The organism is Microbacterium sp. NPDC055988 (genome assembly GCF_042269505.1).
Classification (GTDB): domain Bacteria; phylum Actinomycetota; class Actinomycetes; order Actinomycetales; family Microbacteriaceae; genus Microbacterium.
Map to the genome: position 1 here is coordinate 3,508,379 of NZ_JBHJXY010000001.1, position 53,468 is coordinate 3,561,846.

At 68.4% G+C, this 53,468-nt stretch carries 56 protein-coding genes, 1 tRNA gene and 1 rRNA gene (1 of these 58 cut by a window edge); 22 read left to right on the forward strand and 36 right to left on the reverse strand.

The annotated features are described in order from the left end of the window. Window positions 1–2,481 carry the 3' portion of an error-prone DNA polymerase gene (locus ACFC14_RS16855; RefSeq protein WP_376106896.1) on the forward strand. It extends 987 nt beyond the left edge of the window, so 2,481 of the gene's 3,468 nt are visible here — the last part of the coding sequence; its start codon lies beyond the left edge, outside the window; its stop codon occupies window positions 2,479–2,481. A gap of 13 nt (window positions 2,482–2,494) precedes the next feature. Here the strand turns inward: ACFC14_RS16855 and ACFC14_RS16860 are convergent, their stop codons facing one another. Together ACFC14_RS16860 and ACFC14_RS16865 are read right to left on the reverse strand one after the other, a co-directional pair. Continuing rightward, complete coding sequence (locus ACFC14_RS16860; protein ID WP_376106899.1) at window positions 2,495–2,878, reverse strand: hypothetical protein; 384 nt, start codon at window positions 2,876–2,878, stop codon at window positions 2,495–2,497. A 277-nt stretch (window positions 2,879–3,155) separates the two neighbouring features. Further along, window positions 3,156–3,740, reverse strand: a complete 585-nt coding sequence (locus ACFC14_RS16865; protein ID WP_376106902.1) for an NADPH-dependent FMN reductase — start codon at window positions 3,738–3,740, stop codon at window positions 3,156–3,158. 164 nt (window positions 3,741–3,904) lie between these two features. Here ACFC14_RS16865 and helR point away from each other — a divergent pair, with 164 nt between their 5' ends. Further along, the gene (gene helR, locus ACFC14_RS16870) at window positions 3,905–6,037 is read left to right on the forward strand and encodes an RNA polymerase recycling motor ATPase HelR (RefSeq protein ID WP_376106905.1); all 2,133 of its coding nucleotides are present in this window, start codon (window positions 3,905–3,907) and stop codon (window positions 6,035–6,037) included. Window positions 6,038–6,145: 108 nt separating this feature from the next. Here helR and ACFC14_RS16875 read toward each other — a convergent pair whose 3' ends face one another. The 3 genes from ACFC14_RS16875 to ACFC14_RS16885 form a co-directional block, all read right to left on the reverse strand. After that, complete coding sequence (locus ACFC14_RS16875) at window positions 6,146–6,688, reverse strand: hypothetical protein (protein WP_376106907.1); 543 nt, start codon at window positions 6,686–6,688, stop codon at window positions 6,146–6,148. A gap of 33 nt (window positions 6,689–6,721) precedes the next feature. Beyond that, on the reverse strand, window positions 6,722–7,828 hold the full coding sequence (locus ACFC14_RS16880) for an ATP-binding protein (protein ID WP_376106910.1): 1,107 nt from the start codon (window positions 7,826–7,828) through the stop codon (window positions 6,722–6,724). A gap of 87 nt (window positions 7,829–7,915) precedes the next feature. After that, window positions 7,916–8,857, reverse strand: a complete 942-nt coding sequence (locus ACFC14_RS16885) for a LacI family DNA-binding transcriptional regulator (RefSeq protein WP_376106913.1) — start codon at window positions 8,855–8,857, stop codon at window positions 7,916–7,918. Between the two features lie 112 nt (window positions 8,858–8,969). On the opposite strand from ACFC14_RS16885, the gene ACFC14_RS16890 reads away from it, so the two are divergent. The 5 genes from ACFC14_RS16890 to ACFC14_RS16910 all read left to right on the forward strand — a co-directional run bounded on the left by ACFC14_RS16890 (window position 8,970) and on the right by ACFC14_RS16910 (window position 14,933). Further along, the gene (locus ACFC14_RS16890) at window positions 8,970–10,508 is read left to right on the forward strand and encodes a mannitol dehydrogenase family protein (protein WP_376106916.1); all 1,539 of its coding nucleotides are present in this window, start codon (window positions 8,970–8,972) and stop codon (window positions 10,506–10,508) included. Continuing rightward, window positions 10,505–11,509, forward strand: a complete 1,005-nt coding sequence (locus ACFC14_RS16895) for an L-idonate 5-dehydrogenase (protein WP_376106919.1) — start codon at window positions 10,505–10,507, stop codon at window positions 11,507–11,509. The genes ACFC14_RS16890 and ACFC14_RS16895 overlap by 4 nt, the downstream gene beginning before the upstream one ends. 74 nt (window positions 11,510–11,583) lie before the next feature. Further along, window positions 11,584–12,975 carry an MFS transporter gene (locus tag ACFC14_RS16900; RefSeq protein WP_376106921.1) on the forward strand — a complete coding sequence of 464 codons (1,392 nt, stop codon included), beginning with the start codon at window positions 11,584–11,586 and terminating at the stop codon, window positions 12,973–12,975. An 82-nt stretch (window positions 12,976–13,057) separates the two neighbouring features. Beyond that, window positions 13,058–14,284 (forward strand): D-mannonate dehydratase ManD, encoded by a 1,227-nt coding sequence (gene manD, locus ACFC14_RS16905; protein WP_376106924.1) that lies wholly within the window; start codon window positions 13,058–13,060, stop codon window positions 14,282–14,284. A 4-nt stretch (window positions 14,285–14,288) separates the two neighbouring features. After that, complete coding sequence (locus ACFC14_RS16910) at window positions 14,289–14,933, forward strand: bifunctional 4-hydroxy-2-oxoglutarate aldolase/2-dehydro-3-deoxy-phosphogluconate aldolase (protein WP_376106926.1); 645 nt, start codon at window positions 14,289–14,291, stop codon at window positions 14,931–14,933. Window positions 14,934–14,949: 16 nt separating this feature from the next. Here the strand turns inward: ACFC14_RS16910 and ACFC14_RS16915 are convergent, their stop codons facing one another. Genes ACFC14_RS16915 through ACFC14_RS16925 form a run of 3 tightly spaced genes read right to left on the reverse strand, consistent with a single transcriptional unit; the run spans window position 14,950 to window position 18,447 of the window. Then, window positions 14,950–16,338, reverse strand: a complete 1,389-nt coding sequence (locus ACFC14_RS16915; protein WP_376106929.1) for an FAD-binding oxidoreductase — start codon at window positions 16,336–16,338, stop codon at window positions 14,950–14,952. Further along, entirely contained in the window at window positions 16,322–17,215 is an 894-nt protein-coding gene (locus tag ACFC14_RS16920) for an alpha/beta hydrolase (protein WP_376107243.1), read from the reverse strand. Before ACFC14_RS16920 ends, ACFC14_RS16915 begins: the two co-directional genes overlap by 17 nt. A gap of 5 nt (window positions 17,216–17,220) precedes the next feature. Beyond that, on the reverse strand, window positions 17,221–18,447 hold the full coding sequence (locus ACFC14_RS16925; RefSeq protein ID WP_376106932.1) for an amidohydrolase family protein: 1,227 nt from the start codon (window positions 18,445–18,447) through the stop codon (window positions 17,221–17,223). Between the two features lie 94 nt (window positions 18,448–18,541). Between ACFC14_RS16925 and ACFC14_RS16930 the strand changes: the two genes are divergently transcribed. The 7 genes from ACFC14_RS16930 (at window position 18,542) to ACFC14_RS16960 (ending at window position 24,625) form a co-directional block, all read left to right on the forward strand. Continuing rightward, window positions 18,542–19,108 carry a TetR/AcrR family transcriptional regulator gene (locus ACFC14_RS16930; protein ID WP_376106935.1) on the forward strand — a complete coding sequence of 189 codons (567 nt, stop codon included), beginning with the start codon at window positions 18,542–18,544 and terminating at the stop codon, window positions 19,106–19,108. After that, window positions 19,105–20,319 carry an N-methyl-L-tryptophan oxidase gene (gene solA / locus ACFC14_RS16935; RefSeq protein ID WP_376106938.1) on the forward strand — a complete coding sequence of 405 codons (1,215 nt, stop codon included), beginning with the start codon at window positions 19,105–19,107 and terminating at the stop codon, window positions 20,317–20,319. Before ACFC14_RS16930 ends, solA begins: the two co-directional genes overlap by 4 nt. A 182-nt stretch (window positions 20,320–20,501) precedes the next feature. Beyond that, a complete protein-coding gene (locus ACFC14_RS16940) occupies window positions 20,502–21,440 on the forward strand; it encodes an aldo/keto reductase (protein WP_376106941.1) in 939 nt (312 codons plus the stop codon). A gap of 473 nt (window positions 21,441–21,913) precedes the next feature. After that, window positions 21,914–22,543, forward strand: coding sequence for a hypothetical protein (locus ACFC14_RS16945; protein ID WP_376106943.1), 630 nt, complete (start codon window positions 21,914–21,916; stop codon window positions 22,541–22,543). 115 nt (window positions 22,544–22,658) lie between these two features. Next, window positions 22,659–23,150: a DUF6932 family protein gene (locus ACFC14_RS16950; RefSeq protein WP_376106946.1), complete on the forward strand. Its 492-nt coding sequence runs from the start codon at window positions 22,659–22,661 to the stop codon at window positions 23,148–23,150. Then, a complete protein-coding gene (locus ACFC14_RS16955) occupies window positions 23,147–24,103 on the forward strand; it encodes a hypothetical protein (RefSeq protein ID WP_376106949.1) in 957 nt (318 codons plus the stop codon). The genes ACFC14_RS16950 and ACFC14_RS16955 overlap by 4 nt, the downstream gene beginning before the upstream one ends. Window positions 24,104–24,130: 27 nt before the next feature. Further along, entirely contained in the window at window positions 24,131–24,625 is a 495-nt protein-coding gene (locus ACFC14_RS16960; protein WP_376106951.1) for a hypothetical protein, read from the forward strand. A 140-nt stretch (window positions 24,626–24,765) separates the two neighbouring features. On the opposite strand, the gene ACFC14_RS16965 is transcribed toward ACFC14_RS16960, so the two are convergent. Both ACFC14_RS16965 and ACFC14_RS16970 read right to left on the reverse strand, forming a co-directional pair. Beyond that, a complete protein-coding gene (locus tag ACFC14_RS16965; RefSeq protein ID WP_376106954.1) occupies window positions 24,766–25,455 on the reverse strand; it encodes a hypothetical protein in 690 nt (229 codons plus the stop codon). A 132-nt stretch (window positions 25,456–25,587) separates the two neighbouring features. After that, window positions 25,588–26,076 (reverse strand): hypothetical protein, encoded by a 489-nt coding sequence (locus ACFC14_RS16970; protein WP_376106957.1) that lies wholly within the window; start codon window positions 26,074–26,076, stop codon window positions 25,588–25,590. A gap of 73 nt (window positions 26,077–26,149) precedes the next feature. On the opposite strand from ACFC14_RS16970, the gene ACFC14_RS16975 reads away from it, so the two are divergent. Then, window positions 26,150–26,644, forward strand: coding sequence for a hypothetical protein (locus ACFC14_RS16975; protein ID WP_376106959.1), 495 nt, complete (start codon window positions 26,150–26,152; stop codon window positions 26,642–26,644). Window positions 26,645–26,766: 122 nt separating this feature from the next. Here the strand turns inward: ACFC14_RS16975 and ACFC14_RS16980 are convergent, their stop codons facing one another. The 6 genes from ACFC14_RS16980 to ACFC14_RS17005 are packed head-to-tail and all read right to left on the reverse strand — an operon-like array spanning window position 26,767 to window position 29,699. After that, window positions 26,767–27,423, reverse strand: a complete 657-nt coding sequence (locus ACFC14_RS16980) for a hypothetical protein (protein WP_376106962.1) — start codon at window positions 27,421–27,423, stop codon at window positions 26,767–26,769. Continuing rightward, complete coding sequence (locus ACFC14_RS16985; protein ID WP_376106965.1) at window positions 27,420–27,932, reverse strand: hypothetical protein; 513 nt, start codon at window positions 27,930–27,932, stop codon at window positions 27,420–27,422. The genes ACFC14_RS16980 and ACFC14_RS16985 overlap by 4 nt, the downstream gene beginning before the upstream one ends. After that, window positions 27,929–28,534 carry a hypothetical protein gene (locus ACFC14_RS16990; RefSeq protein WP_376106968.1) on the reverse strand — a complete coding sequence of 202 codons (606 nt, stop codon included), beginning with the start codon at window positions 28,532–28,534 and terminating at the stop codon, window positions 27,929–27,931. The genes ACFC14_RS16985 and ACFC14_RS16990 overlap by 4 nt, the downstream gene beginning before the upstream one ends. Beyond that, the gene (locus ACFC14_RS16995; protein ID WP_376106971.1) at window positions 28,531–28,698 is read right to left on the reverse strand and encodes a hypothetical protein; all 168 of its coding nucleotides are present in this window, start codon (window positions 28,696–28,698) and stop codon (window positions 28,531–28,533) included. The genes ACFC14_RS16990 and ACFC14_RS16995 overlap by 4 nt, the downstream gene beginning before the upstream one ends. After that, entirely contained in the window at window positions 28,695–29,423 is a 729-nt protein-coding gene (locus tag ACFC14_RS17000) for a helix-turn-helix domain-containing protein (RefSeq protein WP_376106973.1), read from the reverse strand. Before ACFC14_RS17000 ends, ACFC14_RS16995 begins: the two co-directional genes overlap by 4 nt. Window positions 29,424–29,468: 45 nt before the next feature. Beyond that, window positions 29,469–29,699 (reverse strand): hypothetical protein, encoded by a 231-nt coding sequence (locus ACFC14_RS17005; RefSeq protein ID WP_376106976.1) that lies wholly within the window; start codon window positions 29,697–29,699, stop codon window positions 29,469–29,471. A gap of 153 nt (window positions 29,700–29,852) precedes the next feature. Here ACFC14_RS17005 and ACFC14_RS17010 point away from each other — a divergent pair, with 153 nt between their 5' ends. Further along, window positions 29,853–30,527, forward strand: coding sequence for a helix-turn-helix domain-containing protein (locus ACFC14_RS17010; protein ID WP_376106979.1), 675 nt, complete (start codon window positions 29,853–29,855; stop codon window positions 30,525–30,527). Between the two features lie 12 nt (window positions 30,528–30,539). After that, window positions 30,540–31,844, forward strand: a complete 1,305-nt coding sequence (gene xerC, locus ACFC14_RS17015) for a tyrosine recombinase XerC (protein WP_376106982.1) — start codon at window positions 30,540–30,542, stop codon at window positions 31,842–31,844. 15 nt (window positions 31,845–31,859) lie between these two features. Here xerC and ACFC14_RS17020 read toward each other — a convergent pair. Then, window positions 31,860–31,936, reverse strand: a tRNA-Pro gene (locus tag ACFC14_RS17020). A 108-nt stretch (window positions 31,937–32,044) separates the two neighbouring features. Here ACFC14_RS17020 and ACFC14_RS17025 point away from each other — a divergent pair. From ACFC14_RS17025 to ACFC14_RS17045, 5 genes are read left to right on the forward strand one after another with little or no spacing between them, the layout of a single operon-like run. Then, entirely contained in the window at window positions 32,045–32,629 is a 585-nt protein-coding gene (locus ACFC14_RS17025; RefSeq protein WP_376106985.1) for a GNAT family N-acetyltransferase, read from the forward strand. 34 nt (window positions 32,630–32,663) lie between these two features. Beyond that, window positions 32,664–33,119 (forward strand): hypothetical protein, encoded by a 456-nt coding sequence (locus ACFC14_RS17030; RefSeq protein ID WP_376106988.1) that lies wholly within the window; start codon window positions 32,664–32,666, stop codon window positions 33,117–33,119. 59 nt (window positions 33,120–33,178) lie between these two features. Further along, on the forward strand, window positions 33,179–33,847 hold the full coding sequence (locus ACFC14_RS17035) for a lysoplasmalogenase family protein (RefSeq protein WP_376106990.1): 669 nt from the start codon (window positions 33,179–33,181) through the stop codon (window positions 33,845–33,847). Further along, entirely contained in the window at window positions 33,847–34,218 is a 372-nt protein-coding gene (locus tag ACFC14_RS17040) for an RNA-binding S4 domain-containing protein (protein ID WP_376106993.1), read from the forward strand. Before ACFC14_RS17035 ends, ACFC14_RS17040 begins: the two co-directional genes overlap by 1 nt. Window positions 34,219–34,270: 52 nt before the next feature. Continuing rightward, window positions 34,271–35,737, forward strand: coding sequence for a DUF222 domain-containing protein (locus tag ACFC14_RS17045; RefSeq protein WP_376106996.1), 1,467 nt, complete (start codon window positions 34,271–34,273; stop codon window positions 35,735–35,737). Between the two features lie 45 nt (window positions 35,738–35,782). Here ACFC14_RS17045 and ACFC14_RS17050 read toward each other — a convergent pair whose 3' ends face one another. From ACFC14_RS17050 to rrf, 19 genes are all read right to left on the reverse strand, one after another. Continuing rightward, complete coding sequence (locus tag ACFC14_RS17050) at window positions 35,783–36,682, reverse strand: NUDIX domain-containing protein (protein ID WP_376106999.1); 900 nt, start codon at window positions 36,680–36,682, stop codon at window positions 35,783–35,785. Window positions 36,683–36,743: 61 nt separating this feature from the next. Further along, a complete protein-coding gene (gene der / locus ACFC14_RS17055; RefSeq protein ID WP_240745095.1) occupies window positions 36,744–38,216 on the reverse strand; it encodes a ribosome biogenesis GTPase Der in 1,473 nt (490 codons plus the stop codon). Window positions 38,217–38,256: 40 nt separating this feature from the next. After that, a complete protein-coding gene (gene cmk / locus ACFC14_RS17060; RefSeq protein WP_376107002.1) occupies window positions 38,257–38,979 on the reverse strand; it encodes a (d)CMP kinase in 723 nt (240 codons plus the stop codon). Further along, window positions 38,972–40,108 (reverse strand): prephenate dehydrogenase, encoded by a 1,137-nt coding sequence (locus ACFC14_RS17065; RefSeq protein ID WP_376107005.1) that lies wholly within the window; start codon window positions 40,106–40,108, stop codon window positions 38,972–38,974. Before ACFC14_RS17065 ends, cmk begins: the two co-directional genes overlap by 8 nt. Beyond that, window positions 40,105–40,911 (reverse strand): pseudouridine synthase, encoded by an 807-nt coding sequence (locus ACFC14_RS17070; RefSeq protein WP_376107008.1) that lies wholly within the window; start codon window positions 40,909–40,911, stop codon window positions 40,105–40,107. Before ACFC14_RS17070 ends, ACFC14_RS17065 begins: the two co-directional genes overlap by 4 nt. Then, complete coding sequence (scpB, locus tag ACFC14_RS17075) at window positions 40,908–41,552, reverse strand: SMC-Scp complex subunit ScpB (protein ID WP_376107011.1); 645 nt, start codon at window positions 41,550–41,552, stop codon at window positions 40,908–40,910. The genes ACFC14_RS17070 and scpB overlap by 4 nt, the downstream gene beginning before the upstream one ends. Further along, window positions 41,542–42,390: a segregation and condensation protein A gene (locus tag ACFC14_RS17080; RefSeq protein ID WP_376107246.1), complete on the reverse strand. Its 849-nt coding sequence runs from the start codon at window positions 42,388–42,390 to the stop codon at window positions 41,542–41,544. The genes scpB and ACFC14_RS17080 overlap by 11 nt, the downstream gene beginning before the upstream one ends. Beyond that, on the reverse strand, window positions 42,380–43,213 hold the full coding sequence (locus ACFC14_RS17085) for a ParA family protein (RefSeq protein WP_376107248.1): 834 nt from the start codon (window positions 43,211–43,213) through the stop codon (window positions 42,380–42,382). The genes ACFC14_RS17080 and ACFC14_RS17085 overlap by 11 nt, the downstream gene beginning before the upstream one ends. Window positions 43,214–43,369: 156 nt before the next feature. Further along, window positions 43,370–44,272, reverse strand: coding sequence for a site-specific tyrosine recombinase XerD (gene xerD / locus ACFC14_RS17090; protein WP_376107014.1), 903 nt, complete (start codon window positions 44,270–44,272; stop codon window positions 43,370–43,372). Window positions 44,273–44,275: 3 nt separating this feature from the next. After that, complete coding sequence (locus tag ACFC14_RS17095) at window positions 44,276–44,857, reverse strand: NUDIX domain-containing protein (protein ID WP_376107017.1); 582 nt, start codon at window positions 44,855–44,857, stop codon at window positions 44,276–44,278. Further along, a complete protein-coding gene (locus tag ACFC14_RS17100) occupies window positions 44,850–46,559 on the reverse strand; it encodes a CTP synthase (RefSeq protein WP_376107020.1) in 1,710 nt (569 codons plus the stop codon). The genes ACFC14_RS17095 and ACFC14_RS17100 overlap by 8 nt, the downstream gene beginning before the upstream one ends. A gap of 17 nt (window positions 46,560–46,576) precedes the next feature. Further along, window positions 46,577–48,268, reverse strand: coding sequence for a DNA repair protein RecN (gene recN / locus ACFC14_RS17105; protein ID WP_376107023.1), 1,692 nt, complete (start codon window positions 48,266–48,268; stop codon window positions 46,577–46,579). Then, window positions 48,265–49,185 carry an NAD kinase gene (locus ACFC14_RS17110; protein ID WP_376107027.1) on the reverse strand — a complete coding sequence of 307 codons (921 nt, stop codon included), beginning with the start codon at window positions 49,183–49,185 and terminating at the stop codon, window positions 48,265–48,267. The genes recN and ACFC14_RS17110 overlap by 4 nt, the downstream gene beginning before the upstream one ends. Next, window positions 49,182–49,979 carry a TlyA family RNA methyltransferase gene (locus tag ACFC14_RS17115; protein ID WP_376107030.1) on the reverse strand — a complete coding sequence of 266 codons (798 nt, stop codon included), beginning with the start codon at window positions 49,977–49,979 and terminating at the stop codon, window positions 49,182–49,184. The genes ACFC14_RS17110 and ACFC14_RS17115 overlap by 4 nt, the downstream gene beginning before the upstream one ends. Continuing rightward, window positions 49,976–50,152, reverse strand: coding sequence for a hypothetical protein (locus ACFC14_RS17120; protein ID WP_167381665.1), 177 nt, complete (start codon window positions 50,150–50,152; stop codon window positions 49,976–49,978). Before ACFC14_RS17120 ends, ACFC14_RS17115 begins: the two co-directional genes overlap by 4 nt. 52 nt (window positions 50,153–50,204) lie before the next feature. Next, window positions 50,205–51,242 (reverse strand): HAD-IIA family hydrolase, encoded by a 1,038-nt coding sequence (locus ACFC14_RS17125; protein WP_376107033.1) that lies wholly within the window; start codon window positions 51,240–51,242, stop codon window positions 50,205–50,207. Beyond that, complete coding sequence (locus ACFC14_RS17130) at window positions 51,242–52,003, reverse strand: hypothetical protein (RefSeq protein WP_376107036.1); 762 nt, start codon at window positions 52,001–52,003, stop codon at window positions 51,242–51,244. Before ACFC14_RS17130 ends, ACFC14_RS17125 begins: the two co-directional genes overlap by 1 nt. 38 nt (window positions 52,004–52,041) lie before the next feature. Next, the gene (locus ACFC14_RS17135) at window positions 52,042–53,040 is read right to left on the reverse strand and encodes a hypothetical protein (protein WP_376107039.1); all 999 of its coding nucleotides are present in this window, start codon (window positions 53,038–53,040) and stop codon (window positions 52,042–52,044) included. A 166-nt stretch (window positions 53,041–53,206) separates the two neighbouring features. Next, window positions 53,207–53,323: ribosomal RNA gene (gene rrf / locus ACFC14_RS17140) — 5S ribosomal RNA — on the reverse strand. Window positions 53,324–53,468 lie beyond the last annotated feature (145 nt).

The window sequence follows — 53,468 nt, forward strand, 5'->3', positions numbered from 1 at the left end:
GCCTTCCCGCTGCGCCTCGCCCGACCGGCGCTCCCCCAGCAGGAGGTCCCGGAGGGGCACACGCCGATGAGCTGGCTGCGTCACCTGGTCTGGGAGGCCGTGCCGTCGAAGTACCCCCGGCTGGACGACGTCGGTCACCGCCGCATCGAACGCGAGCTGGATGTGATCGAGGAGAAGGACTTCCCGGGGTACTTCCTGATCGTGCACGGCATCGTCGCCGAGGCGCGCAGACGCGGCATCCTCTGCCAGGGTCGGGGATCGGCCGCGGCGAGCGCGGTCTGCTACCTGCTCGGGATCACCGCGGTCGACCCGATCCTCTACCGCCTCCCCTTCGAGAGGTTCCTGGCGACGACGCGGACGGAGGAGCCGGACATCGACGTGGACTTCGACTCCGACCGTCGTGAGGAGATCATCCAGTGGGTGTACCGGGAGTACGGGAGGGAGCGCGCGGCCCAGGTGGCGAACGTCATCCAGTACCGGCCGAAGAACGCGGTGCGCGACATGGCGAGGGCGCTCGGTCATTCCCCCGGACAGCAGGATGCCTGGTCCCGCCAGGTCGACGGCTGGGGCGTGGGGCTCGAGCCCGTCGAGGGTCATGACATCCCGGAGAACGTGCTCGCCTACGCCGGGGAGCTGCTGAAGGCGCCCCGCCACCTCGGCATCCACTCCGGCGGCATGGTGCTCACCGCGCGCCCGGTCGGCGAAGTCGTGCCGGTGGAGCATGCCCGCATGGAGAACCGCACCGTCATCCAGTGGGATAAGGACGACTCCGCCTTCATGGGCCTGGTGAAGTTCGACCTGCTGGGTCTCGGGATGCTCGCCGCCCTGCAGCACTGCTTCGACCTGATCCGGGAGAACACCGGCGAGGAATGGACGCTCGAGCGCATCCCCAAGGAGGAGCCGGGGGTGTACGACATGCTCTGCCGAGCGGATTCGATCGGGGTCTTCCAGGTGGAGTCCCGCGCGCAGATCGGCCTGCTCCCCCGCCTTCAGCCCCGCTGCTTCTACGACCTCGCCATCCAGATCGCGCTCATCCGGCCCGGCCCCATCCAGGGAGGGGCCGTGCACCCCTTCGTGCGACGCAAGATGGCGAAGGACCGTGTCGACGAGGAGAACCGGGAGCGCCTGGCCCGGGGCGAGAAGCCCATGGACTTCACGATCCCCTACCCGCACAGCGATCTGGAGGACATCCTCCAGCGCACGCTGGGCATCCCGATCTTCCAGGAGCAGCTCATCCAGATGGCGACGGCCATCGGCGACTGCACGGCAGACGAGGCCGACCTGCTGCGCCGGGCGATGGGGTCGAAACGCGGCCTGGAGAAGATCGAGAAGGTCAGGGACAAGCTCTACGCCGGCATGGCCAGACGCGGGCTCACCGACGAGGCGGCCGATCGCATCTACGCCCAGATCCAGGCATTCTCGAACTTCGGCTTCGCGGAGTCGCACTCCCTGTCGTTCGCCCTGCTCGTCTACGCCAGCTCCTGGTTGAAACTGCACTACCCCGCAGCGTTCCTCGCCGGACTGTTGCGCTCGCAGCCGATGGGCTTCTACTCCGCGGCGACGCTCACCGCGGATGCCCGACGGCACGGGGTGGAGGTCCGCCGCCCCGATCTGCACGTCTCGGGGGCGACGGAGATGCTGGAGCCTCTCGACCAGGGCGCGTCCTCACCAGGGCCGACCGGCCGGGAGGACTGCCTCGACGACCCGCAACCGCCCACCCTCCGCTTCGACAGGGAGGCCCCCGACGAGTCCGCGGCACATCGGCGGGACGGCGGATCCGCGGTGCGGCTCGGGCTCAGCGGCATCCGCGGGATCGGGGTGCCGATGGCGGAGAGGATCGTCGCCGAGCGCGAGGCGCACGGGCGTTACCGTGACCTGCACGATCTGGTGCGCCGGACGGATGCCACCGCCGCACAGCTGGAGGCACTCGCCACCGCCGGCGCCTTCGACTGCCTGGGCCTGGAGCGCCGAGAGGCCATCTGGCTCGCCGGCGCCGCAGCGGACGACCGCTCCCGCTTCCTTCCGGGGACTACCGTCGCTGTGCAACCACCCCTGTTCGCCGATCAGACCAGCTACGAGCGGCTCTCGGCGGATCTCTGGGCGACCGGGGTGTCGACCGATGATCATCCGATGGCGCACTTCCGGGAGGCACTGCGCACCCGCGGGGTGCTCACCGCCGCCGATCTGCAGGGCCACGAGGCCGGTCGCCGCATCGAGGTCGCCGGCCTCGTGACCCATCGCCAGCGGCCGGCGACCGCATCCGGGATCACCTTCGTCAACCTCGAGGACGAGAGCGGACTGGTGAACATCGTCTGCTCGGCCGGAGTCTGGAACCGTTACCGTCGCGTCGCCCGGGAATCACCGGCGCTCATCATCCGCGGCATCTTGGAGCGGTCGGCCGAGGGAGTGGTCAATGTGCTCGCCGACGGTTTCGAGGATCTGCGCACCGGGCTCACGCACCGGTCCAGGGACTTCCGCTGACGGCGGCCACGACTCACCAGAAGCGCTCGGGCTCCTCCACCGGGGGCCGATCGGCGCCACCCCATCGGTCGGCTTCCGCCTTCGCGGCGTCGGCGGCCGCGTCGGCCCCGCGGAGGGCACGTTTGGCGCCCGTCGCTCCGGGCCCGATGGGGTCGACCAGCAGGGTGGTGTGCGCTCGGGGTCCTCCGATGGTCACCGTGCACTCCAGCACCCGGCCGATCCAGCGCGAGATGTCACCGCTCGGCTCCTCTGCGCGGCGGTACCGGATGCCGCTGTCGAGGTCGACGAGGGCGAGGACCACGGGTTCATCGGAGACCGGATCGACCTGCTCGGTCACCTCGACCCGGTGGCCGTGGGCGATGGCGACCTGAGCGGTGAGAACGAGCATTCTGTCCATGAGTCCACCCTAAACATCGTCGCCAGGAAGACAACAGGAGACCGGGATGCGCAACATTCGTAAATTTATTTGTCCCCCAAATGGCGGACAAGGCGATTAAGCGGTACTCTGCTCACGTAGCGGGGGCTACAGGCTGAGATCTGGGGAGATCAGCCGAGAGCGCAGCGATAACTTCGCCGCCTCCCCAACCGTCCGGGAAGGACGGTCAGCCCTCTCGGCGGTACCGTCTGGGGCGGATCGTTCGGGAGGGCATACCCCCGTCGAGCGCTGCTACCGACTAGCCCTGATCCCCCACGTGGCCCGGTGCGGTGAGGGACAGCACCCGCTCGACGAAAGCGGCGTACTCGTTCATGTAGTGCTGGAGGAACTCCCGCGTGCCGGCATCCTTCACCTCGCCATCCGCGCCAAAGGCCTCGGGATCGAACGTGATGTACGCCTCCGGGGCGTTCAGCTGCGGAGCGTTGAGGAAGCTCAGGACGCTGCGCATCGACGACTGCATGACGGCCGTACCGATGGCTCCGGTGGACGCGCCGATGATGCCGGTGGGCTTGCGGGCGAAGGAATTGTGGCCCCAGGGGCGCGAACCCCAGTCGATCGCGTTCTTCAGCGCCCCGGGGATGGAGCGGTTGTACTCGGGTGATACCAGCAGCAGCCCCTCGGAACCCTCGACGGCGCGCTTGAAGTCGCTCACCGCAGCGACAGGATCGAGCTCGTCATCGCGGTTGTAGAGCGGGAGGTCCCTGATCGGGATCTCGACGAGCTCCAGGCTGGACGGCGCCAACCCCACGAGCGCTTTCGCGAGAGTCCGGTTGATCGAGTCCTGCGCGAGACTTCCGATGAGATATCCGATGCGATGCGTCATGGTGTGCTCCGCAGGGAGCGCAGTCGGTCGAGTGCGTCAGCGTGATCCCCGCGTCCTTCCATTTCCAGGATATCTCCGGGATGGGGGCTTGCCGCAAGGCCCCCTCCATGCGGCAGAATCGACCCTCGCTCGTGCGATCCGGCCCTCGCGCGTGAAGGAGACCCATGCGTTTCGATCCCTTCGACCTGCCCGAGAATCTGCGCGCGAAAGCCACCCCTGCCCTCCTCGACGCCGACCGCGAGCACCTCGGGCGGATCGCCGACACCTTGGAGGAACAGCGCACCGAGGCCACCCGACGCCTCACCGAGGTGCGCCGACAGCGTGCGGGATTCGGCGACAGCGCCGTGGACCGCGATCTGGAGATCCGTCGCCTGAGCGGGAGGCTCCGGATTCTGGAACGCTTCGGCCTCGACATCTGCCTGGGCAGGATGACGCCGACCGAGGGCGACCCGATCTACATCGGCCGGACGGGTCTGGCTGCGGCAGACGGCACCCGGCTGCTCGTCGACTGGCGGACTCCGGCGGCGGAGCCCTACTTCGCCGCGACCATGGAGGATCCTCGCGGCATCGTCTCGCGTCGTCGGTACCGGTGGACAGACGCTCGTATCAGCGACTACTGGGACGAGGCGCTCACCCCGGCGGGGTTCGACGGGGCGGCCTCCCTCGATGACCAGTCCGCTTTCATCGCCAGCCTCGGCACCCACCGCACATCACGGATGCGGGACGTGCTCGCGACGATCCAGGCCGACCAGGATGCCATCATCCGCACACCCTCCCCCGGCACGCTCGTCGTGGACGGCGGTCCGGGCACGGGAAAGACGGTCGTGGCCCTCCACCGGGCCGCGCAGCTGCTGTACGCGGAGCCACGCCTGACCCAGAGCGCCGGGGGCATGCTGCTGGTCGGACCGAACGCGCACTATCTCGCCTACGTGGATGACGTGCTGCCGAGTCTCGGCGAGGACACCGTGCGACTGTGCACCCTGCGCGATCTGGTGCCCGAGGGCGCGACCGCCGTCGAGGAGCCGGATCCGCGAGTCTCCGCGGTGAAAGCCTCGCTCTCTCCTGACGCGATGCTGGACGTTGCGGCCCGGTCTTTCGAGCGCCCGCCGCAGCACGCCATGCGTCTGGAATCGCCCTGGGCCGATCTCTGGCTGAGCCGTGAGGAGTGGACCGAGGTGTTCGCCGCCGCCGATCCCGCGGCATCGCACAACGAGGCTCGCGACGAGGTCTGGGAGGAGATCGTGGAACTCCTCGTCGACCAGGTCGGCGATGAGGAGGTGCCGCCGCACGCGATCCGGCGCTGGCTCCGCCAGGACGACGACCTCACCGGGACGTTCGTGCGCGCCTGGCCGCTGCTGTCCCCGACCACCGTCGTGGCGCGGATGTGGAACTCGCCCGATCTGCTGCGGAGGTGCGCGCCTCAGCTCTCCGCGGACGACATCGCACTGCTGCACAGGGACGAATCGGCGCCATGGACCGCGGCGGACCTTCCGTTCCTGGATGCGGCACGGCGCCGCATCGGCGACCCGGATTCCGTGCGCGAGGAGCACCGTCGCCAGGCGGTGATCGCGTCGGCGCAGGAACAGATCTCCCACGTGGTCGACCACCTGATCGAAGACGACGACAGCGAGATGAAGGTGATGTCGATCCTGCGCGGGCAGGACGCGCGGAACGTGCTGCTCGGTGTCGACGCCCCACCGGCGCTCACCCCCGACGAGCTGGCCGGCCCCTTCGGGCACATCGTCGTCGACGAAGCGCAGGAGCTGACGGACGCCGAGTGGCGGATGCTCGTCGCCCGCTGCCCCTCGCGCAGCTTCACGGTCGTCGGCGACCGCGCACAGGCGCGGCACGGATTCACCGAGACCTGGGAGGAGAGGCTCACGCGCATCGGTCTGCGCGACGTGCGGATCACCCACCTCGGGGTGAACTATCGGACACCTGCGGAGGTGATGGCGACGGCGGCGCCCCTCGTGCTCGCGGCGATCCCGGACGCCAACGTGCCGACGTCGGTGCGTGAGAGCGGGGTTCCCGTGCGGTTCGGCGATGCCGCATCGCTTCCGGACGTGCTCGGCGCCTGGCTCGATGCGCATCCCGACGGCGTGGCCTGTGTGATCGGGGACCCGGGCTTCGCGCCCAGGGAGCGGGTGCGGTCATTGACCCCCGAGGGCACGAAGGGACTCGAGTTCGACCTGGTCGCCCTCGTGCGGCCCGAGCAGTTCGGTGACGGCGTGACGGGCGCGGTCGACCGCTATGTCGCCATGACCAGGACCACTCGTGAGCTGGTCATCCTGCGGTGAAATGAGCAGGTCTTGCCGCAGTCGGTGCAACGACTCCGGACCTGCGCAGACTCAGCGGGGCTTCGGATGAGCTTCAGCGGCCCATGCGCCCGGGGCGACGACGCACGTTCAGTGCACGAGCGCCTTGAGCACCACGAAGACGAGCCCGAAGGACGCTGTACCCAGGGCTCCGAGAATGCGCACGAGAAGCGAGCTCCCCCGCCGGAGGAAGGCGACGTAACCGAGAAAGGCGAGGATGACGACGCCCGACCAGAGAGCGAGATCGTTCGCGAGGCCGTCCGGCATGATGCGGGTCGTGCCCGCCAGCAGGAACACCGCAGGCACTGTCGCCGAGCTGAGCATTCCGAGGGAGTGCTTCACCGATGCCGCGAACGCCGCACGGACGCCCACGTGCTCACCCTGCTCCCGTTCATCGCGATCACTGACCCGCGCCACGGTGCCGGCATAGACATGCGCACCCCAGAAAACCAGAACGGTGACGGCGACCGTGATGAGAACCACCAGCGATGTCTCCCCGTGCGCCGAGGACACGGCCACCAAACCGCTGACCAGGATCGTGCCGTAGACGGCGGCCTCGGTGCCGAATCCCGAGCGCAAGGCCAGGTGCACGCGCAGGATCCCGTCATCGGCCGCCGTTCTCTGCCCGTTCATACCCGCTACGGCTCCTGTTCCGTCGTGCCAGCGCTACACCGAGCTCCCATCATCTCCCGATCGCAGCGGAACCTTCACGTCGCCGCCGGCCTCCTCGGTGATCCGTGCACCCATCTGCACGAAGGTCGGCTCCGCGATGAAACCGCCCCCGAACAGCGCCTGCCCCTGCACGAACGTCGCGGATCGCCGGATCGCCTCCTCCGAGGCGAAGCCGAACACGTCGGCGAGCTCGGCGAGATCCCGTGGGGCGTTCACCCGCATCAACGCCAGGTTGTCGCACTGCGAGAGGACGTTGGGATGGATCTTCGTCGGTCGCTGGGTGGAGAGCAGAAGCCAGAGTCCGAACTTGCGCCCTTCGGCGGCGATCTGCACCAACTGCTGCGTGAGCGCCCGCTCGACCGCGGTCTCCGGATTCGGCGGGCAGAGGTTGTGGGCCTCATCGATGACGATCAGCACGGGACGCCGCTCTTCGCGTCGCGCCCAGAGATGTTCGAGCACCGCGAGTGCGGCGACCTTCGGCTCCGCCGGATGCTCGAAGCCGCCGAGGTCGAGGACCGTGGCGCGTGGGCGCTCATCGATGACATCCACGACGGATGCTGCTCCGCGCGACCACAGCTCCCAGTCCAGGACCTGCAGGTTCTCCATCCGGTTCGCGAGTCCGACCCGGGCGGGGTCGTTCGACGCGCGCAGGTCGGGCAGCATGTCCCGCGCATCGAAGCTCTCGGCTTCCTGCTCGACATGGATCAGGGCGTTGTACTCCTCGGCGTCGGCGATGGGATCCATCCGCAGGACGGCCGCCTTCGATGAGGGCGCCAGGTCGACGAAGCGCACGTGCAGTCGGTCCCCGTCGCCCGCCCCCGAACGGAACACCCGCATGTCGGCCTCGGCGAGCCGCGACGCATCCGCCTCGTTCGCCGTGGCCCGGGTCTCGCGCAACCGCGTGAAGTCGCCGTTCGGGTCGAGGATGAGAAGCGGCAGCTCGGTCTCAAGCAGCAGCTGCTCCAGCACCACGCCGAGCGCGTAGGTTTTGCCGCTCCCGCTCTGACCGACCCAGAAGGTGTGCCGGTTGAAACGCCGCGCGTCGAGGTGGACGCGGGCTTCCGCGTCGCCGAGTGCAGTCCCGATCGTGAGGTTCGTCATCCTGGTGTGCGCCCTTTCGAGGTGTCGGTGCGATGATCGACATCTTCCTCGATCCCGCGCGGGGGCGCCAGCTTCGCGGTGAATGCCTCAGCGGCGGGGGGCCGCGGTGGAGGCGCGCACGATCAGTTCGGAGGAAAGAGGTGGGATGTCTCCGAGAACCGTGCCCGAAATCGTCTTCAGGAGAAGATCGACCGCCAGCGCGCCGCAGCGTTCGATGGGCATGCGCACGGTGGTCAGCCCGGGGGTGACCGCTCCGGCGAGATCGATGTCGTCGATACCGACGATGCTGATGTCCGACGGGCAGTGCCGTCCCAGTTCGGACATCCCCGCCTCGACGCCGAGGGCGACGAGGTCGTTGTAGGCGATCACCGCCGTGGCACCGCTGGCGGCGGCGAGAGCCGCAGCGGCCCGGCCACCCTGGATCGAAGCCGCTTGATGGCTCAGACGGGTCAGCCGGGTCCCGTGGCGCTCACACGCGGCAGCGATCGTCTCGAAACGGCGAACGTCGGCCCACGAGCCGCGCGGCCCCGAGGCGTACGCGATGTGCTCGTGCCCGAGCGCGACGAGGTGCTCGATCGCCTGGGCGGGCCCGTGCTCGGTGTCCATGAGCACGCAGGCGATGCCGTCGATCTGGCGGTTGACGACGACCACCGGAGCGTCGCCGACCAGGTCGAGCACGTCGGCGTCGGGCAGTCGCGGGGAGCACAGCAGCATCCCGTCGAGTTTGCGGGCCTGCTCGATCTGCTCGTGTTCCCGACGACGGTCTTCGTCGGCATCGAAGAGCACGATGCGGTGGCGTCCGTGCCATGCCTGCCCCTGGATGGCTTTGAGCAGCATGCCGTACACGGGGTTGGCCACATCGGGCACGACGACGCCGAACGTGCGGGTGGCTGTTCCCGTCTGCGTGTTGGCATAGCCCAGTTCGACCGCGGCCTCGAGCACGCGCTCGCGCGTCGTCGGCGCGAGCCTGTCGGGCTCACCGAATGCGCGGGATGCCGTGGCGATGGAGACGCCGGCGCGCCGTGCCACGTCCGTCAGTGTCGCTGCCACATCGCCTCCCCGTTCGTGAGCAATCCTAGATCATCACTCGCGAGCATGTAATGACTTGACAAGTTTGTACAAACCATTCACACTGCTTTACATGACGATCAACGCCGATCTCCGGATCCTGAGCCGGGCCGCCTCCACGGCCACCGTTCCGATGGTCTCCCCCACCGGCGCCGGCATGCTCCACCTCGGCCTCGGCAGCTTCCACCGCGCACACCAGGCGGTCTACACCGCCGCCGCACTCCAGACCGCAGGCGGCGACTGGGGCATCATCGGCGTCGCGTCGCGTTCCCGCTCGATCGTCGATGCCCTGCACGCCCAGGACTTCCTCTACTCGGTCGCGACCATCGCGCCCGGCAGCACCTCGCTCACGATCCCAGGAGTGCACACCGACGCGTTCGTCGGCGCCGAGCAGCCCGAGCGCGTGATCGCCCACATCGCCGACCCCGGCATCCGCATCGTGACCCTCACGGTCACCGAGAACGGCTACAGCTACTCCCCCGCGACGCAGCACCTCGACCTCGATGACGTCAGCGTGCGCGCCGACCTCCGAGGCGGGGCGGCCCGATCGACGATCGGCCAGCTCGCCCGCGGACTCCAGGCCCGCGCCGCCGCCGGAGGAGCGCCGATCTCCATCCTCAGCTGCGACAACCTCTCGGCCAACGGCGCGCACACCGAGAAGCTCGTGCGCGAGTTCCTGCAGGAGCTTCCGGGCTCCGAAGGTGCAGACACCCTCGCGTTCCTCGACCGTGCGGTGACGTTCCCCTCCAGCATGGTCGACCGCATCGTCCCGGCGACCACCGCAGAGCTGCGCACTCGCGTCAGCACCCTGCTCGGCGCCCGCGACGACATCCCCGTGCCGGCCGAGCCCTTCACGATGTGGGCGATCGAAGACCGTTTCGCCGGTGGCCGACCCGCCTGGGAGGCGGGCGGAGCCGTGTTCACGGACGAGGTCGGACGCTACGAGCAGATGAAAGTGCGGCTGCTCAACGGCACGCACTCCCTCATCGCCTATCTCGGCGCCCTCAGCGGCGTCGGAACGATCCCGGAGGCCATCGGGCTCGACGGCATCGAGAGCGCCGCCCGCGCCGTGCTGCGCGACGAATACGAGCCGTCGATCGAGGTTCCCTCCGGCGTCGACATCCGCGCGTACGAGAGCGAGTTGTTCGAGCGCTGGGCCAACAGCGCGCTCGGCCACCGCACGAGCCAGGTCGGCACCGACGGCTCGGTCAAGCTGCGCCAGCGCATCCCGGAACCCGCACTGCGCGTTCTGCGCGACGGGGGGATGCCGCACCTGATCGCCTTGACCGTCGCCGGCTACCTGTCGTGCATCGCTCCGCTGCCCGGATTCGACCCCGGCCTGCACGCCGCCGCCATGACCGACGGCGCCCGCGAGCGCCTCGCCGGATTCGCGTCGACCGCCCGCGACGGTCGCGAACTCGCGCAGCGCGTGATCGGCGAGCTGCACCTGTTCGGTGAGGGACTCGGATCACAGGATGCGTTCATCGCGCGCGTCGGGGAGCTCGTCGACATCATCCGGCGTCGGGGAGTCGATGCCGCGATCGCCGACGCCGTCTCGGCATCCCAGACCACCACATCATCGTTCATCAGCGCAGAGGAGATGCAGCCATGAAGGCTCTCGCCATCCACGGCAAGGAAGACATCCGCTGGGAAGACCGCGAGGTTCCGACCCCCGGCGACGGAGAGGTCCGACTCCGCGTCAGCTACGTGGGCATCTGCGGGTCCGACCTGCACTACTACTTCCACGGCGCCAACGGCGAGTACACGATCCGAGAGCCCCTGACCCCCGGCCACGAGCTCTCGGGCGTCGTCGACCTCGACCCGTCGGGCCGATTGGCGCCCGGCACTCCCGTCACCGTGCATCCCGCCCGCTACGGAGCCGAGGTCCCCGGCCTCGAGGATCACCCGCACCTGCGCCCCGGCGGCGACTACTTCGGCAGCGCCGCGGCGGATCCGCACCGTCAGGGCGGAGCATCCGAGCTGCTGATCGTCGAAGACCACATGGTCCGCGTGCTCCCGGCCTCCCTGCCGCTCGAGCGGGCGGCCCTCGCCGAACCGCTGGCCGTCGCGATCCACGCCGTGAGCCTCGCCGGAGACATCGCCGGCAAGCGGGTGCTCGTGATCGGCGCCGGCCCCATCGGCCTGCTCGTGGTCGCCGCTGCGCTCAAAGCCGGCGCCGCGGTCGTGGGTGCCAGCGATGTGCGCGCAGAGCCCCTCGACCGCGCTCGAGCACTCGGCGCGACCGAGGTCGCGCTCGTCGGCCGCGACACGATCGAGAACGAGTCGTACGACGTCGTCTTCGAGTGCTCCGGCGTGGGCGTCGCACTCACTCAGGCGGTGCGCGCAGCTCGCCGCGTCGGAACGATCGTTCAGGTCGGGATGCTCCCGAACGCCGAGATCGGAGTGAACCTCGCCCCGATGCTCGCCAAGGAGCTGACCATCCGCGGCGCCTTCCGCTTCTCCTCCGAGATCGACGACGCGGTCGCCCTGCTGGCCGAGTCCGACGCCCTCGACTCCGTCATCTCCCACGTGCTCCCGGCATCCGATGCCGTCCAGGCGTTCGAACTCGCCCGCGACTCGTCCGCCTCGGCCAAGGTCCTCCTGGCCCTCTAGCGAATCACTCCCACCCCGGCGGCCCCGCCGCCCCGATACACCCACCCTGTTCCTGGTCCGAAGGAGTACCTCCCATGTCCGAACCGCAGACGACCGCCACGGTCGCCGACCCCGCCGCGAAGAGGTCGGTCCGCGACCTCGTGCGCGCCGCCATCTCGGGGTGGCTCGGCACCGCCCTCGAGTTCATGGACTACCAGCTCTACTCGCTGGCAGCCGCGCTCGTGTTCGCCGATCTGTTCTTCTCCTCCGAGAACCCGGCCGTCGCCGTCGTCGCCGCGATGGCCACCTACGGCGTCGGCTACGTCGCCCGCCCCGTGGGGGCGTTCTTCTTCGCACGACTCGGCGACAAGACCGGCCGCACGAAGGTGCTGTTCTACACGATCCTCCTGATGGGTCTCGCAACCACCCTCATCGGCTTCCTGCCGACGTACTCGCAGGTGGGCGTGCTCGCGCCGATCCTCCTCGTGCTGCTTCGCATCGCGCAGGGCTTCGGTGCCGGAGCCGAGATCTCGGGTGCCGGCGTCATGCTCGCCGAGTACGCGCCGGCCAAGCGTCGCGGCATCATCGCCTCGCTGGTCGCGCTCGGCACGAACTGCGGCACGCTGCTCGCCTCGGGCATCTGGGCCATCCTGCTCGTCGCGTACAGCGAGGACGAGGTCATCGCCTGGGCATGGCGCATCCCCTTCATCGCCAGCGCCGTCATCATGCTCTTCGCGATCTGGGTGCGGTTCAACCTCAAGGAGACTCCGGTCTTCGAAGAGCGGGACGACGTCATCGACGGCAAGGCCCTGTCCCGCGACGAGGCGATCCAGCTCGCCACCGAGACCGGCGACATCCGCACCCTCGAGGCGATGCAGCGCAAGCCCTGGAAGGCGTTCTCTATCGCGCTCCTGCTGCGCTTCGGCCAGGCCGGCAACTCCGGCATGATCCAGACCTACCTGATCAGCTACATCACCGTCGTGCTGCTGCTGGACCGCTCGATCGGCGTGAACGCCGTGATCGTCTCGTCGCTCGTCGCCTTCATCACGGTGCCGCTCTCCGGCTGGCTCGGCGATCGCTTCGGCCGCAAGCGCATGTACATGGTGTGGGCGATCATCGCGCTCATCATCATCGTCCCGACGATGCTCATGATCAGCAGCAAGGACACCGTGCAGGTCTTCGTCGGCTACGTCGTGCTGCACAACCTCGCCGTGATGAGCTTCGCGTCGCTCGAGAACCTCACGCTCCCCGAGCTCTTCGGATCGCGCAACCGCTACACGTTCACCGCCATGGCACGCGAGATCGCCGCCATCGTCGCGACCGGCGCGGGCCCCGTCATCGCCGCGGCATGGGTGTCGGCCGTCACCGGCTCGTTCATCCCGATCATCATCATGCTCTTCATCTTCACGCTGTGCGCCCTCATCGCCTCGATCTGGATGCCGGAGGTCGCCGGTCGCGACCTCACGGATCCGCGCGACGCGATCTGATCGCCTCGCCCTTCACGACCAGGGGTGCGGACGCCCGAACGTCCGCACCCCGCACCTCGACCCGCATCTTCAGGAGAACGACATGACCATCGAGATCGTCGACGTCAACATCACCAGCCCCGGACGCAACTTCGTCACGCTCAAGATCACGACCTCCGACGGCATCGTCGGCCTGGGCGACGCCACGCTCAACGGACGCGAGCTCGCCGTGGCGTCGTACCTCTCCGATCACGTCGCCTCGATGCTCGTGGGTCGCGACGAGGACCGCATCGAAGACACCTGGCAGTACCTCTACCGCGGCCCGTACTGGCGCCGCGGACCGGTGACCATGGCGGCGATCGCCGCGGTCGACATGGCCCTCTGGGACATCAAGGCCAAGAAGGCCGGGATGCCGCTGTACCAGCTGCTCGGCGGAGCCAGCCGTGAGGGCGTCCGCGTCTACGCGCACGCTTCCGGTACCGACTACGCCGCCCTCAAGAACGCGATCACCGGATACGAGGAGCTCGGCTACACCGCCGTGCGCGTGCAGACCGGTGTGCCCGGCCTCGGCCAGATCTACGGCGTCTCGGCTACCGGCCCCGGTGTGCGCTACGACTACGAGCCCGCCAAGCGCTCGGGTGACCGCCCGAGCGAGGAGACGTGGGACACGCGCAACTACCTCAACCACATGCCCGGGATCTTCGCGAAGATCCGCGAGGACTTCGGCACCGACCTGCGCATCCTCCACGACGGGCATCACCGGATGTCGCCGATCGAGGCCGCACGCTTCGCGAAGGACATCGAGCCCTACGACCTGTTCTGGCTAGAGGACTGCACCCCGGGTGAGGACCAGAGCGCCCTGCGCCTCGTGCGTCAACACTCGACGACACCGCTCGCGATCGGCGAGGTCTTCAACTCGGTCTACGACTACCAGACCCTGATCACCGAGCGTCTGATCGACTACGTGCGCTCGGCCGTCACCCACACCGGTGGCATCACCGCGATGAAGAAGCTGCTCGACTTCGCGGCGATCTACGGCATCCGCTCCGGCATCCACGGCCCGACCGACATCTCGCCGGTCGGCATGGCCGCGGCCCTGCACCTGGACCTCGCGATCCACAACTTCGGCATCCAGGAGTACATGCCGCACAACGAGCAGACGCTCGAGGTGTTCCAGACCTCCTTCACCTTCGACAAGGGCTTCCTGCACCCCGGCGACAACCCCGGTCTGGGCGTCGACCTCGACGAGGATGCCGCCGCCGGCCACGAGTACACCAAGGCCTACCTGCCGGTGAACCGCCTGCTCGACGGGACCGTCCATGACTGGTGAGGCCATGACTGGTGAGGTCTGCCGAGTCGCCCTCCCGCAGCGCACGGTCGACTCGCGCCTGGTCGTCGTCGCCCGCGCGAAGCGGGCCGAGGACTACGACACGGTGCTCGACGTGCTGGTGGACGCGGGTATCCGCAGCGTCGAGCTGACGCTGACCACGCCGGGGACGTTCGAGCACTTCCCGCAGCTGCGCGCACGGTTCGGCGACGCGATCGACCTCGGTATCGGCACCGTGACGAACACCCTCGATCTCTCGCGGGCGATCGAGGTGGGAGCGACGTATCTCGTGACCCCGATCACCTCGGCCGATTTCGTCACCCAGGCGTCGGATGCCGGAGTGCCGATCGTTCCGGGCGGCCTGACCCCGACCGAGCTGTTCGCGTCGTGGTCGGCGGGCGCCTCGGCCGTGAAGATCTTCCCCGCGGGGCAGGTCGGTCCCGGCTACCTCAAGGACCTGCGCGGCCCGTTCCCCGATCTCGTCGCTGTCCCCTCCGGCGGGGTCGATCTCGCGGGTGCCTCGGCCTGGCTGCAGGCGGGGGCGGCGGCCGTGAGTGTGGGCGGTCCGCTTCTCGGCGATGCCTTCTCGGGCGGAGACCTGCGTGCTCTGCGTGATCGGGCGAGGGCCTTCGTCAAGGTGTGCGCGAACTGATCCTGTCGCGAGACCGTCACCCGATCACCTTCCCAGGGTTCAGGATTCCGGCGGGGTCGAGGGCGGCCTTGATCGCTCGATGCATGTCGAGGACGGCGGGAGCGAGCTCCGACACGAGGCCTTTGCGTTTGAGCAGGCCCACGCCGTGCTCGCCCGTGACCGTGCCCCCGAGCGCGAGCGCGGCGTCGATGATCTCGGTGAACGCCTGCTCCGCGCGAGCGCGAGCCGCGTCGTCGCCGGCGGGGACGACGAGGAGCGGATGCAGGTTGCCGTCGCCCGCATGAGCGATGTTGGCGATGAGCACATCGTTCGCGAGCCCGATGGCCTCGATGCGGCCGAGCATCTCCGGGACCGCGCCTTTCGGGACGCACACATCCTCCGTCAGCACGGGCCCCAGGCGCTCGAGGGCCGGATACGCCAGGCGTCGAGCGGCGAACAGCGCCTCTCCCTCGGCCTCGTCCGTGCTCCGGTCGGCCCACGTGGCACCGCCGCGCTCGAATGCCGCCAGCAGCGCCGCCGCCTCCTGTTCGCCGGCGGCGCCCGGGGTGTCCACGCGCCCGAGCAGGACGACCGCGGCATCGGCGGAGAGCCCCATATTCTTCCAGTCGTCGACCGCGCGCAGACAGTTGCGGTCGATCAGCTCCAGCGCCGACGGCGTGAGTCCGGCCGCCGCGACCTCGCGCACGGCCTCCCCCGCGTCGGTGAGCGAGTCGAAGAACCCGGCGATGGTCTGCTCGGGCGGACGCATCGGCCGCAGTCGCACCGTGATCTCGGTGACGATGCCGAGTGTCCCCTCGGAACCCACGAGAAGTCCGGTGAGGTCGTACCCCGCGACGCCCTTCGCGGTGCGGCGGCCCAGGCGGACGAGCTCTCCGGTTCCGGTCACGACCTGCATCCCGAGCACGTAGTCCCGGGTGACGCCATATTTCACGCAGCACACCCCGCCCGCATTCGTCGCGACGTTGCCGCCGATGGTCGACCACGGCGAGCTGGCCGGATCGGGCGGATACCAGAGGCCGTTCTCGGCGACGCGTGCCCGGAGGTCGTCGTTGACCACCCCGGGCTGAACGACGGCGAGTCGCTCGAGTTCGTCCACCTCGAGCACGGCGTTCATCCGCTCCAGAGAGATCACGACGCTGCCGGCGAGCGCGTTGGCGCCGCCGGAGAGCCCCGTGCCCGCCCCGCGGGCGATGACCGCCGTGCCATGGCGCAGACATGCGCGCACCACCGCCTGCACCTCTTCGGGCGTGCGAGGTCGCACGAGGCAGGCCGGCAGCGACCACTCCGCCCACTCGGCGTCATCGTGCGCGTAGCTCTCGAGCACATCCGGGTCCGTCGTGAGACGGTCGGCGGGCAGAACCGCTGCGAGGTCGGAGAGAAGTGCGGCCTCACTCACGGTCGTCATCGCCCGCAGCGGATGCCGAGCGCGTGTGGCAGGTCTTCAGGTAGCTCAGGAACGATGCCTGCAGTCCCGTGAGATGGGTCTCGTGCAGCATGGCCTTCGATATCCCTTCGGAGTGCCCCCGGGCATGCAGTTCTTCGATGGCGGTGAGCAGGTTGCGTCCGATCTCCCGATAGATCGGGATCGCTCCGAGCAACTCGGCCTCGTTCAGCGTGACATGCAGCTGCTGCACGGAAGAGACGGGGTCACGCTGCGGAAGGGCGGCGATCAGGGGGAACACCTGGCTGTCCGTGGCCGCGACACCCGGGCTGCCGGCGCCGAACGTCGCGAACGGAGACGTCTCACGCAGCCACGCATACAGGGCGAAGAGGCCGCCGTAGGAATAGCCGAAGAGGCCGTGGCCGGTCTCGCTGACGCGGACCTTCGACTGCAGGAGGGGGTGAAGCTCCTCTGTCAGGAACTCGAGGAAGACGTCGGCATGGGTGTCGGCCAGCTGGGCGAGATAGGCGTCCACGTGCTCCGGCGTCATCGCCCCGGACTCGCGGGCGGCCGCGAGCGTCCTCCGCATCTCGTCGCCCACGGGTTCTCCCGGCGGTACGAGATCGCGGTTGCGGAGCTGTGCCCACTGCGCGGCCTCTTCGCCGGCGTAGCCGACGCTGACCTGGATGTAGGGGGCGATCGAGAGGTAGGGGTCCGCCTGGGTGACGATGAGCGGAGCGGTCAGCCCGACGGCCCAGTTGCCGTCCACCACATAGATCAGGGGCAGGGAGTCGGTGGATTCCGCGTAGCCCGGGGGCGTCGTCACCCACACGGCGTAACGATGTCCCGACCGTGCCGTGACCTCCAGGTACTCCGTGTCGGCCAAGCAGCCGTTCAACATCGCGCTCACTGGGTGTCTCCCTTCATGATGCGGCCGGCCTTCACGACGAAGGAGGCCATGTCCGGATCCGCGAAGACGCGGGCGTCGTCGAGCGGGTTCCGCTCCCAGGCGACCATGTCGGCCGCCATCCCCACGCGGAGCATCCCGACGGTGTCTCCGATACCGAGGATGCCGGCGTTGACGCTGGTGGCGGAGACGAGCGCCTGCATGGGCGACTCCAGCTCGGCGCGCAGTCGCAGCTCCTCGCCTCGGCGGTACTGCTCGGGGCCGAGGAGGTCGGAGCCGAGACCGATCCGCACTCCCGCTGCGCGGGAGATCTCGAGCGCCGTCGCCATGCAGCGACGAGCGCCGGCCAGCCGGTCTCGGGTCGACGGATCCACGTCGAGGCTCCCCGGGTCCATGATCTGCTCGACCACGGCGAAAGTCGGGACGAGTGCCACATCGTGCTCGCGCATCAGCTGTGCAGTCGGCTCGTCGATGTCGGTGCCGTGCTCCACACAGCGCACACCCGCCAGCACGGCGTTGCGGATGCCGGCGTTGTTGTGCGCGTGCACGGTCACGTAGGTGCCGCGTGCGGCGGCCTCCTCCACGGCGACCGCGATCTCGGTCGCCGTGAACTGCGTGTCGTCGAGGCGGTCGTGGCCCCCGACGACACCTCCCGTGACGCACAGTTTCAGGAAGGTCGCACCGCGGCGGAACGACTCCCGGACGTTGCGTCGCAGTTCATCGGCGTTGCCCGCCATGAGGGAGAGGGCCGCGAGGCCGGGGATGTGGTGCGTCTCCCACAGCTCGGTGGGCTCCCACGCGGCGCCGTAGTAGCCGTGTCCCCCGGTCTGGCACTGCACCGGGCCGCACGACAGCACGCGCGGGCCGCGTACCTTGCCCTTCGCGATGACCTCGACCACTCCCCCGTCGATGCCGCCGGTGTCGCGCACCGTGGTGAAGCCCGCGTCGAGGGTGCGGCTCGCCGTGAGAAAGATGTCGGCGGCGATCTCGGCAGCCGAGAGCTGGAACCCGAACTGCGCGCGGATCGGGCTCGAGAGTCCGAAGTGCACATGCGCGTCGATCAGGCCGGGCGTCAGCAGCATTCCGTCGAGGTCGACGGTGGCGGCTCCCGCCGGGGCGGTTCCGATCCGGGTGATCACGCCGTCGTCGACGCACACGTCCGCTGGCGAAGGCTCGGCGCCGGACCCGTCGGCGACGATCCCGCCTGCGAACCAGATCTCGGTCATGACGCCTCTTCCGAGAACGACTGCGTCCTCAACAGTGGTGAATTGGTTGTGCGCTAACGTACTCAACAGTGGTGAAGATGTCAACGGAGGCAACATGCGAGCACCGGTGGGCGAAGGAAGAGCGCGGCTCCTGCAGGCGCTGTTCGACGAGTTCGGCGAGAACGGGCCCAGCCCGAACCTGTCGATGCGCCAGGTGGCCGAGCGGCTCGGCGTGCACCACACGCTGCTGACCTACCACTTCGGTTCGCGGCCGGGCCTGCTCAGCGCGGTGCTCTCCGAGGCGCGCCGCCGCGACAATCTCATGATCGCGGCGACGAGCGAGGGCCTCGGGTTCGTCGAGCTGTTCCGAGCGATCTGGGGCTTCTATTCGAGCCCGGCGCAGGAGGAGCGGACCCGTGCGTTCTTCCACCTGATCGGACTGGCCGTGTACGAACGCGGCGCCTATGACGAGTTCGTCGCCGACCTCGACGACCTGACGCACCTCCTCGAAGCGGCTGCCCGTCGCGATGGACTCACAGCACCGGATGCCGCGCAGTCGAGTCTCGTCGCGGTCGCGGGTATGCGCGGACTGCTGCTGCAGCGACTGCTCAGCCCGTCCGCGGAGGTGGATGCCGCCGCAGACCGTTTCATCGCATCGTTCACGAAGGAGTCGACAGCATGACCCAGGGCTACTCTCACATCGTCATCGGCGCCGGAGCCATCGGATCCGCGGCCGCCTACTGGTTGACAGAGGCCGGTGCAGAACGCGTCCTCGTGCTGGAGCAGTTCGAGCTCGGCCATGCCTTCGGCTCGTCCGGTGACCACTCCCGGATCATCCGTCGGGCGTACCACCGCGAGGAGTACACGCGACTCACCGACGCGATGTTCGCCGCCTGGGCTCACGTCGAGGAGCGTTCCGGCCTGCAGGTCTACACGAAGACCGGCGGGATCGACCTCGCGGCCGCCGGGAGCGCCGGTGCGGAGGAGATCGACGCGTATCGTCGGGCGATGGATGCCGCGGGCATTCAGTACGACGAGCTGACGATCGACGACATCCGCACGCAGTACCCGCAGTGGAACGTGAACGACGACACGATCGGGGTCCATCAGGCCGATGGCGGCATCCTCGACATCCGCCGGTCGGTGTCCGCTCACGTGTCGCTCGCTCGGGCCGCCGGGGTCGAGTTCCGCTCGGGCGTGGTCGTGACCGGTGTGCGGGTCACCCCGGAAGGAGTCACGGTCACGACGTCGGCGGGTTCATTCGACGGTGGCCACCTCGTCGTCGCCGCCGGCTCGTGGCTGGGAGACCTCATGCCCGACCTCGGCCTCTCCTTCGATCTCACCCTGAGTCAGGAGCAGGTCGGCTACTTCTCCTCCTCGAACCTCGCGGAGTTCACTCCGGACAGGTTCCCCATCTGGATCCATCACGCCGACGAGGTGCACTACGGGTTCCCCGTCTACGGCGAGGCGGCGGTCAAGATCGCCCGGGACATGCGCGGTCGCTTCATCTCGTCCGCCGAGCGGACGTTCGTCCCCGACGACACGGAGCCGCTGCTGCTCCACGACTTCCTCCGGGAGCACCTTCCGGCCGCCGCCGGCCCGCTGCTTATGAGCAAGACCTGCGTGTACGACATGCCCGCCGACCGGGAGTTCGTACTCGACGCCGTCCCCGACCACCCCCATGTCGCGGTGTTCAACGGCGCCGGCCACGCGGGCAAGTTCGCGAGCCTGATGGGACGCATCCTCGCCGACCTGCTGACCGTCGGCCGCACGGAACACGACATCTCCGCGTTCAGCCTGCGGCGTCCGGCGATCGTCGACCCCGACTTCGTACCCGTCTTCCGGCTGGGGACGGGCGACGGGGCGGTGGGTGTGAGACCGGGCGGGGCGTGATTGCGGGGAGGATGAAGGCAGACGCGACGCCGCCAGGCCTCAACGGCGCGACGACCCCCAGCGCCACCTGACCGGCTGACAGCGCTCGGGGCCCAGAAGAGAGAACGCCAACGGCCCAGCCTTCTCGCCGTCGCAGCATGGCGACTTGACCTGGAGCGCACTCCAGGAACGAGACTGATGTCATGACGACACCAAGGATGGCACTAGGGACGATGTACTTCGGCACCACGGTGGATGAACGAGCGGCGTTCTCGATCCTCGATCGGTACGCCGAACTGGGCGGATCGTTCGTCGACACCTCCGACAACTACAGCTTCTGGACCTCCGAGACCGGCTTCGGTGGCCAGAGCGAGGCGCTGCTCGGCCGATGGCTGGCGTCGAACCCCGGAGTCGGCGTTCGCCTCAGTACCAAAGTCGGAGCGCAGCCCACCCGACTCGGCGGCTTTCCCGACCATGTCGAAGGGCTGCACGAGGACGCCGTGAGAGAAGCCTTGGCGAAAAGCCTGGACCGCCTGGGTGTGGACGGCGTGGATCTGTATTGGGCGCACGTCGAGGACCCGAGTGTGCCCCTGCAGACGCTGGTCGGCACGTTCGCCGGCCTGGTCAGCGAGGGCCTGACCTCGCGTTGGGGCGTTTCCAACCACCCGTCCTGGCTACTCGAACGGATCCGCGCCACCGCAGAACAAGCCGGCCTCCCGCAACCGAGCGCCTACCAGGAGCGCTACTCGTACATCCAGCCCGCGGGGGGCATGGATGTGGCTGGCCAGCCGATCCCGCTGGGGATGCTGTCGCCGGACGGCCTCGACTTCCTGCAACGCAACCCTTCGTTCGACGGGTGGGTCTACACGGCCACGCTCCAGGGCCGGTATGACCGCAGAGACCGCCCGTTCGAGATCGAGTACCAGCACCCCGGCACCGAGCGCCGGCTCGCAGCGCTCGCACGAGTCGCCGATGCACGTGGAATCCGACCGGGCCAGGTCGTGCTCGCATGGTTGACCTCCGGACGCCCGGTGTTGACGCCGATCGTCGGCGTCAGCAGCGTCGAACAGCTCGAACAGGCCGTGAAAGGAGCATCCATCGAGCTCACCCACGACGAGCTATCGGCGCTCGACACCGCATAGACGACGCACACTCAGCTCCGATGCCGCTGCTCGGTACTCGTCCGTGTGCGCCGTCCCGGCGGAGCCGTTCCCGCTAACGGTGGGGAGGAGCATCGCCGCCCATCAGCAGGTCCGCAGGAGCGCGGACAACGTGCGACATCGCAAGTGGAAGCGGTGTGTGGTCCAAGCGTGTTAACGTCAAAAGTCCCGGAAACCCTTGAGTTTCCGGGACTTTCTGGTCGGGCTGACAGGATTTGAACCTGCGACCCCTTGACCCCAGAGAACCCTCAGCCGTGATGGGCAGTGATGTCCAATGCTGGGGAGTAGTCACCCGTTGACTCTCCCCAGCACCGTCATGCCGTCTCGTGTCGACTCGTCGCAGTGCGTGTTGTGCAGTGTGCACAACGGACTGCACAACGGGGCGACCTTGCATGACCTACCGTTGCCAGTCGGGCGGCGCTGTCGATGAGTAGGCGCACGATAGTCTCGGCGACGTGACCCCCGCACCTGAACCGACCGGTGACCTGATCGTCGATCCCCTCGCGCTCGTGGCTCTCTGTATCTCGATCTTCGCCGCTTTGGTCGGTCTGAGCGCTCTGATCTGGAACATCATCGCGTGGGTGCGATCCGGTCACCGTGTCGTCGTCGAGATCGAGGCCGTTGTGCGGAACCCCGGACGGTCGGCATCTTGGGTCGGTCGACGGGGCAAGCGAGACTGGCCTGCGACGTCAGTCCCGCCGAGCCATGTCCCTTACTCGGTCGTCTTCGTCAAGATCACCGCGCGCAACACCGGGCGCGCTGCCGTTAACATCGAGCGCTTCTTCTTCGCAGTCGGCAAGCCTGCCGAGAACAAGAACATGTCGTGGACTTTCGACGGTGAGCCTTCGCTGCCGCAGCGGTTGGAACCGGGGGCGAGCGCGTCGCGCGAGTACATGTTGACGGACGTCGAGGCGTTCGCTCGCAGTGAGGGTCGGCGACAGTTCCGGGGCGCTGTCGACCTTGGAGACGGCACGAGTCGCCGCTCGCCACTCAGTTTTGATCTCGACGCGCCCGATCGCGGCGCGGCGTTCCTCGCGACGTCTACGGGGCAGACGTTTCAGACGCCAGCGCCTCGCGACGAGTGAACCTCGAGATCGGCCATACGCAGTTCCGACTAGCACGGCGCGGCGCATGTTCCCGTGACGAGAACAAGGATGCGGCGAGCGCTGTGGATATACTCACGCGCATGGGGAGTGACGCGTGATCCCGGCCTTCGAAGACGGGGCTTGGTACCTGCCACAAGGCCTGCACGCGGCGACGCTCGATGAGATCGAAGAGCGCTTCGTCGTCGCTGCGCCGTTCAGCGACCGCCGCCGCGTCGTCTTCGACGCGTTCCGCCTCTGGCACGGGATCATCACCAGCGTTGTCCCTGATGCCCGGTTCTGGGTCGACGGCGGCTTCGTCACGCACAAGCCGTGGGCTGCTCCGTCCGACGTTGATGTTACGGTCATGCTCAGGCCGGATGATCTCAACAACCTCACCGAAGAACAGCAGCAGCGGCTCAACCCGATGTTCACCAAGAACGGGCCACCCCGCCAGCAGCCGATGTCGGGTCTGGTCGACGCGTTCATCTGTCTTCGCGGCAACGTGGACAACACGCTCTACTGGCGCGAGCATTGGTCTACGGTGCTCGACCAGAACCGCGACAAGGTGACGGGCACCCGCAAGGGCTTCTTGGAGGTGAAGCCATGACGCTGACAGAACAGGCACTCGACGAGTTCCGCAACGCATGGCACGCCGCCGAGGGCGACGACTTCGCGAGTCGTCTTCAGCGTCAGTCGCTCGAAGCACTCGCAGCGGAGAACGACGCGCTGAGGCCCGTCCTCTTCGAACTCACGAACCGTGCGCAGTCCGAACTCGACCTGCATCTCGACGGCGAGACGGTGCACGGCCACGAGGCGAACGCCGAGTCCTTCGCTGCGTTCGTGCGCGGTGTCGCCGACGCGACGAAAGAGGTGGCGAAGCACCTGCTCGACCGTCAGCGGCGCGCGTCGACGCTTCGCATCCTCGCCCCGGCCCCCGGCTCTGTCCGAGTTGTGTTGCGCGCAGCCACGCCCGAAGAGGCTGCGGGTCGCACCGCCCAGAACACGCGCACGCCGTCTGTCGACTCAAAGTCGCTCGACATGGTCGCCGTGCTGCTCGCGCGTTCTGAGGCTGACAGCGACGACTTGAACGACGACGTATTGTCTGGTCTGGCTGCCCGTCTGCCGCAGAAGGCCCACGCTGGGCTGAAGCGCGCCGCGAAAGCGATCGACGCCCAAGACTGGGACGTTCAAGGTGAGTTGCGGTCACAGCACGGCTTCCAGCCGGTGCACGTCGGCCCGCACGGTGCGAAAGCGCTGCTGCGTGTGCTCGATGAGCATCAGGAGAGCAGCACGACGACGACGCTCTCAGGTGCGATCGACGGGCAGCGGCGGTCTATCGGTGCGCTCTGGTTCGCCCCTGACGGCGCTGGCGCGATCGAAGCAGCGGTGCCGACCCCTGAACTCATGGAGCAGGTTGTACAGCATGACGCGGCGAACCAGCGTGTGCGTGCTGAGTTCGACGTCGTGGCGATCGTCGGCAAGGGAGCGAACCCGCGCCGCCGACAGGTTTACACACTGCGCTCGATCGAGCCGCTGCCCGATGCCCCTACGCTGATCTAACCGCACACGAGCCGAGAGCGAGCCACGATGTATTCCTGGAAGACGCGACGTCACGATGTCGAGCGAGACGGCGAACTCACGCTGTACTGGGAGGCGAACGGCGACCCGGTGAGTGACGACTACGACAGCGACGACACGTCGGCGGGTGAACTCTGGCGCATCTGGCGCAAGACGTACCCGATCGACGAGCATGCCGAAGCGCGGTGGGGTGCTGGCGCGGTGCACATCTCCTGGTTCATCGGCGGTGCTGCTGCATACGAGTTCGCGCCACACGCCGTGAATCTCTTCGGCAACGACGCCGAGACATTCCTCGACCACTTCACGATGCCGATCGAGGTCGCGACCGGCGAGCCGATCCAGTGGACGCGGCTGCCCGTCGAAGACAAGTTGTGGAACGAGAACCGAGCCGACAAGGGCGGTTTCATCCAGGAAGCGACCGGCTGGAAACCCTCGCCGTTGCAGCCTGTGTTCTGGCCCGATCAGTTGGCCGAGGCTTGCGGACTGTTCATTCCGCAGCGCTGAGCGACTGCGGCTGTTGACATCGAGTCAAGTACCGAAGCCTCTGATCAGCGGTTTAGTTCGGCCTAGTGCACCCGTTGTGCACCTGCACGGCACGGTTAACTGCGGCAATCGTGACAGCCTGCTGCTTCGCGACCACACTCTCATTCAAACTCGGGCAATGCAGACCAGTCGAGAGAATGTCCGGAGACACCAGCCACTCCCTCAGCAATCTTCCGCGCGCCCAGCGAATAGATCCTTGCGCAGTTGATTGCACCGTAGAGCCCAAGAGAATGCTCGGTCGCGGACATCTGTCTTAGAACACTCGACGCAGGCGGATCGGTCGTGCGCAGAGGCGGGGGCCAGCGTTCTGAACGCCAACCGGTAGTGAGCCCGTGAGTCAGGGCATGGCGAACCTGCATCCAACCCCTGCTCTCAGTGAGGATACGGCTCCATGCGTGAGCACGTTGAACCGAACCGGGACGACCAACGTGAGGGAATTCGAAGACCGAGATTGATGTGGGCGCGTCGATCGCAGCCGCCGCCGCCGGATAGTCTTGCTTCGCCCGACCGGCAAATTCCGGCAACGCCGGGTTATTCCACTTGCCGACAGCCTGAGCGATCTCTACAAACCCGGCGCCCGCGTGCGCGAGCATGATCGCGGTGAAGTCCTCGGCAAAGCCTTCAAATGCAGAGATGCTAGTCAGCACGATCGCAGGGCTGAGAGCAGCCGAGTTGCCGGGGTGTCCCACTGACCTTGGGTGCAGGGACAACAACTTGTGAGGCGTCTTCATTGCGCGGATGAACTTGTCAACGCTGATCTGCGGGTCTGGAGGCGTCACGATAGTTGGCACACGCTGAGTCTGGTGGCACCGGCTAACCGACCGCAACCACGGTGATGAGTCAGCCGCGACGACATGCCAGCCGGACGCAGGAGCACAACACCACGCTGCGTGTCTTGGCTCATGGTGTCCCGTCGACGGCCTCTACAGGAACAGGGACCAGATGCTCGCGACCGTCGACATGACGATTCCCACCCCGAGCAGCACGAGGTTGATCTTGTTCGAGTCGATGAGCCGCTGGATCACCCATTGGCTCTCGTACTGAGCGAGACGTGGCAGGTTCCCATAGGTCGCGCGGACGAGGTCAAGGCTGGCGTATTCCTCGTCGTGCCGTGCCATGAGAACCCCCAGACGCGCGGACTGACGATCGTTCCATGTCTTGTGATCGTCGGGGGTGAAGTCTCGGCCCAGTGCCTCGCTGAAGGCCTCTCGTTCGATTTTCAGGTCTTCGTCGAACGACGCACGTTCAGCCTTGTGCTTCGTTTCCAGGCGCTCCAGCGTCACGATACGTTGCTTCGCGGAGATGAGATCGCGCTGCGTCGTAATCACCGCGTTGAACAGCCCCCAGCCTGTGAACACGAGTCCGAGGACGTAGAGTGCTGCAACTATGGCAATGAGCGCGACGTCGTCCATACGGCGAGCGTAGCGGCATACGTTGTTCCCGTAGCGCGAACATATGTCGGCGGGTCACGGTAGCGTCTGGCGCATGGAATGGATCGCGACCGGGGTCGCTATCGTCGCAGCGCTAATCGCTGGCTGGCAGGCGTGGGAAGCACGTGCAGCACGTCGCGACGCCCGAGTGTCGGCGAGTGAGGCGCAGAAGCACGAAGAGCGCGCCGCCGCCGCATCGGAGCGGATAGCGGCGGCGATCGAAGAGCAGAACGCACTCGAACGCGCCGAGCGCGAGAAGTACCGCAACCCGTGGAGCATGCAGTCATCACAGACGAGCAGCAGCCGTACCTACAGATTCACGCTGGGCGGCGACGAGCCGGTGAGCGGCGTACGGATCACCGTCGATGACAAGCACATCAAGCGCGAGAGGTTCCGGTTCGTCAAGCCGGAGACGGACACGATGAGACCGGGCGAGTCGATGACGATGAACTGGTTTCTGCACATGGGATCGGCATCGCAGATCACCGCCGAACTGCACTGGGTACGCCCGAACGGCGAAGAGCACGTCTCGGTGAAGACGCTCGACTGACCGCCCTATCTTCGCTCTCATCATGAGAGCAGAGAGGCGAGCAGCACCGGCACTAGGCTGCTCGCCTCTCCCGGGCGACGTCGCGGATGACCGACACGACGCCGCCGTCTGTGAGCGCTCGACTACGCGAGCACGTGCAGCATGCGGTCGATCGCCGCGACGTCGACCTCGCGCTCGGCTGCGGCGACGAGATCGTACGCGGACGCGTCCGCACGGTAGAGATCCGACTTCGCAGCGACGCCCGCGACGCCCTGCTCGACGGCATCAGCGAAGACCGCAGCCCACGCCTGGCCGGGTGCAGCAGCAGCCTCGGCGTCGGCGATCTTGCGCGCAGCGTCGTCGACCTCGGCGAGCCGATCGAAGATCGCCGCCGTGCGCTCGGCGATGATCGCGTCGCCCTGACCGCTCGCGAGCACGTCATCGGACGTCTCCAAGCCGTCGAGGATCGCCGCGAGCCGCACGCGGTCGGCGGATGCGATGACGCTCTCGATTGGACGCCCGGCGCTGACGAGCGCGGCGACCTTCTCGCGCTCGCGGGCATGCAGCGCGACGTCGTCAGCGGTGCGCGGCTTCAGGCCGTCGAGCACCGACGAGCGCTCGGGCACGCTCGGCACGCTCGGCGTGATCTGCGCCGTCTTCGCCCGCCACTGCTCGACCTGCGCGCGCTGCCACTGCGCCAGCCCCTCGGGACTCAGGTTCGCGTCGGTGTGGGTCGCGATGCTGTTGAGCGCGAGCAGCCGCTCGGCATAGCGGTCGACGTTCTCAGCGTGGTTCGTCACGGGTGGTTTCCCTTCGTCATGGCCGTCTGGCCGGTGTCGTGCTGCTCGCTGCTGCGAGACAGCGCCGCGCTCGCTGCGCGGTGGTCTGCTGCGCGTCGACGTGCTCGGCGCTCTCGGTTGAGCGCGTTCTCGCGCGCCCGGTACTCGGGATCGGCGCGGCGTCGGCGCTTGTGCTCGCGCAGCCGCTCGCGGCGGCATCCGCGACAACCGCCGTCCGGGTCTGCGCCCCACGTGATGCGGACGTGACCGCGCGGGCACATCAGCCAATCGCCGCCGTGATCCAACTGCGCGTTGTGGCTGTAGCAGAGCGGCGCGTAGTCGTTCGGGTCATTCGACCAACGGACGATCTTGCTCTCGTCGGCACCCTTCTCGCCGAAGTGCGACGCCTCGCCGACCAGACCCCAGCCGTCAGCGAGCCGACGACACCCTGGCGCAGCGCACGGGCGACCGACCGCGCTGCCGAACTCGCGCCGCAGCATCTCGTGCATGATCCGGTAGCCGGTCGTCATCGCTGACCGCCGATCTCGACCCCGACGAGAGCCGCGAGCGTTTCGCGCAGTTCGCGGGCCTCGGCGCGGTGCGCTGCAGCCTCAGCACTCAGCGCTGCGGCGTACGCCTTCACCGCGCCGTGGTGGCGAGGCTGCATCTCGTCGAGCGCGCGCCCGTAGTCGGCGCTCGCGCGGCGTCGCATGGACATCGCAGCGCGCAGACTCTCGCGATCCGGTGCCGTGACGAGACGACGCGCACGCATGACGAGCGGGGACAGGTAGCGGCTCATCCATGCACCGCCCTCGCGCCCGCAGTGCGGGCAGACGTCGCCGAGCAGCCGGGCGAGCGGCTGCGCGAGAACGCGGATGCCGCGCTCGCCCTTGCCGATGCGGATCGTCAGCACGTCGCCGCGCGCGATCATCTCGTATGCGCTCGTGCGGCCTACCTGCATGATCTCGGCGAACTCGGCGACGGTGAGCACAGTGCGCGTGCGCAGCACGTCGATCGGGTCTTCGATCACGTCGCCTGTCGGATGGTCGACGAGATGCAGCAGCCGGTCGACCTCGGCCTGGCTCGGATCTTCGAGCAGCGCGAGCAGCGCGTTGTCGGTGGTGGTCATCACGTCGTCTTCCTTTCGTCACGCGCTTGATCCGCAATCAAGCGCCTACCTGTCTGATCTGCGGTTTCTTCGCGGGTTGTGCAGGCGTTGTGCAGCAATCCGAGCGCATCGAGCAGGCCGACGAGCGCAGCGGCGATCATCAGCAGCCCAGCGACGGCGATCATCATGCGGTCGTCCTCTCGTCGTCGAGCAGCAGCCCGTGCTCTCGCGCGTACCGGCGCGCCTCGGGTGACAGATCAGCCGCAGAGCATTCGACGCCCTCGCCGTTGTGCGCGCGGCGCTGCACTTCCTGCCAGTGCTCGCCGATGAACGCGTGAGCGTCGGCGAAGGTCTGCGGCTGCGGCTGCGGATCATCGAGCGCGAGCATGCTGCGCAGATCGGCGATGAACACGGCCTGGCGCTTCGTCGGGCGGCGCGCGCCGCTCGCGGTGCGCTTTCCCTCTCGTCCCTGACTCTCGTTGGTAACTCTCGTTCGAGTCGCTGGGAGCGACCACCCCTGGGCGCTGTCAGCGACTACCTGGTCGCTGTGAGCGCCTACCCCGCGCGCGGTCGCGCTGCTCGCTGAGTGGTCGCTGTCAGCGACTACCCGGCCCTGCTCGACGTGCAGCGTGTACCGGTTCGGCAGATTCTTCGAGCCGACGCGTCGACGCTCGATCGAGATCAGCCCGTGCCCTTCGAGCGAGCGCAGTGCCCGCATGACGGTGTCACGAGAGACGCGCGCCTGAGCCGCGATCGTCGCGAATCCGGGATGACACTGCCCGGTGCTGCGCGCGTGCTTCATCAGGACGATCAGGACGGCGTAGTCGTGCAGCGAGATCGCGCTGCTCTCGACGAGCCAGTCGGGGATCATCGTGAAGCCGTCGCGCTCGCGGCGGTCTGCGGTCGTGGTCATCGTGTGTGCTCGCCCTCCGTCGAGTAGGTCGGTCGTCTCGGTCGATCAGCCCTCGCCCAGCAGAGCGAGCAGACGCGGCACGGGCACGACGAGACGCCGACCGATGCGCAGACTCGGGATAGTCCCCTCGCGGACGGCCTTGTAGGCGCTGTCGCGACCCAGCCCAAGAATGCGCCCCGCACTCTCGACGTCGATCGTCGCGCGCTCTCTGATCTCGCTCAGCGTCGGCGTCGCCGTATCGACGGACGCAGCGGGTGCGGTGGTCGTGGTGTTCATCGGTGTCCTCTTTCGGTCGTGCTGTTCAGTGGGACTCTAAGCGCGGCAGTGCGACACCTGTGCTGTCAGCGTCTTTCCAAAGCGATCTGCTGCTGTTACGTCGCTGGGATGGGCTATGGTGCTGGGAATCACAGCAATCACTCGGGAGGCATCGTGAGCAACATCGACGAGATCGTCGGTCAGAACGTGCAGCGCATGCGCACAGCGCTCGGCGTAGGACGCGAAGCGTTCGCCCGCGATCGCTTCAGCAGTGATCTCGGGTACAGCCGTCACGTCATCTACGCGATCGAGACAGGCACGCGGCACTGCACCGTAACTGACCTGCTCGCGCTGTCGGAAGCGCTCGACTGCACCGTCGCCGACCTGCTCGCGAGTAGCGACCCGGTCATGCTCGCCGACGACCACGAGATCGACGTCGCCGCGCGTCTGCGCTCGCCGGACGAGTCGCCGGACGCTCGAGCATGGTCGTACTTCGAGAGCGCCGGGGACGCGCTCGCCGAAGCGCGCAACGCCTGGGATCGCTATGTGGCGGCGATGGATGCGGTGCGTCGACGCGTCGCGAAGAGTCCCCCGCTTCGCGAGCGCATCGAGCGGATGCTCGCGAAGCGTCTGCGCGAGCACGCCGACTATGCGATCGAGTTGTTCGAGTTCCGCCCGCCCGACGAGTTCGAGGGCTACGACGCTTGGGCTGCGGCGAATCCAACGCCCGGCATCGTCACGGCGCGCGACGCGCTCGACCGGCGCGCGCTGCATCCGCACCTGTGGCGAGCGCGCCCGCGCGCGACGTCGTCGCGTGAGAACGTCCGTCCACCTGAGACGGCCAACTGAGAGAGGGAGATCATGATCTACAGCAGATGCTCGTGCCGCGACGAGCGCGGCAAGCCGTACGGCAACCTGCCTGAGAACGCGACCGAGCAGCAGATCGCGCGCGCTTGCCCGGCGCTCGTCGCTGCACGCGAGAGCGGCGGAAAGCATGGCAAGTGGGGCTACTACCTGTCACGCGGATTCGACGCGGCAGGGCGGCGTCTACAGACGCGCGTCGGGAACTTCGACAGCCGCCGTGCAGCGCAATCCGCGTACGCGAAGGCGAAGACGCAGCACGACGCGGGCGAGTTCGTCGAGACGAGCCGCGTGCGGTTCGCGCAGTGGCTCGACGAGTGGTTGACCGGTCGCGAGCAGCGCGGCGACATCAAGCGCTCGACGCTCGACAACTACCGCCGATACGTCGAGCAGGACATCGCACCGAGCACGCTCGGACGGTTGCGACTGACCGACATCAAGCGCGCCGACGTGCGGCGCTTCGTCGACGCGTTGATCGCGGCTGGACGCGGCGCGACGACGGTGCGACGGATCGTCGCCGTGGTGCAGGGCGCGCTCACGGCGGCGATGCGCGACGACATCATCGCGTCGAACCCCGCGCGCGGTGTGCAGCTGCCGAGCGTTGACGCGCACGAGTTCGAGCCGTGGACGCCCGTACAGGTCGGCGCGTTCCTGGATCGAGCCGCACAGCACCGGCTCGGTGCGCTGTTCGAGGTCGCCGTCCTGACCGGACTTCGCCGGGCTGAACTCGTCGGGCTGCGCTGGGGCGACGTCGATCTCGCGCGGCGGGAACTGACCGTGCGCAGCACGCGCGTGCAGGCGAGCGGCGAGGTCGTCGAGAACTCGCCGAAGACCAGCGCGGGCCGTCGCGTCGTGCAACTCGACGATGCTGCGGTCGGTGCACTCGTCGCCTGGCAGATCACGCAGGACAGCGAGCGCTCGGCGTGGGATGCCGCCTGGGTCGGCTCTGGCTACGTGTTCACCTACGAGAACGGCGAGCCGCTGCGCCCGCAGTACGTAACGCGGCTGTTCGACGCGCTGCGGCGCGATGTCGCCCTGCCCGCGATGACGCTGCACGGCTTGCGGCACATGCACGCGTCGTTGCTGCTCGCGAGCGGTGCCGACATCGCCCTCGTGTCGAAGCGGCTCGGTCACTCGTCGATCTCGGTCACGAGCGACATCTACACGCACCTGATCGGCGATGCCGCTCGGCGTGCTGCGGAGAGCGCTTCAGCGCTCGTCCCGCGAGCAACTGCACAACGAGTGCACAACCGCGGCACGGCGGCGGATACGACAGAGGCTCGGAACCTCGCGACTTCCGCGTGATTCCGAGCCTCTATGTGGTCGGGCTGACAGGATTTGAACCTGCGACCCCTTGACCCCCAGTCAAGTGCGCTACCAAGCTGCGCCACAGCCCGTTGTTCTGCACTCTCGCGCAGGCAACTCCCCTATCTTAGCCGCATCTCGACCCCCTCCGCGAACCGAGCCGTTGCGAGTTGTCGGATGCCGCGCGTAGCCTCCCGTGCATGGTGACGATCACGACCGAGGTGGCGACGACAGCTCGTTGGGACGATGTGCAGCATGCTCTCACCGGAGGTGGCGACGGCGCGAGCTGCCAGTGCATCTGGCCGGTGCTGAGCAACAAGGACTGGAACACGACCACGACTCCGCAGCGCACCGAGATGTTCCGCGCCGAGATCGACGAGGGGCCACCGCCCGGGATCATCGCCTACGTCGACGGCGATGCCGCCGGCTGGATCAGGATCGGGCCGCGTACCCGCCAGGCGCGCATCCCGCGCACGCGCATCATCGCCGCGGCGACCACCGAGCCGTTCGATGACGAGTCGGTCTGGGCGGTCACGTGCTTCGTCGTGCGGCGCGAGCACCGCGGTGCCGGGCTGAACCGCGCGCTCCTGGAAGCCGCCGTCGACTACGCCCACGAATCCGGAGCGCGACTGATCGAGGGGTACCCGGTCGATACCCGCGGCGAGAAGCAGCGATCCAACGATCTGTTCCATGGCACGCTCGGCACGTTCCTCGCGGCCGGCTTCATCGAGAAGACCGAACTCAAGCCGGGGCGCACCCTCGTCGCCCTCGAGCTGGCCCCATGATCGCGCCACGCCCCCGAGCCGCTAGCGTGAAGGCATGAGCGACGCGAGCCCGACCATCGACGATCCCGAACTCGGCACCTTCACCCGCGCCACCTCCCAGCTCACCGACGGCTCGGTGCTCACGCACGACTGGTTCGTCGGCACGATCTCGGTCGAGGGAGCGGAGATCGAGCTCATGCTCGAGGGACAGACTCCCGACGAGGTGGCGCCGCTGCTCCCCCGCATGCGGGAGGTCGTCAAGCGGCTACACACGCTGCAGCGGATCGCGACCGACGCCGTCGTCGCGAACTTCAATACCGGCGAACCCGAGCGACAGGACCTCGACGACGCCGCCTCCGATCTCGCCCTCGAAGCGATCGAGGTGACCCCCGACGGCACCGCCGTCCTACACCTGACCGACACCTGCGGCGAGCACTTCCCCGAGGGGTACTGGCCGGCCGTGCACCTGGGCATCGACGACGCCGTCCAGCAGGTCACCGTCGAATCCTGACCCTGCATATGCCTCATCCGACAGCGCGCCCGGCGATCGGCCGACCCTACGATGGGGAGATGCAGCGCCGCGCCTCGTCCTCGCTCCTGGCCTGGGCCTTCCTCCCCTACGTCGCGGTCTCCGTTCTACACGTCGCGCTGCTCGCCGCCGGAAGCCCGCTCGCCGGACCGACGAAGCTCCTGTTGATGCCGCTGCTCGCCATCCCCGTCCTCGCCGCCGCCCGGTGGCTCAAGCCGCCGACGACCCTCATCCTGCTCCTCGCAGCGCTGCTCTTCTCGTGGCTCGGCGACGGGGCCGGGGTGTTCTTCCCGGCCGCCCCCGAGCTCCCGCTGATGCTGCTGTTCTTCGGCATCGCCCATGTGGCATACATCCTGCTGTTCGCCCGCCGACTGAGCGTGCGACGGATGCCGTGGTGGGCGCTCGTCTACGCGCTCTGGTGGGTGGCGATGATCACCGTCCTCGGCCCGCACACCGGGGGCCTGCTGGTCGCGGTCGCGGTCTACGGCGTCGTGCTCGGCGGTACGGCGGCATTCTCCGCCCGATGCCATCCGCTCGTCGCAATCGGCGGCGCGTTCTTCCTCGCCAGCGACACACTGCTGGCGTTCCGACTCTTCCTTCCCGAGGGACTTCCGGCGTGGAGCAGCCCGGCTGTGATGCTCAGCTACACGCTCGGCCAAGGTCTCATCATCGCGGGCGCGCTGGTCACCCTGCGAAAGCGGGCTGCCTGATGGATGCGGCACGCGTCGACAGCTGGCTCTGGGCGATCCGCGTCTATAAGACCCGGTCAGCCGCGACCACCGCATGCCGTGCCGGGCATGTACGCGTGAACGGCGACAAGGTGAAGGCCGCGCAGCAGGTGCGCGTGGGCGACGAGCTGCGCATCCGCATCGCCGGATTCGACCGGATCCTCATCGTGCGGCAGCTCCTCGTCAAGCGAGTGGGCGCGCCGGTGGCAGCGCTCGCCTACGAAGACAAGACGCCGGCGCGGGAACCGCAGGCCGCGTTGGGTCTGCGTGATCGAGGCGCCGGACGCCCGACCAAACGCGAGCGACGCGATATCGACAAACTGCGCGGGCGGAACCACGACCCAGAGGATTGATATTCCGTCATCCTCGCGTCGATCTTTCGAAGATTTGTTCTAGAATAGGGGTATGGCCCTTCACACCGACTTCGACCTCGAACTCGCGGAGCGACGCCGCGTACTGGAGGCGTGGGTCGAGAAGCGGCGGCGCATCGCCGCGCTCGAATCCGAGGCAGCCGACCTGTTGGTCGAGCAGATCGTCCTCCACGATGCCGAGGTGTCAGCGAGCCCGTTCCACCGCGACGCGATCCGCCGTTCCATGATCGCGGAGTTCTCCGCCGCGGGTCACGTGTCTCGCGGGTCGATGGACTTCGCGTTCGCCGACGCGCAGGCGCTTCACGACCACCTCCCCGCGGTCCGTGCAGCGTTCGCCGCGGGTTTGTTGAGCGCCGGCCACGTTCGGGAGATCGCCCGCGCGAGCGCGCTCGTCGCCGAAGCCATCCGCAACAAGAAGGTCGAGGCCAGCGTCATGGCGCTGTTCGAGACGGCAGTCCTCGTCGTCGCCGAACAGGACACCGCTGCCCGCACCCGCGCGCACGCCAGACAGGTCGCCAGCGCCCTCATCGGTGAGAGCGTCGTTGAGCGGCATCGCCGAGGGGCTGAGGAACGGTGCGTGACCGTGAAGTCGCTCGACGACGGCCTCGCCCTGCTCACCGCAGTGCTACCCGAATGGATCGCGACCGCCATCTCCGACAGGCTGAGCCGGATGACACGCGATGTCGTGCGCGCGCGCCAGGATTCCGTCCCCGCGTTCCTGCCCTGGTGGTCGGACGAGGACATCGATGCTCTGCATCCCGAAGACTTCGCGCTCGACGACCCGGCCTTCGACGCCTACGCCCCTGCGGCCAACGCCGTCGCTGCTGCCGACGCCGACGCCGACGCCGACGGGAGGATCTTCAGCGCAGACGGAGAAACGTTCGCGACCGATCCCGAGATCGAGCACATCCCTGCCGACGCGCGCACGTGGGCGCAGATCCAGGCCGACCTCTTCACCGATCTCCTCCTCGCCGGCGACCCGAGCCGTGCACACGGCGACGGCCTCGGTCGCATCCAGGGGCGAGTCCAGGTGACGGTCGCCGCGACCACGCTCGCCGGCTTCGACGACCAACCGGCCGAGCTCGACGGGCATGGCCCGTTGGACCCCGACGTCGCCCGCGCTCTCGCGGGAGGGAACAACGGCTGGACCCGTCTGTTCCTCGACGCCGCCGGGATGCTCATCGAAACCGACACCTACACCCCGACAGAGGGCATGCGGCGGTTCCTCCGTGCTCGTGACCAGCACTGCCGCTTTCCCGGTTGCCGCATGCCCGCGCACCGCTGCGAGGTCGACCACCAGCACGATCATGCCAAGGGCGGGAAGACGCGCCTCGACAACCTCGGCCATCTCTGCCGCGCGCACCACACCCTCAAGCACCCCGACATCCCCGACCCGCATCGGTGGGCGGCGCAGCAGGAGCGAGACGGCAGCATCACCTGGCGCAGTCCGCTCGGACGCGCCTACTCCGATCCGCCGCCCCGACGAGTCGTGTTCGTCTGACGCCGTTTCGGCGGATGAGCCTTGGCCCGCGGTGAGACGTCGGAATCAGTGATCGATCAGATCGCGCAGCCATCCGGCCGATCGCACGTGCTCGGCACCCGCGTGCTCGACCCGTTCGCGCAGTCCCCGGTCGCTGGTCACCGCGACCACGGTGCGCTTCGCGGACACCAGACGCTCGACTTCGGCGACGATCGCATCATCGCCCGCGGCATCGGCGCGGATGACGGAGACGACACTCGCATCGGAATCGATGCCGCGGGCCTGCCCCTCGACCACCATCGACACCTCCGGGAACCACGCGGAGCCCTCGAGTTCCAGGTCGGCGGCAGGCACCGTCAATCCCTCCAACCGTGCACGCAGCCTCCCGGCCGCCCCCGCGCGATCCTTCCACCACCCGTCGGGCACCGATCCGACGACGTTCGCCGCGTCGACGACGACCACCGGCCGCACCTCGAGCAGTGCGCGCAGTGCCGGCCATGACGCACCGAAGCCCGGATGCAGCGGCCGTGCATCGACCTGGTCGACCGGCACCCACTCGAGCGCCACGCTCTCCGGGTCACTGATCACCGGGTCGAACGGCACCTGCACGTCGGCGATCACGGTCGTGTACGACCAGATGCCCAGATCGAGCACGCTGGTGAAACGTGGCCGCACCGCACCGTCGGGCACACCCGCTTCCTCCTGCGCCTCGCGGATCGCACCGACGATCGCACGCTCGCCTTCATGCAGCGCTCCGCCAGGCAGGCCCCAGGTGCCGCCGAAGTGGCTCCACGCCACACGGTGCTGCAGCAGGACGCCGCGGGCAGGGTCGAACGCCAGCAGACCGGCCGCGCCGAAGCGCCCCCAGTACTTCTCCCCCGACTCGGCCACGACCCACGCATCACCCGGATCCCGCGGCCCCTCGGGGCGACGCGGTTCACCAGCGGCAGGAGGTACGACAGTCACCCCCTCAGCCTTTCACAGCATCGGGGCATCGGCACCGCGGCGCGACATGCGCCGGAACAGATCAGCGCTGGCGCTTCTCGCGCACGCGCATGTTGATCACGATCGGCGTGCCCTCGAACGAGTAGAGCTCGCGCAGACGCCGCTGGATGAACCGTCGGTATCCGGGGTCGAGGAATCCGGTCGTGAACAGCACGAACGTCGGCGGGCGCGTCGACGCCTGCGTGCCGAACAGGATGCGCGGCTGCTTGCCACCGCGCAGCGGGTGCGGGTGCTCGGCGACGAGCTCCGCGAGGAACGCGTTGAACTTGCCCGTCGGGATACGACGGTCCCAGTTCTCCAGCGCCGTCTCCAGCGCGGGAACCAGCTTGTCGAGGTGACGACCGGTCTTGGCCGAGATGTTCACGCGCGGAGCCCAGGCGACGTGCGCCAGGTCCTGCTCGATCTCACGCTCGAGGTAGCGACGACGGTCGGCGTTCTCCAGGTCGTCGTCGTTCAGACGGTCCCACTTGTTGAACGCGAGCACGAGCGCGCGACCCGACTCCAGCACGAGGTCGATGATGCGCACGTCCTGCTCGCTGATCGTCTCGGAGACATCGAGCACGACGACGGCGACTTCGGCCTTCTCCAGCGCCGCAGAGGTACGGAGCGAGGCGTAGAAGTCCGCACCCTGCGCCATGTGCACGCGACGACGGATGCCGGCCGTGTCGACCAGACGCCACATCTTGCCGCCGAGCTCGACGACCTCGTCCACCGGGTCGCGGGTGGTGCCGGCCAGGTCGTTCACGACCACGCGCTCCTCGCCGGCCGCCTTGTTCAGCAGCGACGACTTGCCCACGTTCGGGCGACCGAGGATGGCGACACGACGCGGTCCACCGATCTCCTGCTTCGCGACGGCCGAGACCTCGGGAAGCTTCTTCAGCACGGCATCCAGCAGGTCGGCGACGCCGCGTCCGTGGATGGCCGACACCGGCCAGGGCTCGCCCAGGCCCAGGCTCCACAGGCCCGCCGTCTCCGGCTCCTGGCGGGCGTCATCGATCTTGTTGGCGACGAGGAACACCGGCTTGCCGCTCTTGCGCAGCAGCTTCACGACGTGCTCGTCGGTCGAGGTGGCGCCGACCATCGCGTCGACCACGAACAGCACCATGTCGGCGAGGTCGATCGCGACCTCGGCCTGCATCGCGACCGAACGGTCGATACCGCGGGCGTCGGGCTCCCAGCCGCCGGTGTCGACGAGGGAGAACCGCCGGTCGGCCCACTCGGCCTTGTACGTCACACGGTCGCGGGTCACGCCGGGAGTGTCCTCCACGACGGCCTCGCGGCGGCCGAGGATGCGGTTGACGAGCGCGGACTTGCCCACGTTCGGCCGCCCCACGATCGCCACCACCGGAAGCGCCGGGCTGTAGTGGATGCCGTCCTCGCCGAGCGTGATACCCGCGAGAAGCTCTGCGTCCTCATCGTCCAGCTCGTAGTCGGCGAGACCGGCGCGCAGGGTCTCCGCGCGCTGCTCGGCCAGATGCTCGTCGATGTTCTCCATCTTCTCGGCGAGCTGGTCGGGGCCGCCTTCGTATTCGTCGTCAGCCACGGTGTGCTCCTTGGATTCGTTCGATCACCGTGAGGACGGCGTCGATGGTCTGGGGGAAATCGAGTTCCGTCGAATCGACGACCTCGACGCCTGCTGCGGCGTTCAGGAAGTCGACGACGGCGCTGTCTGAGGCGTCGCGCTTGTGCAGCGCCGCGGCGACAGCTGCCGCGTTCTCACCGGCGAGTTCACCGGCGCGTCGGGCGGCCCGTACTTCGGGGGCCGCGGTGAGGAGAATCCGCACGGGGGCGTCCGGCGCGACGACGGTGGTGATGTCGCGACCTTCGACCACGACGGCCGGGTACGGGGATTCGGCGACGAGCCTGCGGAACAGCTCGTTCACCTGGGCACGCACCGCGGGCACGCGCGCCACGCCGCTCACGGCACCGGAGACCCGCGGGTCCCGGATGGCCTCGGTGACATCGGCATCGCCGACGCGCACGGTGCGGTCGTCGGGGTCTAGTCCCAGCTGCACCGGGAAATCGGATGCGGCGGCGAGGACCGCGTCGGCATCGGACGTGTCGGCACCGCGGTCCAGCACGTGCCACGCGAGTGCGCGGTACGCGGAACCCGTGTCGAGGTAGCCGAAACCGAGCGTGCGGGCCACTGCCTTCGACACGCTCGACTTGCCGGAGCCGGCCGGGCCGTCGATGGCGATGAACTTCGTCGCGTCGGTGCCGTGCGCCGGAGCCGAGGACGGGGTGGTGGTGTCAGTCATTGGTGTTCCCCGCGATCCGCCATCCGCGTTCCTGGAGTCCGGTGATCGCCCCGTGCAGTGCGGCGGGGTCGACGCTGATCTCCGCCAGGCCGAACTGCGCACCGGGCGAGTGTTCGAGTCGGAGGTCCTCGACGTTCACGCCGAGTTCCCCGAGCTCGCCGAACAGGCGGCCCAGTTGACCGGCGGTGTCGTCGACCATGACGACGACCGACTCGAAGCGCTGGTTCTGTCCGTGCTTCCCGGGAAGTCGGTCGACTCCGTCGTTGCCCTGACGGATCGTCTCGGCGACGATGCGCCGGGCACCCGGAGCGCTCGGCTCACGCAGCGCGGCCGCGACGTCGGCGAGATCGCCCGCGAGGGCATCGAGGATCTCGACGACCGGGCCGGCATTCGCACCGAGGATCTGCACCCAGAGCTCAGGGGCCGAGGCTGCGATGCGCGTGGTGTCGCGCACCCCTTGGCCGGCCAGCCGAAGCGCACCCTCTTCGGCATCGGCGAGACGGCCGGCGAGCAGGCTCGCCACCACCTGCGGCACGTGCGAGGTGAGCGCGACGGATCGGTCGTGCTCCTCCGGCGTCATCTCGAGCGGCATCGCGCCCACGTCGAGGGCGAGGGCTTCGACCAGCGCGAGATCGGCGGCCTTCGTGTCTTCATCGCGGCACACGACCCAGGGACGACCGACGAAGAGGTCGGCGCGTGCCGAGATCGCTCCACCGCGCTCCCGTCCGGCGAGCGGGTGGGAGCCGATATAGCGGGTGAGGTCGACGCCACGAGCCTGCAGCGTGCGGAACGGCTCGAGCTTCACGCTGGCGACGTCGGTGACGACGGCCTCCGGGAACCGCTCGAGCTCGGCCTGGATCACGTCGGCGGTGACGTCGGGCGGCACGGCCACCACGATCAGAGCGGGCGTGTCATCGTCGGCGGCGAGGCGACCGGCGCCGTAGTCGACCGCGAGACGCAGCTGAGCGGGCGAGGCATCCGTCAGGACGACGTCGATCCCCTTCGACCTGAGCGCATGCCCGACGCTCGCGCCGAGCAGACCGGCACCGACGACGCGAACGGTACCGGAGAGGCGCGGCGCGACAACGCCTGCCCTCCGCGCCGTGGGCGCACTCGTCGTATCGGTCATTCGTTCTCCTGCTCGCCTGGCGCCTCGGCGACACCGGAATCACGGCGCGACAGAGTGAGAAGCGCGCCGAGTTCGATTTTAGTCAGTTCCCGCGTCTTCCCCGCCGGGAGGGTTCCCAGGTGGAGCGGTCCGAACTGCCGACGCACCAGTTCGGTGACGGGATGCCCGACCGCGGCGAGCATCCGGCGCACGATGCGGTTGCGTCCGGAGTGCAGCGTCAGCTCGACCAGGCTCGACCCGCGCGAGGTGTCCAGCAGACGTGCCTTGTCGGCGGCGATCGGCCCGTCTTCGAGTTCGATGCCCTTCGTGAGTTTCGAGATCGTCTGCGGCAGCACCGTGCCCTCGACCTTGGCGATGTAGACCTTGGTCACGCCGAACGACGGGTGAGCGAGCACGTGCGCGAGCGCGCCGTCGTTGGTGAGGATGAGCAGACCGCTGGTCTCCGCGTCGAGGCGGCCGACGTTGTAGAGGCGCTCCTCGTAGTCTTCGGTGAAGCGACGGAGGTCGGGGCGACCGCTCTCGTCCTTCATGCTGCTGACCACGCCGGTGGGCTTGTTGAGCATGACGTAGCGCTTGGAGACGTCGAGCTGCACGGCGGTGCCGTCGACGTCGACGAGGTCGTGCGCCGGGTCGATGCGCCGGCCGAGCTCGGAGACGACGATGCCGTTGACGCGGATGCGTCCCTCGGTGATGTACTGCTCGACGACGCGGCGCGAAGCCACCCCGGCGCCGGCGAGCACCTTCTGCAGCCGGATGCCCTCGGGCGCGCCCTCGGAGTCGGTGGAGGCGTCGAAGCCGGTCATCGGATGGTCCCTTCGTCGAAACCGTCTGCACCGTCGTCGAGCAGAGGGGAGATCGGGGGCAGCTCGTCGAGCGAGTTGATGCCCAGGTGCTGCAGGAGCGCGTCGGTCGTGCCGTAGTTGATCGCGCCGGTCTCGGAGTCGGCGAACAGCTCCGTGATCAGACCACGGGCGAGGAGGGTGCGCACGACGGAGTCCACGTTCACCGCACGGATGGAGGCGACCTGGCTGCGGGTCACCGGCTGCTTGTACGCGATGACCGCCAGTGTCTCGAGGGCAGCCTGCGAGAGCCGGGCCGGTGCCTGTCCGCCGACGAACTCCGCGACCAGAGAATCGAGATCCTCGCGCACATACAGACGCCAGCCGCCGCCGACCTCGCGCAGCTCGAAGCCACGGCGAGGACCCTTGCCCTTGCCGTCGTAATCGTCGACCAGCGTCTCCAGCGTCTGCCGCACGGCGGGAACCGGGGAGCCGACCGCGGCGGCCAGCGCCACGAGTCCTAGCGGCTCGTCGACGATCAGGAGGATGGCCTCGATGCGCTCGGACAGCGGGATCTCAGTAGCGTCTGTCGCCTCGTCCGACGTCGCCTCGTCGGAGCTCGCCTCCGCCACCTCGTCGACGGTCTCGGTCAGGTCATCGGTCATAGTCGGCCCCCAGGGTCGCAAGAGTCTCGTCCGACCAGGAGTCGGCGGCCCAGCGCAGCGTGAGCTCGCCGAGCGGTTCCAGTTGTTCGAAGGACAGCGCCGCGTGGCGATAGAGCTCCAGCACCGAGATGAAGCGGGCGACCACGATGCCGGGCTCGCTCACCCCCGAGACGAGCTCGCGGAAGCTCAGCGACTCCGTGCCGCGGAGCAGCGTGACGACGATCGCGGCCTGCTCCCGGATGCTGACCAGCGGCGCGTGCAGGTGGTCGAGTCCGACGTGCGGTATCTCCTTGGGCGCGAAGGCCAGGAGCGCGAGCGCCGCGAAGTCGTCGGCAGTGAGCGACCACACGAGCTCGGGTGTCTGCTTGCGGTGCTTCTCGTCGAGTCGTGCCGCACGGACGTGCCGACGGTCTTCGCGCTGCAGACAGCGGCCGAACCACGCCGAGACCTCCTTGAAGGCTCGGTACTGCAGCAGGCGTGCGAACAGCAGGTCGCGCGCCTCGAGCAGCGCGACGGCTTCGGCATCCACCAGTTCGCCCTGCGGGAGGAGTCCGGCCACCTTCATGTCGAGGAGCGTGGCTGCGACGACGAGGAACTCGGATGCCTGATCCAGTTCCTCATCGTTCTCGAGCTGACCGAGGTACGCGATGAACTCGTTCGTGACCGCGCTCAGCGAGACCTCGGTGATGTCCATCTCATGCTTCGAGATGAGGTTCAGAAGCAGGTCGAACGGGCCGTCGAAGTTGGACAGCGAGACCCGGAAGCCTGGATCGGTCGCGACCGTATCGCCCGCGCTCTCCTCGAGCGTCGCGTCGACGGACTCCTCGCTAGGCGACAGCGCCACGGGCGACCAGCTCCCGCGCCAGCCGCAGGTATGCCTGAGCGGCCGCGTGCTCGGGGGCGAACTCGGTGATGGGCACACCCGACACCGACGCATCGGGGAACTTCACGGTGCGGCCGATCACGGTCTCCAGCACGTCGTCCCCGAAAGCCTCGACCACGCGCTCGAGGACCTCGCGGGAGTGCAGCGTGCGCGGGTCGTACATCGTCGCCAGCAGGCCGTCCATCGTGATGGAGGGGTTCAGCCGGTCGCGCACCTTGTCGATCGTCTCGATGAGCAGCGCCACACCGCGCAGGGCGAAGAACTCGCACTCGAGCGGGATGATCACTCCGTGTGCGGCGGTGAGGGCGTTTACGGTGAGGATGCCGAGCGAGGGCTGGCAGTCGATGAGGATGACGTCGTACTCCCCCGCGACCTGGCGCAGGACCCGGGCGAGGATCGTCTCACGGGCGACCTCGTTGACGAGGTGCACCTCGGCGGCCGACAGGTCGATGTTCGCGGGCATGACATCGAGACCCTCGACGCTGGAGTGCACGATCGCGTCGTGGGCGTCGCGCTTCGTGTCGAGCAGGAGGTCGTAGATCGTCGGCACGTCGTGCGTCGGGATGCCGAGGCCGGCGGACAGTGCACCCTGCGGGTCGAAGTCGACGGCGAGCACCTTCCGGCCGTACTCCGCGAGAGCGGCGGCCAGGTTGATGGAGGTCGTCGTCTTGCCGACGCCGCCCTTCTGGTTGCACAGCGCGATGATTCGCGCGGGGCCGTGAGCCTTCAACGGTTCCGGGATCGCGAACCCGTGATACGGACGGCCGGTGGGTCCCATGGGGGTCTCGTCGGCCTTCTGCGCCTTCGCCCTGGACTTCGCCACTTTCTCAGCCACCGATTCTCCTGCTCCTTCGTGCTTGGTCGATTGTACCGGTCGGGCCGTTCCTCAGCCGCCTCGGCACGCGGCACGGCGCCTCTCCCGCATCGGCGGAGCTCAGCGCGCGCGCGGGTGGGATGTGGCGTAGATGTCGCGCAGGGTATCCACCGAGACGTGCGTGTAGATCTGCGTCGTCGCGACCGACGAGTGTCCGAGGAGCTCCTGCACGACGCGCACGTCGGCACCGCCCTGCAGCAGATGCGTCGCGAAGGAGTGCCGCAGCGTGTGCGGCGACACCTCGGAGGTGATCTGCGCCTTCTCGGCAGCCGCACGGATCACGAGCCAGGCGCTCTGTCGTGACAGCGGTGCCCCGCGGGCGCCGAGGAACAGCCGGGCCGACGCGCGCCCCTTGGCCGCGAGTGCCGGGCGGACGCGGGTGAGGTAGGCGTCGACGGCCGCGCGCGCGAACGACCCGATGGGCACGATGCGCTCCTTCGAGCCCTTGCCCCGCAGCCGCAGCACGTCGCCGTGCGCCAGGTCGTCGACATCGAGTCCGATCGCCTCCGACACACGGGCACCGGTGGCGTAGAGGAGCTCCAGGAGGGCGCGGTCGCGCACGCCGATCGGGTCCTCGGCAGAGGGAGCGCCGAGTAGCCTCTCGACCTGATCGATCGTCAGCGCCTTCGGAAGGCGACGGGGTGCCTTGGGCGGGCGCAGCCGCCCGCTCGGGTCGTCGACCTCCACGCCTTCACGGGCGAGGAATCGATGCCAGCCCCGCACGGACGATTGCAGCCGCGCCAGGCTCGACGACGCCGGGGCCGGCTCGGCGGACGCGCGCGCAGCGATGAAGCGGTCGATCACCGCCGGGGTGACCTCCGACGTGTCGGTGACGCCTTCCGCCGCGAGCCACTCGCAGTAGCCGTCGAGATCGCGCCGATAGGCGGCGATCGTGTGCTCGCTCAGGCCGCGCTCGATCGTGACGTGACGCAGGTACGCGTCGAGGGCGCGCTCGAGCAGCATCCCTCAGCCCCGATCGCGCAGCCTCTGCGCCGCGGCCAGCACGCCGATCGTGAGGATGCCGTTGTGCATGCGGCCCTCGAGAACGGCATCCACCGCGTCGGCCAGCGGCACCCACTCGACACGGATGTCCGCTTCCTCATCCTCGCGATCGTGCGGGTTCTCGGCCGACGAGATGCCCGTCGCGAGGAAGATGTGGATGACCTCGTCGTTGCCGCCGGGCGTGGTCCACGACGAGACCAGCGGCTCCCAGTGGGCGGCCACGAGGTCGGCCTCCTCCGCGAGCTCGCGCTGGGCGGCCGCGAGCGGCTCCTCCCCCTCGACATCGAGCAGGCCGGCGGGCAGCTCCCAGTCCCGATGACGGATCGGATGCCGGTACTGCTGGATCAGCAGGACCCGCCCGTCGTCATCGAGTGCGAGGATCGCCACCGCACCCGTGTGGTCGACGTACTGCCGCACGATCTCGCCATCGCCGTAGCGCACGCGGTCGGAGCGCACGTCCCAGACCCGGCCTTCGTAGACGAGATCGCTCTGGAGCACCTCCGGCTCGAACGGCTCGTCCCGGAGGGGCTCGGTCGACTCAGGCATCGGCCGTGACGTCATCGCTCACGTCGAACAGCTCGCTCGCACGGTGACGCTCGATCGCGGCGCCGACGAGCCCGCGGAACAGCGGGTGCGGCGCGGTGGGACGCGAGCGCAGTTCCGGGTGTGCCTGCGTGGCGATGTAATACGGGTGCACGTCGCGCGGCAGCTCGACGTACTCCACCAGGTCGAGCTCGGGGTTGAGTCCGGAGAAGACCAGGCCGGCTTCCGTCAGACGGTCGCGGTAGGCGTTGTTGACCTCGTAGCGGTGACGGTGCCGCTCGGAGGCCTCCGGCGCACCGTACAGCTCACGGGCGAGCGATCCTTCGGCGAGGGCCGCCTGGTACAGGCCGAGGCGCATCGTGCCGCCGAGGTCGCCGCCGTCGAGGATGTCGACCTGCTCCGCCATCGTGGCGATGACGGGCTCGGAGGTCTCCGGGTCGAACTCGCTCGACGAGGCGCCGATGATGCCGGCCACATCGCGCGCGTACTCGATGACCATGCACTGCAGACCGAGGCACAGACCGAGCGTCGGGATGCCCTGCTCGCGCGCGAACTTCAGGGCGCCGAGCTTGCCCTCGATGCCGCGGATGCCGAAGCCGCCGGGCACGCAGATGCCGTCGAGCTCGGCCAGCTGCTCCTGGGCGCCTTCCGGCGTCTCGCAGAGGTCCGAGGGGATCCAGCGGATGTTGACCTTGGTCTCCTGCGCGAAACCGCCGGCCTTGAGCGCCTCGGTCACCGAGAGGTAGGCGTCGGGCAGGTCGATGTACTTGCCGACCAGGCCGATCGTGACTTCGTGCTTGGGGTTGTGCACGGCGTGCAGCACCTTGCTCCAGCGCGTCCAGTCGACCTCTTCTGCGGCCTTCTGGTCGAGGCCGAGGCGGCGCACGATGTAGGAGTCGAGACCCTGGTCGTTGAGCGTCGACGGGATGTCGTAGATGCTCGGCAGGTCGACAGTGTTGATGACGCCCTCGACGTCGACGTCGCACATGAGGGCGATCTTGTTGCGGTTGCTCGCGCTCACGGGACGATCGCTGCGGAGCACGAGCGCGTCGGGCTGGATACCCACCTGACGGAGCGCCGCGACGGAGTGCTGCGTCGGCTTGGTCTTCTGCTCCCCCGACGCCCCCATGAACGGGACGAGCGACACGTGCACGAAGAACACGCTGTCGCGGCCGAGCTCATGACGGAGCTGGCGGGCGGATTCGAGGAACGGCTGCGACTCGATGTCGCCGACCGTGCCGCCGACCTCGGTGATGATCACGTCGGGGCGCGGGTCTTCGCTGGCCTGGAGCCGCATCCGACGCTTGATCTCGTCGGTGATGTGCGGGATGACCTGCACCGTGTCGCCGAGGTACTCGCCGCGGCGCTCGCGCGCGATCACCTGCGAGTAGATCTGGCCGGTGGTGACGTTGGCGGCCTCGGACAGGTTGATGTCGAGGAAACGCTCGTAGTGTCCGATGTCGAGGTCGGTCTCGGCGCCGTCGTCCGTGACGAAGACCTCACCGTGCTGGAACGGGTTCATCGTGCCGGGATCGACGTTCAGATAAGGGTCGAGCTTCTGCATCACGACGCGCAGACCGCGGGCCGTGAGGAGGTTGCCGAGGCTGGCCGCCGTCAGTCCCTTGCCCAAAGACGAAACGACACCACCAGTCACGAAGATGTGCTTGGTCGTGTCGTTCTTGGGTGCCGCGGAAGAAGAGTTCATCACGGGCTTCGATCCTATCAGGCGGTGGGGACGCGGAGGCTGAGAAGTTCACGCGCGTGGGTCAGTGCGGCATCGGAATCGGTGAGTCCGGACAGCAGACGGGCCATCTCGGCCTCTCGGTCCTCACCCTCGAGACGCCGTACGCTCGAGGCCGTGACCGCGCCATCATTGGCCTTCACGACCGACAGGTGATTGTTCGCGAACGCGGCGACCTGCGCGAGGTGCGTCACCGCGATGACTTGCGACTTCTCTGCGAGCCGGGCGAGTCGCCGCCCCACTTCGATGGCGGCCGCACCTCCGATTCCGGCGTCGACCTCATCGAAGACGAACGTGGGGACCGGGTCGGTCGCGGCGATGACGACCTCGATCGCGAGCATCACGCGCGACAGCTCACCGCCCGAGGCGCCCTTGGAGACGGAGCGGGGCTCCGCGCCCGGATGCGGGGCGAGGAGGATGGCGACGTCATCTCGGCCGTGGGTGCTCTCGGCCCCCTCCGAGACGGCGACCTCGAGGCGCGCATCCGGCATCGCGAGGGCGTGCAGCTCGGCGGTGACCTCATCGCCGAGACGTGCAGCCGCCTCGGTGCGCGTCGCGGTGAGCGCGGCGGCATGCGCATCGAGTTCGGCCCGCGCCGCATCGCGCTCGGCGATGAGGCGTTCGATGCGATCGCCGTCGTCGTCGAGCTCGGCCAGGCGGGCCGACCCGGTCTGCCAGAGCGCCAAAGCCTCGTCGAGAGAGCCGTGCGCACGGATCAGGGTCCCGAGTGCCGCACGACGCTCTTCGACCGCGGCGAGCTCGTGGGGGCCCGTCTCGTCGAGGTCGGCCAGGTACGCGGACAGGAGCCCGGCCGTGTCGGCGATCCGGTAGCCGATGTCGGCGATGCTCTCGCCGATCTCGGTGAGCTTCGCATCGGCGGTGCGCTCGAGCAGACGACGCGCCTCTGCGACGAGGGCCGACGCGTCGGGCTCGCCGTCTTCGCTCGAGAGCGCACCATGCGCGAGGGAGGCGGCCAGGCGCAGCTCTTCCGCGTTCGCGAGTCGCTCCGCACGCTCGGCGAGCTCTTGATCCTCCCCCGGCTCCGGCGCGGTCGCCTCGATCAGTGCGAGGGCTTCGCGCAGTCGCGCTGCCTCTTCCGCGCGGCGGTCGCGGTTCTCGGTGATCTCGGAGATCTCGGCGTCGAGTGTCCGCCAGCGGGCGAAGGAGCCGGCGTACGTCTCGAGCGCCTTCGCGATCGGAGCACCGCCGAAGCGGTCGAGCGCGTCGCGCTGCGCAGCGGCGGATCGCAGACGCAGCTGCTCGGACTGTCCGTGGACCACGACGAGTTCTTCAGCCAGAGCCGAGAGCACACCTGCAGGTGCGGCGCGGCCACCGACGCTCGCTCGGCTGCGGCCCTCGGCGCTCAGCGTGCGTGAGACATACAGTTCGGCGTTTCCGGCTCCTGCGGGCTCCAGCTCTCCCCCGGCGTCGGCGACGATCTCGGAGACGTCGCCCTTCTCGGGGACGATCCAGACACCGGCGACCGAGGCCTGGGCGGCACCGGCGCGCACCGCACCGGAATCGGCGCGCTGACCCAGCAGCAGTCCGAGCCCCGTGACCACCATCGTCTTTCCGGCACCGGTCTCGCCGGTGATCGCCGTGAACCCCGGACCGAGCGGCAGCACGGCATCGGCGATCACGCCGAGGCCCTGCATCCTCATCTCCTCGATCATGACGGCGCCCCCTGCGCCTGTCCGCGCCATCCTTCGACGGGCAGTTGGAACTTGCGCACGAGCCGGTCGGTGAACGCCGTGGGATGCAGACGTGCGAGTCGCACCGGGCGCGATGACCGGCGGACCACGACGCGCGCGCCGGGCGGGAGGTCGTGTGAGCGTCGGCCGTCGCACCACAGGATTCCCGAGCCGTCGGTGCGCTCGAGCATCTCGATCGCGACCGAGGCATCGGGGCTCACGACCAGGGGCTTGGCGAAGAGCGCGTGCGCCGACAGCGGCACCACGGCGATCGCCTCGACGCTCGGCCAGATGACCGGTCCCCCGGCGGAGAAGTTGTAGGCGGTCGATCCGGTGGGAGTGGAGACGACCATTCCGTCGCAGCCGAAGCTCGACAGCGGGCGACCGTCGATCTCGAGGACGACCTCGATCATCCGCTCCCGGCTGGCCTTCTCGACCGTGGCTTCGTTGAGGGCCCAGGTCTCGTAGACGACCGCGCCTGCGGCATCCTTCACCCGCACGGAGAGCGCGAGCCGTTCCTCGACCTCGTAATCTCGGTCGATCACGCGGCGAACGGCTTTGTCCATGTCGTCGCGGTCGATCTCGGCGAGGAAGCCGACGTGGCCCATGTTGATGCCCAGCACGGGTGCGCCGCTGTCGCGGACGAGCTCGGCGGCGCGGAGGATGGTCCCGTCGCCGCCCAGCACGATCGCCAGTTCGAGGTCGGCAGGATCGACGGACACACCGAGCACATCGGTATCGGCGAAGAACTCGTCCACGGCCACGAGAGCCTCGTGATCGTCGGCGGCCAGCACCGGTCGGGCTCCGGCTTCCCGAAGGGCCCCGATCACCCGGCGCGCGGCGTCTACGGTGTCGACTCGGCCGGCGTGGGCGACGACCAGGATGCTGCGCTCGTTCATCGTCCTCCTGCCAGTCGGTTGATGCTGTCCAACCATTCTGTCGGATTGCTGCCCCGACCCGGCGCGAGGTGCACCAGATACTCGGCATTGCCGTGCGTTCCGAGGATCGGGGAGGGCAGGATGCCGAGCATCCCGAACCCGAGATCCCAAGCGGTCCATACGGTGCGGGCGACGGCGTCCGCGCGCGTCGCGGGGTCGGTGACCAGACCGCCGCGCACCGCGGTGCGCCCGACCTCGAACTGCGGCTTCACGAGCAGCAGGATGTCGGATCCCGGCTCGGCGATGCCCGCCACCGCCGGCAGCACGAGCTCGAGAGAGATGAACGAGAGGTCCCCGACCACGAGGTCGGGTGCGTCGCTCTCGCCAGTCGCGTCGGTGAGGTTCTCCCGCGTCATGTGACGCACGTTGTAGCCCTCGACGGCGACGACGCCGGGGTCTGCCGCGATCGACGCGGCGAGCTGACCGTGTCCGACGTCGACGGCAAGCACCTTTCGTGCACCGCGCTCCCGGAGCACCTGCGTGAATCCTCCGGTGGACGCCCCCATGTCGAGCGCGAGGCGCCCCTCGACCGGGATCGCGAATCCGTCGAGCCCGGCGATGAGCTTGTGAGCCGCGCGGCCGACATAGTGATCGGCGCCCGCGATCGTGATCTGCGCCTCATCGTCGACGGCGGTCGAGGCTTTCACCACCGGGCGACCATCGATGCTCACGAGCCCTTCGGCGATGAGTGTGGCCGCGTGACTGCGCGAACGGGCGAGTCCTCGGGCGGCGAGGGCAGCGTCGAGTCGCGTCATCGGGATCCCGGGGTCTCCCGTTGGTCGAGCTTCGCGCCGCTTTCGAGGCGTCGGGAGAGCTCGTCGTGCAGGCTCGCGTACGCATCGGCTCGCGCCGGAAGAGGCTGCCCTTCGATCAGACGCAGGCGGCTCCACAGGCCGTCAGTCGGCGCACTCGTCGTCTCTTCGCTCACGGTTCCACTGTACGCGGCGCCTCCGACGGCGGCCGGAGCGACGCGAGCGGCCTCAGGGGCGATGGAAGGGGTCGTCGTAGAGGCGCTCGGGAACACGCAACACGAATACGGGTGTCCCCGATGCCCAGATCGCGGCTGCGCCGGCGCGCAACAGGTCGATCTGCGATCCGGACTCCGCCACGATCTCGACGTCCGCACCCACGACCCGCACGGCAGCGCCGTTCACGTCGAACACGCCGTCGCGTTTCGTGACCTCCGGATAGGGCGCGTGAAGCTCGCGCAGGTCGCCGAGGATGTACGTCGGACGCGATCCATCGGGAGCAGCCAGCACGTGCTTGGGGCGGTCGATTCCGGTGAGGACGAGCACCGAGTCGATCCCGACCCGGCTCGCACCCATGATGTCGGTGTCGAGGCGGTCGCCGATGAACAGCGCCTTCTGCGCGCCGAACCGGGCGAGTGCCTCTTCGAAGATGGGCGCCTCGGGCTTGCCGGCGACGGTCGCCAACCGACCGATGGCAGTGTGCACCGCGGAGACGAGAGTGCCGTTACCCGGTGCGACCCCGCGCTCACGCGGGATCGTCCAGTCGGTGTTCGTAGCGATCCACGGGATGCCGCCCTCATCTTCAGGGGCTTTGAGGGCGAAAGCGGCCTCGGCGAGGTCGGTCCACGCCACCTCCGGGGCGAACCCCTGGACGACGGCGCTCGGCGAATCCTCGGCGCTGCGCGTGACGGTGTAACCGGCCTTCTGCACCTCGTCGACGAGCCCATCGCCGCCGACGACCAGGATCGTCGCCGGCGCGGGCACGATCTTCGCCATCAGCCGCATGGCCGCCTGCGGGCTCGTGACCACGTCGGACGCATCGACGCGGAGCCCCAGGCTGCTGAGGTGCTCCGCGACGGATGCATCGGTGCGAGCCGCATTGTTGGTGATGTAGCCGAGTCGCGCCGACTTCGCGGCCTCATTGAGGCTGTCGATCGCGTACGGCAACGCGCCGGGGCCCGCATAGACCACGCCGTCGAGATCAGCGAGAACCGTGTCGACCCCATCCAGAGGCGTGCGCGGAGGACGCTTGCGTGAGAACAGCGCCACTACGCCTCCGGGTCCGAGTCGTCGGTCTCGTCCTCACCCAGGAGCTCACGGACCTCGTCCTCGACCGAGGGCTCGGCCGCGGCCGACTCGTCGGTGTCCGACTCGTCGGTGTCCGACTCGTCATCCACCTCAGCCTCAGCCTCAGCCTCAGCCTCAGCCTCAGCCTCAGCCTCAGCCTCAGCCTCCTCGAGGAACTCGCCCTCGATCATGCTGTCTTCGATGAAGATCTCCTCGTCACCGGCCTCGTCGATACCGAGTGCCTCGGCGGCGACCTCGGCACGGTGCGCCCAGAACGCGGCCTCTTCCGTGCGCCCGAGATCTTCGAGAACGGCAGCGCGAGCGGCGAACAGCGACGGGCTCCACTCGAATGCGCGATCCGGGTCGAGCTCAGGGATCTCGAGCTCGCCGAGCGCCAGCTCAAGATCGCCCTGGTCCAGGCGAGCGCCCGACATCGCGATCGCCAGAGCAACACGTACCGGAGTCTCGAGGGCTGAGCGGTCGACTGCGCGGCCGGTCTCGAGGGCGCGATCGGAGCGACCGATGCCACGCTCGCTGTCGACCATGAGCGCGATCTGATCGTCCTTGCCCGAGATGCGTCGATAGGTGCGGAGTTCGCGGAGCGCGAGGGCGAAGTCACCCGTCGCATAAGCAGTGATGCCGAGAGTCTCACGGACGATCGCGATACGACCGGCACGCCGAGAAGCAGCGAGTGCATGCTCGTGGGCAAGGGCGGGGTCCTCGTCGATGAGCTTCGACGCCATAGCCAGGTGACGCGCGACATGCTCCGCATTTTCCTTGCTCAGGGTCTTGAGCTCGTTGCGAGCCGCCCCGTTGAGATCGCGCGCCGTGATCTCGTCGGGGATCTGCGGCTCGTCGAACCGCGGACGCTCGTTGGCCGCCTGAACCGGACGCTCCCGGCCCGCGCCTGCGCGCTGCGGGAAGGAACGCGAGCGATCGCGGTCGCCGCCGTCGCGACGAGGTGCGGAGTCACGACGGGGAGCACCACCATCGCGGCTGTACCCGCCACCTTCACGGCGCGGGGCACCACCATCACGGTTGTACCCGCCGCTTTCACGGCGCGGGGCACCACCATCACGGTTGTAGCCACCTTCACGACGCGGGGCACCACCATCACGGTTGTAGCCACCTTCACGACGCGGGGCACCACCATCACGGTTGTACCCGCCGCCTTCACGACGCGGGGCACCACCATCACGGTTGTAGCCACCCTCACGACGCGGGGCACCACCATCACGGTTGTACCCGCCGCCTTCACGGCGCGGAGCTCCACCATCACGGTTGTACCCGCCGCCTTCACGGCGCGGAGCTCCACCATCACGGTTGTACCCACCACCCTCGCGACGCGGAGCTGCGCCGTCACGGTTGTACCCACCCTCACGACGCGGAGCTGCTCCGTCACGGTTGTAGCCGCCACCTTCACGGCGCGGGGCACCACCTTCACGGCGCGGGGCTCCACCGTCACGGTTGTAGCCGCCACCTTCACGACGAGGGGCACCACCATCACGGTTGTAACCACCCTCACGACGAGGAGCAGTACCGTCACGGTTGTAGCCGCCCTCACGACGAGGGGCACCACCATCACGGTTGTAGCCACCTTCACGGCGCGGGGCTGCTCCACCGTCACGGTTGTAGCCACCCTCACGACGCGGGGCTCCACCATCACGGTTGTAACCACCCTCACGACGCGGAGCAGCGCCATCACGGTTGTAACCACCCTCACGACGCGGAGCAGCGCCATCACGGTTGTAGCCACCCTCACGACGCGGGGCTGCACCATCACGGCTGTTTCCGGGGCGTCCGCCAGAAGCGCGATTGCCGCGCGATCCGCTGTCGACGTTGCGACGCGGACGGCGCTCTTCCTCTTCTGGCATGATGCTCCCTGTTCTTTTCGTGTAAACGCAAAATGGCCACCCATCGATGGGTGGCCATTTTGTCTAAAAGGAGTCCGGCGGTGTCCTACTCTCCCACAGGGTCCCCCCTGCAGTACCATCGGCGCTGTGAGGCTTAGCTTCCGGGTTCGGAATGTAACCGGGCGTTTCCCTCACGCTATGGCCGCCGAAACACTATTGATGTTTCAATCAAACACATAACAAAGTCATTGTTGTTATGCGGTTCTCGACCGTACATCGAGAACCACTCAGTGGACGCGTAGCACCAACAAACGGTGTGTTATCAAGTCATCGGCTTATTAGTACCAGTCAGCTG

Excerpts from the sequence above, each read along its gene's own strand:
- ACFC14_RS17130 (WP_376107036.1), bottom strand. The coding sequence starts at position 52,003 with ATGGCGTCGAAGCTCATCGACGAGGACCCCGCCCTTGCCCACGAGCAT.
- ACFC14_RS17030 (WP_376106988.1), top strand. The coding sequence starts at position 32,664 with ATGAGCGACGCGAGCCCGACCATCGACGATCCCGAACTCGGCACCTTC.
- ACFC14_RS17000 (WP_376106973.1), bottom strand. The coding sequence starts at position 29,423 with ATGACCACGACCGCAGACCGCCGCGAGCGCGACGGCTTCACGATGATC.
- ACFC14_RS16940 (WP_376106941.1), top strand. The coding sequence starts at position 20,502 with ATGACGACACCAAGGATGGCACTAGGGACGATGTACTTCGGCACCACG.
- ACFC14_RS16895 (WP_376106919.1), top strand. The coding sequence starts at position 10,505 with ATGAAGGCTCTCGCCATCCACGGCAAGGAAGACATCCGCTGGGAAGAC.
- ACFC14_RS17095 (WP_376107017.1), bottom strand. The coding sequence starts at position 44,857 with ATGCCTGAGTCGACCGAGCCCCTCCGGGACGAGCCGTTCGAGCCGGAG.
- ACFC14_RS17100 (WP_376107020.1), bottom strand. The coding sequence starts at position 46,559 with ATGAACTCTTCTTCCGCGGCACCCAAGAACGACACGACCAAGCACATC.
- ACFC14_RS17040 (WP_376106993.1), top strand. The coding sequence starts at position 33,847 with ATGGATGCGGCACGCGTCGACAGCTGGCTCTGGGCGATCCGCGTCTAT.
- ACFC14_RS17025 (WP_376106985.1), top strand. The coding sequence starts at position 32,045 with ATGGTGACGATCACGACCGAGGTGGCGACGACAGCTCGTTGGGACGAT.
- ACFC14_RS17085 (WP_376107248.1), bottom strand. The coding sequence starts at position 43,213 with ATGGGACCCACCGGCCGTCCGTATCACGGGTTCGCGATCCCGGAACCG.
- ACFC14_RS16925 (WP_376106932.1), bottom strand. The coding sequence starts at position 18,447 with ATGACCGAGATCTGGTTCGCAGGCGGGATCGTCGCCGACGGGTCCGGC.
- ACFC14_RS16970 (WP_376106957.1), bottom strand. The coding sequence starts at position 26,076 with ATGGACGACGTCGCGCTCATTGCCATAGTTGCAGCACTCTACGTCCTC.
- ACFC14_RS17070 (WP_376107008.1), bottom strand. The coding sequence starts at position 40,911 with ATGACCGGCTTCGACGCCTCCACCGACTCCGAGGGCGCGCCCGAGGGC.
- xerD (WP_376107014.1), bottom strand. The coding sequence starts at position 44,272 with ATGCTGCTCGAGCGCGCCCTCGACGCGTACCTGCGTCACGTCACGATC.
- ACFC14_RS16995 (WP_376106971.1), bottom strand. The coding sequence starts at position 28,698 with ATGATGATCGCCGTCGCTGGGCTGCTGATGATCGCCGCTGCGCTCGTC.
- ACFC14_RS16985 (WP_376106965.1), bottom strand. The coding sequence starts at position 27,932 with ATGACGACCGGCTACCGGATCATGCACGAGATGCTGCGGCGCGAGTTC.
- ACFC14_RS16920 (WP_376107243.1), bottom strand. The coding sequence starts at position 17,215 with ATGTTGAACGGCTGCTTGGCCGACACGGAGTACCTGGAGGTCACGGCA.
- solA (WP_376106938.1), top strand. The coding sequence starts at position 19,105 with ATGACCCAGGGCTACTCTCACATCGTCATCGGCGCCGGAGCCATCGGA.
- ACFC14_RS16875 (WP_376106907.1), bottom strand. The coding sequence starts at position 6,688 with ATGAACGGGCAGAGAACGGCGGCCGATGACGGGATCCTGCGCGTGCAC.
- ACFC14_RS17035 (WP_376106990.1), top strand. The coding sequence starts at position 33,179 with ATGCAGCGCCGCGCCTCGTCCTCGCTCCTGGCCTGGGCCTTCCTCCCC.
- ACFC14_RS16865 (WP_376106902.1), bottom strand. The coding sequence starts at position 3,740 with ATGACGCATCGCATCGGATATCTCATCGGAAGTCTCGCGCAGGACTCG.
- helR (WP_376106905.1), top strand. The coding sequence starts at position 3,905 with ATGCGTTTCGATCCCTTCGACCTGCCCGAGAATCTGCGCGCGAAAGCC.
- ACFC14_RS16960 (WP_376106951.1), top strand. The coding sequence starts at position 24,131 with ATGTATTCCTGGAAGACGCGACGTCACGATGTCGAGCGAGACGGCGAA.
- ACFC14_RS17110 (WP_376107027.1), bottom strand. The coding sequence starts at position 49,185 with ATGAACGAGCGCAGCATCCTGGTCGTCGCCCACGCCGGCCGAGTCGAC.
- ACFC14_RS16915 (WP_376106929.1), bottom strand. The coding sequence starts at position 16,338 with ATGACGACCGTGAGTGAGGCCGCACTTCTCTCCGACCTCGCAGCGGTT.
- ACFC14_RS16975 (WP_376106959.1), top strand. The coding sequence starts at position 26,150 with ATGGAATGGATCGCGACCGGGGTCGCTATCGTCGCAGCGCTAATCGCT.
- ACFC14_RS16890 (WP_376106916.1), top strand. The coding sequence starts at position 8,970 with ATGACGATCAACGCCGATCTCCGGATCCTGAGCCGGGCCGCCTCCACG.
- ACFC14_RS16880 (WP_376106910.1), bottom strand. The coding sequence starts at position 7,828 with ATGACGAACCTCACGATCGGGACTGCACTCGGCGACGCGGAAGCCCGC.
- ACFC14_RS17065 (WP_376107005.1), bottom strand. The coding sequence starts at position 40,108 with ATGACCGATACGACGAGTGCGCCCACGGCGCGGAGGGCAGGCGTTGTC.
- ACFC14_RS17115 (WP_376107030.1), bottom strand. The coding sequence starts at position 49,979 with ATGACGCGACTCGACGCTGCCCTCGCCGCCCGAGGACTCGCCCGTTCG.
- cmk (WP_376107002.1), bottom strand. The coding sequence starts at position 38,979 with ATGACTGACACCACCACCCCGTCCTCGGCTCCGGCGCACGGCACCGAC.
- ACFC14_RS16955 (WP_376106949.1), top strand. The coding sequence starts at position 23,147 with ATGACGCTGACAGAACAGGCACTCGACGAGTTCCGCAACGCATGGCAC.
- manD (WP_376106924.1), top strand. The coding sequence starts at position 13,058 with ATGACCATCGAGATCGTCGACGTCAACATCACCAGCCCCGGACGCAAC.
- ACFC14_RS17005 (WP_376106976.1), bottom strand. The coding sequence starts at position 29,699 with ATGAACACCACGACCACCGCACCCGCTGCGTCCGTCGATACGGCGACG.
- ACFC14_RS16860 (WP_376106899.1), bottom strand. The coding sequence starts at position 2,878 with ATGGACAGAATGCTCGTTCTCACCGCTCAGGTCGCCATCGCCCACGGC.
- ACFC14_RS16930 (WP_376106935.1), top strand. The coding sequence starts at position 18,542 with ATGCGAGCACCGGTGGGCGAAGGAAGAGCGCGGCTCCTGCAGGCGCTG.
- ACFC14_RS17045 (WP_376106996.1), top strand. The coding sequence starts at position 34,271 with ATGGCCCTTCACACCGACTTCGACCTCGAACTCGCGGAGCGACGCCGC.
- recN (WP_376107023.1), bottom strand. The coding sequence starts at position 48,268 with ATGATCGAGGAGATGAGGATGCAGGGCCTCGGCGTGATCGCCGATGCC.
- scpB (WP_376107011.1), bottom strand. The coding sequence starts at position 41,552 with ATGACCGATGACCTGACCGAGACCGTCGACGAGGTGGCGGAGGCGAGC.
- ACFC14_RS16910 (WP_376106926.1), top strand. The coding sequence starts at position 14,289 with ATGACTGGTGAGGTCTGCCGAGTCGCCCTCCCGCAGCGCACGGTCGAC.
- xerC (WP_376106982.1), top strand. The coding sequence starts at position 30,540 with ATGATCTACAGCAGATGCTCGTGCCGCGACGAGCGCGGCAAGCCGTAC.
- ACFC14_RS17135 (WP_376107039.1), bottom strand. The coding sequence starts at position 53,040 with ATGGTGCAGCCCCGCGTCGTGAGGGTGGCTACAACCGTGATGGCGCTG.
- der (WP_240745095.1), bottom strand. The coding sequence starts at position 38,216 with ATGGAGAACATCGACGAGCATCTGGCCGAGCAGCGCGCGGAGACCCTG.
- ACFC14_RS16900 (WP_376106921.1), top strand. The coding sequence starts at position 11,584 with ATGTCCGAACCGCAGACGACCGCCACGGTCGCCGACCCCGCCGCGAAG.